We start from the raw sequence: 56,908 nt of genomic DNA, 5'->3' as shown, positions 1-56,908 counted from the left end.
TGAAGCTCGGCCTCGGCCCGGTCACCGAAGTCGGGTACAACCACCTCCACACCCGCCTTGGGCACACCATGAGCAACACAGAGGCCCTCACCCTGCGCCAGCGTCCGGCGGGCACCAACAACCTGTTCGTCGCCTGGCAGACCCTCACGCACGCCGGCAACCCTCAGTGACCCCGTGGGGGCCGCCCGAATGCGGCAGGGCGGCCCTCACGGACCGTTTTCCCAGCTCAGACACACAGTGACCCCTGGTTGCAAGCCCCGATTCGGGACCCGCTAAAGTACTCACATCGCACTCCACGGAGCGCGGGTCCGGGCTGTGGCGCAGTTTGGTAGCGCACTTGACTGGGGGTCAAGGGGTCGCAGGTTCGAATCCTGTCAGCCCGACCGGAAGACGAAAGGCCCGTGAGCAGCATAACCGCTGCTCACGGGCCTTCTTCATGCGCAGGCATCGTCACGCGCTCAAGCCCTGGTGCGGATAGATCCATTCGCCTCAACGCTCAACCTGTCCACGATCGCCGCCGAAACAGGTAGCACCGCCGAACCTGTGAGCGACCATAATCAGGACTGGGTGGTGATGAGTATGAGAGCACGACCTCGCGTCACATCGGCGGGCCGAATCGTCCGGCGTCTGGTCCGGCTGGCGGTGTTCACCTTCCCCGGAGGGCACTACATCGAGCTACCGGGGATCTTCGTCGACGACCAAAACCTGTGGGCGATCGTATGCGACAAGTGTCCCCGAGTGGTGAGGATCTCGGAGGTCCGCGGACACCCTGGGACCTGCGATCGAGATCGCAGGTCTTGTCGATGCCTTCCGCTCCGCCGCTGCGACGATACCGACTGCGGGGCGCTACTGGTCTATGAGTCCAAGGCCAAGACGAGACGTGGCGTCACGTGTAGCAAGACCTCGCACACGCCTCCTCCGCTCTTCACCGGTACACGAGATCCCAAGAACAGCTTGGAGTACGACTTCGTTTACAACGGAGTCGCCTGATGTGGTTCGCCTCGCTGCTCACGTCGAGTTCCGCTTCCTTCGGCAGGATCCTGATCGTTGGTCTGCTGCCGAGCTCCGTGCCGATCGTGTTCGTCTGGATGCTGCTCAGGGCGCACAGTTTCTCCGGGGCCAGTGACTGGAGCAGGCTGATCCCGCCTGATCTCCGGACCGACCTCCTTCAGGTACTGATCGCCCTGGTGGTGATCACTTTGCTGACCGTCCTGGTGCAGCCCTTCCAGCTCAGGATGGTCCGGCTGCTCGAAGGGTACTGGGACAGCTGGTGGCTCACCGCACAAGTCGCACCCCTGTTCATCGAGTACCAGACCCGCAAGAAGGAACTGCTCCTCGAGCGGATCGACCGTCTCCGCGAGCGGCTCGACCTCGTGGCCAAAGCGCCACCGCCCACCACACTGCAGGAACAGAAAAAGCGGCACCGCGACCACGCGAGAATGGCGGCCGCGAGGCGCCGGGCCAAACTCAGGCTCCAGCGTTATCCTCGGCCGACGGACACGGAGGACCCGGAAACCCCGTTGCTGCCGACGGCGCTCGGCAACACACTCCGAACCGGTGAGACCTCAGCCGGTGAGCGGTACGGTCTGAATACCCTTTTCTCGTGGCCGCGCCTGTATCCACTGCTGTCCGACAGACTCACCGCCGCGCAGAGCGCTGCCCGTGATTCACTGGACGCGGCCGCCACGCTGTGCATCAGCTTCTTCGTGGTTTTCGTGGTCGCTGTCGCCGGACTCGCGGACGAACCGAAGGCGTACTGGATTCCGGCCTTGGCCTTCGTCTTGTGCTGCCTTTCCTACGTCGGATCGATCGCTGCCGCGGCGCTGTTCACCACGCACGTTCGGGTCGCCTACGATCTGCACCGCTTTGACCTCCTCAAAGCCATGCACCACGAACTGCCCAAGACAGCGGCGGACGAATACTTCCAGTTCAAGCAGCTGTCCGACTTCTTCATCAGTGAGTCGGCGCACACGGCCGCGGACGGGCTTGCCTCGGACAAGCTGGCGAACCGGACTTACGAACACCCGGCCGAGCCGGCTAAACCTGCCGTCTCTCCGCCGGTTCAGGAATAGCCGGAGCCGCTCGCACCACACTGACCGCCCCGCAAAAACCCAGCACCCGCAACTGCACCTCGGACGGGCCAGTCCCGATCACACCCCGCACCGGGGTGAGCAACGCGCCGGACGCACGCAGATTCAACCGCCAGCCGGCCGGGACCACGAGGCGCACATGCCCGAACACGACGGTCACCTGCACCTCGCCTGGCGACTCCGTCAACGGCGACAGATCGACCTTGAGCTCCCCCAGGATCGCCCTGGGCCGCAGTACTCCCGCCGCGGACTCGGATGCCACCACCCGCCCGGTCATCAAGATCCTGGTCCACGACCTGCCCAGCCGCGAGCCGGCGGACAGCACCAGCGCCGCTCCGGCCAGTACGACGATTATCGGGACCACGACGTCCATGAGTGGCGCCGCGACGCCGTTCCGAAGTCCCAAGGCCAGCAAGGCCGCGAAGGAAAGCAATCCCGGCGCGAGCAATGTTTCGATCCGCAACACGGACCTCACCAGGTTGAACGCGGCAAGGCCAAGCAGTATCCAAGGCCACCACGCGGTGAAGGCGTCCCAGGCGAGTCGGAACCTGGCCGACGTGTCACCGAGCAGGTAGCCGCCGACGACGGCCAACGGAAGACCAAGCCAGATCCTGGCCCTCAGCTCCCGGCCGGATCCAGCAGCGGGTGCGATCGGGGTCTGTGGTCGCGGCGCGGGACGCACGTTCTCCGACGCGGATGGGTCACTTCCTTCGCCGCTCACTCTCGGCAGAATAGACGGTCGGGGCGCGACGAACGGCAGCAACGCCGAGAGCACTCGGCATCACGTGACCGTCTTCGCTGGCGGATGCGGACCTTGCTGGTCGCACTTTGACCGCTCACTCCCGGCCACCCGCCTATGGACGCATTGTGTCAATGTTCATTTCCCGCAATTTCTCATTGGCCATGAGGCCTTGCCCACCGGCCATGATCACCATTGCCGCGAGATACCCGACGCTCTCTTTCGCCTTCCTCCACAGTTCCCGCAGGCTCTCGGCTTCTTCACCGCTCGCCTCGGCGATCCGGAGAAAGTCGTTCAGCACACCTTCAGCAGGAAGCCGGTAACCAGAGTACACAGCATACGCAGTCTTTTCCGGGTAGGCAGAGGCGATAAACAAGTTCTTGCCCTTCTTGTCTATCGCGGCGACGAGCTTTCGATGAAATGTGGCCGCCTCGACGGAATGGTCCACTATCTTGGGCACATCCTGAAAGAGTGCTTCGACCTCAAGGCCGAAGGGATTGGTCGACCGCTCTGTCGCACTCAGCGCCAACTTTTCTTGCACCTCTCGACGCCGAGTCCGCCAATAGTGAAGGTCCCGCTCTTTGTTCGCGGCCCATGCCAGCACCATCACTTCCAGCGTCTCGTCCACCGGAAGCTGCTTTCCCGCCAGGGCGGCGTAGATCGTCTGCTTGGCAGGTCTGTCGCGACGAGGATCCTCAGGGTTGTACTTGCCCGCCGGACGCGCGATGTCTCGTACCGGGACAGGAGGGCTGGCGGAGTCCCGCAGCTCTCGAAGTTCGCGAGCGAAGTCGGCGAGAGGGCCTTCGGCGTCTCCCGGTGGACGACGATGTGCCGGCAACTGCGCCTCCCGGTCATTTCATGTCCTGTGGGAGTCATCTTAAGTCCAGAAGAGGCGAACACGGTCCAACTCACCTGTCCAATGAACGAGCTGGACAGGACGGACCCGTCTGGCCACGTAGACGTGGAGGTGGCTCTAGTGGGCGGCAAGGTGACGGCGTTCGCGATACTTGTTCTGTTCGCCCTGTTCTGCGGCGCGACTACCACGATGTTGACCTGGTTGTCGGGTGCCAGGCCTGCCACCGCGACCATCGCGGGCGGGTCCACGTTCGGCTGCACGACAGTGGTGGGGCTTACGACTCTCGACTTCTTCTTCGGGTCATGACCTGAAGGCGACCAGGGCACCGGTACCGAGACAGTTGGGTTGGCCGTGAGCGGCGATTCGGGCTAGGGCCTGTATCGAAGTCTTCGTCAGTGGGTTGAGCCGGTGTGGGCGTGTCGGTGGTCGAAAGTTGGGGGGTCTCCGGTAGTTGGTTCGTCGACCAAGAAGAACCTTGAGCACCGCCGGTGACCTCGTGGACACCTCAGCGGTGGTGGGACGGAGCCGTATTGGAGGCCCCGACCTGGACTTCTTCTGGACGCCGACCTCCGGATCGAACTCAGCAAGACCGCTGCGGAAACCTAGTGTTCCGCTGGGAGTCAGGGGGCCGCAGGTTCGAATCCTGTCAGCCCGACCGGAAGAAAGGCCGCTTGATTTGGACGAAAGTCCGGGTCAGGCGGTCTTTTCGTTGTGGCGTAACGTTGACTTTCCACCACCGGGGCCATGGCCCGGAACGGTCTGCGGCCCCTGCCGGAAATGCACGCACGTCGCCGCAGAGGCGCTGCGGCGGCAAGTCACGCAATTCGCTACGGGCGGCTCGCTGAAGTCCATCACCGAATCCACCGGACGACGTCGCGTTGGGGAGCGAGGACGAAAACTTGATGAAACGCGATCAGGTGAAGCGGTAAGGCGCGGGAGCCGGTGTGCTCAGCGCGTACCGGACGGCTTCGGCGCGGGAATGGAAGCCCGCCTTCGCGAACAGATTGTTGATGTGGGTCTTGACGGTGGCTTCGCTGATCACCAGCCGCTCGGCGATCTCCGGGTTCCGCAGGCCTTCGCCGATCAGGCCGAGGATCTCCTTCTCCCGCGAGGTGAACCCGAACCGGTCCCCTTCCTCCCCCGCGCGCGACCGGCGCGACGCGAGGGTGAGGAGCCTCCGCTGGACCTCCGGGGCGACGACGACCTGGCCGTCGGCGGCGGTGCGCACGGCCTGCTCGATCTTCGCCCGGTCGGCTTCCTTCGTCAGGTAGCCACTCGCGCCGGCTTCGAGCGCGGCGAGGATCGACTCGTCGTCGTCGAGGCTGGTCAGGACCACCACCTGGACCCCGGGTGCCGCGGCCTTGATCCGGCCGGTCGCTTCGACGCCGTCGATCACCGGCATGTGGAGGTCCATCAGCACGACGTCCGGCGCATCCCGGGAGACCGCGGCGACGGCCTCCTCGCCGTTGGTGGCCGTCGCTACGACGGTGATGCCGTCGGCGATGTCGAGCATCACCGCGAGTGCCTCCCGCACGGACGCCTGATCGTCGACGACGATGAGCGACACGGTCACCTGGGTACCTCCGGTCAGCGGCGGGTCTTCCTGGCCTGCAAATTGTCGAGGAACGGCGAGGTGGTGTGCGCCTTGCCGTCCTCACCCTTCTTCCAGACGATACGGCTGTCGGTGCGCACCGCCCTGGCGAGCACGACGACTCCCTCGACGAGCATTCCGACTCCGATGGTCAGCATGACACTGTTCCCGCCGGAGGCGACTCCGGTGATCAGGCCGAGCAGCAGGTTCGCGCCGACCTTGGCGGCCACGTTCAGGACCCACAGTGCGATCGTGAGCCACGTGTAGCGCATGTACGCGACGCCGTCCTGCTGATAGATCCGGATGCTCGCGCCCCGCAGGACTCCGAACAGGACACTCACCGCGAGCGTGCCCACCAGGAACGCCACCGCGGTCGCGGACTGCACGCTTTCGTCCACCTTGGACAGGCCGATCACCGCGAGGATCGCGGGCAGCAACAGCATTCGCTTGGCTTCGGCGACGTCCCCGGCCAGGCGGCGGATCAGGACGTATCCGACCGCGGCGACGATCAGGACGATCTCGACAGGAGTGCTCATCGTTTCCCCCTCGGGCAGGTTTTCGAAGACACTCCGACGCTAGGGCGGTGAGCGCGCGCCGTCGTGCGGCGGCAGCCGTATCTTCGGGTGGAGAACCCTCTCCACCCTCAGGAGCTCCGATGACCGGAAACGCGACGGTGCTCCGCCGCGAATGGGTCGCCGACAGGCTGATCCGGCCCGCCCTGATCACGGCGGCGATCGTCGTGACCGGGGTCGGGATCTTCACCCAGCAGGTGCACGCCCGGCTCCTGACCACCGTGCTCTTCGTCTTCGTCACGCTCTTCGCCCTGGCGTCGTTCCTGCCGTGGGACCGGATCCCGCAGCGAGCGCGGCTTCTGCTCGCGAGCGGATACGCCGTGTCCGCGGCGGTGCTCCTGCCTCTTGCCCCGAACACCTTCGCGCCGATGTTCGCCTATCTCGCCGCCACGGTCGCCGGGATCAAGCTCGCCTCGCGCACCCTGGCGGTCGTGGTGGCCGTCCTCGACGCCGTCTGCTGCGCGGTGGCGGTCGCGGTGGTCGGCGCGGTGACGCCGAACGCGGGCGTGTGGCCGTGGTGGCTCGCGCTTTCGGTGGGCCTGCCGGTGCTGCTCGGCATCGCGCGCCGGGACCGGCGCGATGCGCTCTTAAACGCCGAACGCGCCGCCGCCGAAGCCCGGCGTGCGGCCGCGTCCGAGTCGCGGGAGGCCGCGCTGCTGGAGCGGACGCGGATCGCGCGGGAACTGCACGACGTTCTCGGGCATTCGCTGACCGGGATCGCCCTGCAGCTCGACATGGCCGACGCCCTCGGTACGAAAGGCAGGGACGCGGAAGCCGGCGACGCCGTACGCCGCGCGCGGTCGCTGGCGGTGGACGGCATCGGGCGGATGCGGCAGGCGGTGCACGAACTGCGCGAGGACGCCTTGCCGCCGGAAAAGACCCTGGCCGCGTTGTGCGCGAGCGAGGCGGCGTCCTTCGAGGTGGCAGGCACCGCGGGTCCGCTCGGCGGCGGTGTCGCGCACACCCTCGTCCGCGCCGCGCAGGAGGCGCTCACGAACGCGGCCAAATACGCTCCTGGCGCCGCACGCGCGGTGCGACTCGGGTTCTCACCGGAAACGGTCACGCTCGTCGTCACGAACGGTCCCGCCGGGGAGCGGACGAAAGCGGACAGTGGCGGTGGGATGGGGCTGGTCGGGATGCGGGAGCGGGCCACCGCGCTGGGTGGGTCGGCGCAGGCGGGTCCCGCCGCGGACGGCGGCTGGACGGTCGAGGTCCGGCTGCCCCGGGCGGACTGAGACCCCGGACGCCGCCGGGAAGTCTCGTCAGCCCTTGCGCGCGAACGAGATCCGCTTCAGCCCGTCGGGACGTTCGTCGGCCAGGTACAGCTCGCCGTTCTGATCGGTGCCGAACGTGGTGGCGTCGAGCGGGAACTCGCCGACCCGGGTGCTTTCGTAGGTGCCGTCCGCCTTCTTGCGGACTGCCCAGGCCGTTCCCTGGCAGAAGTGGGAACTACCTGGCGGCGGCGTCGAATCCGGCGAAACGCTACATCACGGATTTCGAGCCGCAGACCAGGACGGTGTGGCTGTCGGGGATCGCCGCCTCTGGGACTCAACCATGTGAAGCAACGGGAGGGCTTATGGGGCGAATCCGCCCTTCCGGAGGGTGTCGATGATTCCCACCGCCTCGTCCACCCGATTCAGCCCCAGCAGAGCCTGGGCCTTCGTCGCCAGCGCCTTGATCCGGATGCTGTCCACCAGTCGGGGCACGGCCGCGGTCAGGCCTCCCAGAACTCGCAGCGATTCCTCCGCCGCCTCGAGCGCCTCGTCCAGCCGTTGGCCGTGCTCTACCCGGATCTTCGCCGCGACGTAGAGCGTGCGGGCCAGCTCCACCTCGAACAGGGCGGGCCGCAGCCGGGCCAGTTTCCGGTACAACACGACGGATTCGGTGTTCGACGCGAGCGCATCGTCCGGCCGCCCCAGCGTCGACAGCATGGTCGCCGCGTTGTTCAGGGTGGCGGCGAGCTTCGGCCCGTACCGCACTGGGTCTTGTTCGGCGAGCCTCCGGCGGATGCGGACCGCGCGCTCGGTCGGCACCAGCGCCTCACGCGTCCGGTCGAGCCCGTCGAGCATCGCTCCGACGTTGTGCAAAGCCGTGGCGTACATCGGTTCGTAGTCCGGGTCGACGGCCGCGAGCCGCTCGTAGGCCACTCTGGCTCGCTGCCCCGCAGCGAGCGCGTCGTCCGGCCGTTCCAAGCCGGACAACGTCATGCTGGTGTTGGTCAGCACCCGCGCCACGTCGCCCGCGTACTTGTCGGGGTCCGCCTGCGCCAGCCGTTCGAACAGGTAGGCCGCTTCCCGGTTGGCCTGTAACGCTTCCTCCCACCGGTGGACATCCGCGAACCGCAGTCCCAGGTCTGCCAGCACATTCGCCAGCGGAGCCTCGTACTCGACGGGGTCTTCAGCAGCCAGGCCCTGGTGCAGCGCGACCGACTCCTGGCAGGCGGCAACCGCCTCCGCCCGCCTGCCCAGCGCCGCCAACGCCATCCCGAGGCCGCGCAGGGCACTGGCCAGCAGCACCTCGTTCTCCGTCGACTGCCGCCCGGCCCGCAGACAGGACACCGCCTCGGTCAGCACTTCGGCCTGCCGCTCGTACTCGCCCAGCTCCCCCAACTGCGCCCCGAAAAGGATCAGCATCCTGCCGAACTCACGGGCGTGTGCCATCCGGTCGACCGGCGTCAGCCGGCGGAACACCTCGGCGGACTCCTCCGCGACCGCGACGGCTTCCGTCTTCTCGCCCAGCGCGGAGTGCAGCTTGACGCAGGTCGCCAGCGCGGCGGCGAGCATCGGGTCGAACGGGCCGGGTGCGAGTCGCCGGTAGATCTCCACCGCCTCCATGGCCGCCGCCAAAGCGGTCCGCGCGGGCACCTCCGACCGGCTCAGGTTCACCAGCGCCTGGCCGAATTCCGGCTCGTGCCGCGCCGGATCGGCCGCGGCCAGCCGCCGGTAGAGGTCGACCGCATCGCCGAGCACGGCGTTCGCCTCCTCTTTGCGGGCGAGCGAAGACAGGTCGCTGAAGAGGTTGTTCAACGCCAGCGCCAACACGTGCTCATACTCTTCCGGGTGCTCGCCTGCCAACGCCCGCAGCAGCTCAACGGCTTCCTCGGCGGCCTCGGTCGCCTCCGCCCACCGCTGTTCGCCGGCCAGCGAGCGGCCGAGGTTCATCAGCGTCCGCGCGAGGCCGCCGCGGTGCTGTCCGGGGTCCGCCCGAACCAGTTCGCGGCGTAGTTCCACCGCCTCGACGACGAACGGCGAGGCCTCCGCGAACCGGCCCAGCTCCCCGAGACAGGTGCCGATGTACTCGACAGTGCCGGCGAGTGGCACCAACGCCGATTCGCGGTCACCGCGAGCAGCTACCCGGTACGCGTCGAGCGCCTGCTCGAACTCCGCCAGCGCCTCCTGGTAGCGGCTCGCCAGCACCAGCCGCCAGCCGAGGTTCTGGCGCAGGTTCGCCCGCTCCACCAGGTCGCTGGTCTCGATGAGGCGTGCGGCGGCCAGTCGTTCGACCAGCGCACAGGCCCCCGCGTCCAGTTCCACGTGGCGGTGTTCGGGCAGCAGCGGCTCGATGCCCGCGAGCACGTCCGTGCCGATCGCGGGATTGTGTGCCAGTGCCGTCAACGCGACACCGCCGGCGGCCAGCGCCAGCTCCGGGTGCGCGCGCAACAGCGGGGAGATCTGGGCCTCGGCGAGGTGCGGCCAGCGCTGCGCGGCCTCCACGAGCATCGCGAGCCCGGCCCGTGCGTAGTCGGGAGGCCCGTCGTCGGTCGGGGCGAGCAGGATCAGCGCCACGCCACTCGCCCACGGGTCCGGCACGTGCCCGTCGAGCCCGTGGCCAGGTGTCTGGAGGGCCAGGAAGTCCTCGGCGAGCCGGTCCGGGTAGAGCGGTTCGAGCATGGTCGCCGAGTCGGTCGGCGGGTAGCAGCGGGCATGGTCACGCAGTACTTGCCCCGCCGATTCCCGTGACGACGCGATACCCACGCGCTCGAGCACCGCCACAGCCGGCCAATACGACATCGCGCGTGCCACGGTGGCCGTGAACACCGTTTGCGCCATCACTTCCGGGGTCGTGGAGATCGCCTGGCCGGCGGGCAGCTCGTAGAGCGACCGCCAGTAGTGCCGCTCGCGCGCCAGCAGGTAGGCGGACAGCTCCGCCGGGTCCTGCGGCGGCTCGACGCCCCGCACTCGCGCGTCCACGGCGGTCAGCGCCGCCATGAGCAAGGTCAGGGCCAGCCCGAACGGGGCTTCGCCGAGCCGCGCCGGAACCGACACCGCGTCCGGATCCGGGAGGCCGAGAAGGCCCGCGAACCGGTCCCGCGCGGCACGGAACACGACCTGCCGGTCGGCGGTGGTGGCGGCCAGCGGTGGCAACACGAGCTGGTCGGCGACGAGGTCCCGCTCGGCGAGGGTGTAGCACAGCGACTGCCACCAGCCGCCCGCCGGCCGGGCCAGCAGGAGCACGTAATGCGTGTTGCCGTCCTGGCGCAGCCCGTCCACCAGCGCGAGCAGGTCGGCGAGCGGCCAGCGTTCGGCGTAGTCCACCACCAACAGCTTGCGTCCGGCTTTCCTCAGGGCGGGACCTTCGGGCGCGAGGTCGGTGTGGTGGCGTGCCTGACCCACGGTCCAACCGTCGTCGGCGGCGTTCATCGCGAACTCGGCCGCGAGCCTGCTCTTACCCTGCCCGCCCGGACCGTGCACCAGCTTGACGTGCACGCCGGGGCTCGGGTCTGCCAGCCACTCGGCGAGCGCCGCCAACTCGGCCTCCCTGCCGGTGAACGGCACGATCCGGTTGCGGGCGGCCAGCAGGTGGCTCAGCGCGAACGTGCCGGCGCGCGGCGCACCAGGCGTGGCGAGCGGGAACGCCTCCACCCGGAACACGGTCGGCTCGGTCCGGCCGGTCGGCCTCGGTTCGGAGCGGGCGTTGTCCGCGTAGTACCGCGCCGCCCGGCGGTCCGCCGCGCCCGCGCCGAGCGCGGCGGCGATCCTCTCGGCGACGTCGGCACTGGGCGTCTTGCGCCGCTTGAACACCTCGCTGAGGTAGGTCTCGGAGATGCCCGCCCGCGCGGCCACATCCCGCTGCGACCTACGGACTCCCACGCGGAGCCGAGCGAACAGGTCGTCGAGGTGGCCCGCCCAGCCCGGCCGGGCATTGTCCTTACCGCGGTTCATCCAGCCTCCGTCCTGCGGACTTCGCCCGGCATCGGCGAAGTTTTCGGAACTTTGCCAGGTCGAGCGCGCAGTGGCGGGCGAACGCTTCGCTGAGCCCTCGCCGCGGCCCATCCGCCGACCACGCTTAGACCATGCCAGCGCGAAGGGAGAACAACATGGGAGCCACACGACGGAACCACGGCGAACCCGCGTACGTGACAGCACTTCACTGGATCGGCGTAGTACTGGTAGCGGGTTTGGGAACGGTGCTGCTTGCCTGCGGGGTCACGGTGGTCCTCGGCACAGCCGACCCGCAGTGGTACGCGACCGGCGGCCGGGCGGCGGGCGTCACGGGGCCCACGATGGCCCTTATCGCGCTGGTATTCCGACTGCCCGGCGCGGTGCGCCGCCGATGAGCGGGTCCGGGAACATCGATGGGCTCGAAAATCCCGGGCACCGGCGGCACGATCGCCACGCCGGGAGCGGTCAGCAGACGTAGGGACGCTCGGCGCGGGCGGCGCGCAGTGCCTCGCCCCACCAGCGCAGCCGGTCGAGCATGGTCTTCGCGGCGACCGCCGCGGCCTCGTGGTCGGGTGGCTCGCCGTCGATGAAGGTGCCCCACGGGTTGTGGAAGCTCAGGGATTCGCGGACGCTCACCGCGTGCAGTTCGGCGAAGATCCCGCGCAGGTGCTCGACGGCGCGCAGGCCGCCGCCCATACCGCCGTAGGAGACGAACGCCGCCGGTTTCGCCGCCCAGGCGCCGAAGATCCAGTCGATGGCGTTCTTCAGGGCCGCGGGAACCGTGTGGTTGTACTCCGGAGTGACGACGGCGAACGCGTCGGCCGCATGGATCCGCGCGGTCAATCCGTCGAGTATGCGGGCCGTCGCCGGGTCGGGGTGATGGCCCGGTTCGGGCATGACCAGCGGCAGCGGGAAGTCCAGAAGATCGACGACGTCGACCTCGAACGCCCCGTGCTCGCCCGCCCGCTCCGCGAACCAGCGGGCCACGGTCGGGCCGAACCGGCCGTCCCGCACGCTGCCGATCAACACCACCAGGCGCAAGGGGACAACGGTCACGACAACACCTTCCTTCGTCCTGCCCGTGTCCCGCCGAAAGCGGCCACGGCGCCGATGAGACCGGCCGCCACGATCAGCGGTGAACCGTCCGCCTGCCACGTCACCAGCGGCAACAGGAGCACGCCGCCGAGCTGGACCCCTGTCTGATAGAGCGGGACGGACACCGGGCGCAGTTCGGCCGCCACGGCCGAGACCGCCTGCATGTTCAGTGCCGCGAACGACAGCACGAATCCCGCTTCCACCAGCAGGAACACCGGCAGCAGTCCGGTGAGGTAGGCCTCCGGTGACGGCCGGGCGAGGTACAACAGCTCCCCTGCCAGCGTCACCACCGCGCCCGCTGCCACCAGCCGGGCGGTACCGAACCGCGCGACGAGCGCGCCGGAGAAGGGCACGAGGACCAGCAGGGGCACGCAAGCGGGCAGCAGCCCCAGCGCGATCTGCCAAGCGGGCCAGTCCCGGACTCCGCTCAACCGCCACGAAATCAGCACCAGCAGGCTGACGTACGCGCCGTTGAGCGTGGCCGCGCCGATCGCGGAACGGACCAGGCTTCCGTTACGCAGCAACGAGAACGGGATCCGCACCGCGACGGGACCGTCGTCGTCGCCGGGCAGCGTCCGCCAGGCGGCGACCAGCAGGACCAGCGCGACCGGCGCGGGGAACAGGAACACCCAGCGCCAGCCCGCCGCGAGCAACAGCACGGAGAGCAACAGGCCCGCTGTGAACCCGGCCGCGCCGAACATCGAGTAGATCGCCACGGCACGGCGCCGCCGGGGTCCCTCGGGGAACACCGTGCCGATCACGACCAGTCCGGCCGGCGCGGTCAGGGCCGCGCAGCATCCTTTCACCACCCGTGCCGCGATGAGAACCGCGATACTGCCGCTGAGCCCGCCCAGCAGCGAGGCGAGCACGAACACCACCAGTGCCCCGAGATACGTACGCCGTCTGCCACACCGTGCCGCGAGCATCGGCCCGGCGGGCAGCATCGCCGCGAACCCGAGCGCGAACCCGCTCATCAGCCACTGCGTCATCCACAGTGGACTGTCCAGATCGGACGCGATGGCGGGCAGCGCGAGCAGGACGATCGACACCTCGATCGCATCGAGGATCATGTTGCCCGAGAGGACGGGCAACAGCCCCCACGGCGTACGGGTGGTCCGCTCAGCCACCGCTCACCACCGGGTCGGTCGCGAACTCCTTCTCCAGCAACGGCGGCAGGTGTTCACTGACCAGCTCGATGTTCCGGACGACCAGGTCGTCCGGCATCCCCGCGATACTCGCCCAGAAGATCAGATGCCGCAGTGGCAGGCCGGCCGTCCGCCGGTGGATCCGGGCGGCCGCCTGCTCCGGGGTGAGGATCTCCAGCATTCCCCACGACCCGTCCGCGGGCCGGTGCCGCAGTTCCTTCGGGGTGACGAGCGGCGGCCGGGGCAGGTCCGTCCCCTCCACCGACAACTGACGGTAGGAGTTCATCTGGTGCGCCAGATGCGGTGCCACCCGCGCCCAGGCGGACTCGGGATCGTCCGCCAGCAGGACCGGCAGCAGGTCGGACACCTGCGCGGTCGCCGGATCGTGCCCGCCCTCTTCGAGGCCCCGCACGTAATGCGGGTACAGCTCGTGCGAGATGTGCAGTAGCCCGATACCGAGCCGACCGGCGAGCCGTGCCCCGCGCGGGCGGTAGAACCCACCCCACAGCGGGACCGGCCGCTGCACCGGACCGGGCGTGATCCCGCCCTCCTCCCACAGCCTGCGGACCTCCGCGATCACCTCGCCGGTACGGGCGAACCGGCCCTCGAACGGGGTGTCGAACAGCTCGTACTCGGGCACCCGGTAACCCGCGCCGAGCCCCAGCTCCAGCCGGCCGCCGCTGATCAGGTCGACCAGCGCGGCCTCCTCCGCGAGCTGGGCAGGCTTGCGCAGGGCGGGCAGGACGACGGCGGTGCCGATGCGCACGTCACGGGTGCGGGCCGCGGCAGCCGCCGCGAACGTCAGCGGCTGCGGGAGGTAGCCGTCGTCGAACAAGTGGTGCTCGGTGAACCAGACACCGCCCGCGCCCCGCCGATCGGCTTCCTCGCAGAGTTCCAGGGCGCGGGCGTAGTGGCTCGCCCACGGGCGCTCCCACTCAGCGGGGTTGCGCAGGTCGAACAGCAGTCCGACGTCCATGTCAGTCCTTTCGCTGGTCAGGATGCGGAGGCGGCCCAGGCGCGGGGGTCGTCGAAGCCGGGCTCCCGTTCGAGCCGGCGCCAGTGCGCGGACGGACGGGCGGGCCGGTCGGCGGCCGGGGCACGGCGGGCGCGCAGAACCGCGATCAGTGCGGCGAGTCCGGCCGGGTCGACGCTGCCCTTTTCGACCCGCAGGTACGCCGGCGCGCTCATTGCGGCGGGTTGCCGTGCTTGCGGCGCGGCAGGTCGTCGGCTTTGCGCCGCAGCATCGCGAAGCCGCCGATGACCGCTCGCCGGGTGTCACGCGGGTCGATCACGTCGTCGACGAGACCACGTTCCGCCGCGTAGTACGGGTGCACGAGTTCCTCGCGGTACTCCTTGATCTTCAGCTCCCGCATGGCCCGAGGGTCCTCCGCGCCGGCGATCTCGCGGCGGAACACGACGTCGGCGGCGGCCTCCGCGCCCATCACCGCAATCTCGTTGCCGGGCCACGCGAGCGCGAGGTCGGCGCCGATCGACAGCGAGTCCATGACGATGTACGCCCCGCCGTAAGCCTTGCGCAGCACCACGGAGATCCGCGGAACGGTGGCGTTGCAATAGGCGTAGAGCAGCTTCGCGCCGTGGCGGATGATGCCCTGGTGCTCCTGGTCGACACCGGGCAGGAACCCGGGCACGTCGACCAGGGTCAGCAACGGGATGTTGAACGCGTCGCAGAACTGCACGAACCGCGCGCCCTTCTCGCTGGCGCTGATGTCGAGGACACCGGCCAGCGCCGCGGGCTGACTCGCCACCACGCCGACGACCTGGCCGTCAAGCCGGGTCAGCGCGCAGACCAGGTTGCGCGCCCAGTCCGCGTGCACCTCCAGGAAGTCGCCGTCGTCGACGATCTCGGCGAGCACGTCGCGGACGTCGTACGCCTTGTTCCCGTCCTGCGGCACCAGCCCCGGCAGCGCGTCCGCGCGGCGGTCGGCCGGGTCGCCGGTCCGCTCCGACGGCGGCAGTTCCCGGTTGTTGGCGGGCAGGATCGACAGCAGGAAGCGCACGTCGGCCAGGCAGCTCTCCTCGTCGCTGTAAACGAAGTGCGCCACTCCGGACACCCCGCCGTGGACGTCGGCGCCACCCAGCCCGTCGTGACTCACGTCCTCGCCGGTCACCGTGCGGACCACGTCCGGCCCGGTGATGAACATCTGCGAGATGTCCCGCACGGCGAACACGAAATCGGTCAGCGCCGGCGAATACGCGGCGCCACCCGCGCACGGGCCGAGCATGACGCTGATCTGCGGGATCACCCCGGACGCCCGGGTGTTGCGGCGGAAGATCCCGCCGTACCCGGCGAGCGCCGAGACACCTTCCTGGATCCGGGCGCCCGCCCCGTCGTTGAGCGAGACCAGAGGGGCGCCGGCGGTGATCGCCATGTCCATGATCTTGTGGATCTTCTGCGCGTGCGCCTCACCGAGCGCGCCGCCGAAGATCCGGAAGTCGTGCGCGTAGACGAACACCGTCCGGCCGCCGACCAGGCCCCAGCCCGTGACGACGCCGTCGGTGTAGGGACGGCGCGCCTCCAGCCCGAATCCGGTGGCCCGGTGCCGCCGCAGCGGTTCGATCTCGGTGAACGTACCGGGGTCGAGCAACAGCTCGATCCGTTCGCGCGCGGTGAGTTTGCCCTTGGCGTGCTGGCGTTCCGTCGCACGGGGATCCGGGCCGAGCCTGCTGCGTTCCTTCAGCTGGTCCAATTCGTCCAGCGGGGTCGTTTCCGCCTGCTCCTGGACTGTGGTCATCGCGAACCGCCTCTCCCGCCGCTCAACCGAGCAGCGTCCCGCCGCTGGCGTCGACGAAGGAACCGGTGACCCAGCGGGCTTCCTTGGTGGCCAGGAAAGTGACGACGTCGGCGACGTCGGTGGCCTCGGCGACACGTCCGAACGCGGACAGCTGCGCCATCTGTTCGACGGCCTCGGGGATGTCGAACATCGGGCCGCCGTTGTTCGTGATCCCGGGCGCGACGGTGTTGACCGTGATGCCGCGCGGCGCGAGGTGCCGGGCGAAATGCAGCGTGAGCTGTTCGATCGCCCCCTTGGACATGGAGTAGGCGACCTGACCGGGGTTGGCGAACCGGGTGAGCCCGGACGAGATGTTGACGATGCGCCCGCCGTCGCGCAGCAGGCCGAGCGCGCGCTGCACGATGAAGAACGGCGCCTTGGCGTTGACAGCGAACAGTTTGTCGAGGTCCTCGGGTGTGACCTCCTCCGGCGGGATACCCGTCGGGGTGGTGGCGCCGGCGTTGTTCACCAGGATGTCGAGCGCGGTCTCGCCGGTGCGCTCCTTGAGGCCCTGTTCGAGGCCGAGGAACAGTTCGTGCACGTCACCCGGCACGCCCAGTTCCGCCCGGACGGGGAACGCCCGCCCGCCGGCCTTCTCGATCAGGGTCACGGTTTCCCGCGCGGCGTCCTCGTTCGCGGCGTAGTGCACGGCGACGAGGGCGCCCTCCTCGGCCAGCCGCAACGCGGTGGCGCGACCGATACCCCGGCTGGAACCGGTGACCAGCGCCGTCTTGTCGGTGAGCCTGCCCATACTGTTCCTCTTTTCGGTCGGGGTGTGCCGCGGCCCGGGCAGGCCGCTGATCATGCTCGCCAGATGCGCCTGCACGACGTCGTGGCGCATCAGCTCGGTGAACAGTTCCCGGGCCGGTTCCACTTCCGGCCCGCCGAGCAGCAGCAGCGCCTGCGCCCGGATGTTGGTGAGCGTGCGGGCGCCGACGGGGTGGCGCTCGCGGTGGTAGGCGTCGAGGTCCGGGCCGGTGAGCAGTTCGCCGAGGGCCGCCGCGTCCTGCAGGGCGAGGTTCAAGGCCTGCCCGCCCACAGGCATCTGACGGTGTGCGGCGTCGCCCGCGAGCAGGACGCGGCCTCGCCGGTACTCGGTGACCTGCCTGGCGGTGTTGTCGAAAGCATTGAGCCACAACGGTTTCCCGTTTCCGATGTGCTCACCGGTGACCTCCTCCCAGGTTTCGGCGACCTCGTCGAAACCCGGCTCGCCCACGCGGTCTCCCGCGGTGGCGCCGTACCGGTGGACCATCACCCGGGTGCTGCCGTCCGGCCACCGGGCCGCGGTCGCCATCCCGGTGGGCAGGCGTTCGAAGCGGCGGTTCGGCACGTCGATGCCGTCGACGTCCGCGCGCAGCATCTCCTTGGTCGCGGACGTCCCGGCGAAGTCGAATCCCGCCAGCTCGCGAACGGTGCTCCGCTCACCGTCGCAGCCGACGAGGTACGCGGCGGCGAACGGCCGGATCGCGCCGTCCTCGGCGCGGGTCTCGACGAGCACGTGGTCGCCCTCGTCGGCCAGGCCGGTCACCCGCAGGCCCCGGCACAGCCGCACCCCGAGTCCGGTGGCCCGGTCCGCGAGCACCGCCTCCAGTTTCGCCTGCGGGCACTTCCATTGCCCCGCGTACGGATGGGTGGGGTCGGCGGCGGTGAGGTCGAGCCGGATCCCGCCGAAATGCCCGGGCCCGCCGCTCGCCAGCTCCCCCAACCTGCCGAGAATCCCCCGCTCGGCGAGGAGATCCATCGTGCGGGCGTGCACAGTGGACGCCCGCGATTCGGTCGCGGGCGCGGTCAGCCGCTCCACGACCGTGACCCGGACGCCCGCCCCGGCGAGATCGCCCGCCAGCAGCAGTCCGGCCGGGCCCGCGCCGGCCACGAGCACGTCGGTGTCGAGACCTGGGGAAGACATCGGCTCAGCGCCGCGCTTCCGCGTAGCCCTTGGCATAGCCCAGGGTGGTGCGGCTGTTGGTGCCGAGTGCCTCCCGGATGAACGCGCGCGCTTCGGGCACGCCGGCGTCCGGGCCGAGCACCTTGCCGATGTTCTCCGCCTCGAGGATCACCGTGTGCTGGGAGCTGACGGTGGTGAACCCGGCGGCGTCCTCCTCGAACTCCCACCGGCCGGTGTGCAAGGCCATCAGCGCGGGCAAGGTCGTCTGCTTGTAGGCGATCCGGTGATGCGGGAAGCACACGCGCACGGATTCCGTCACATGGGCCGAACCGTCCGCGGTCAGCGTCTCCATCCGCAGCACCTGCAGGCCCGGCGTGGTTTCGGTCAATTGCACCGACGCCACGTGCGGCAACCGCTCCGCCCACAGCCCCGCCTCGTTCACGAAGTCGTAGGCGTCCTTGGCCGACCCTTCGACGCGGACCGAGTCGGTGAACGACAGCGTCAGCTCCCCGGTGCTCATGGCCAGTTCGACGGCGTCCTTCAGCCCCGGCAGTTCGGCGTTGCTGTTGTCGTCCACCGCGCGCTCGATCCACGCCAGGCCTTCGGGATCGTCGTCGATCGCGCGGAAGGTGTGCAGCAGCCGGAGCCGGGTCTTCTCCGGTCCCAGCGGCTCGACCTCCCACGTCCCGCGCATCTGCGCCACGGGCGGGGAAGAGACCTCTTGCCAAAAGGCGATCCGCAGGCCCCGCGGATCCAGCTCGCGCCGCGAGGTCCAGTTCTTGGGCTCGCCGTTCGCGGTCGCCCAGATCCGGATCCGCTCGTGGGTCCCGTCGGTTTCGACGCGGTCGACGTACACCGAGGGCGGGAACAGCCGCGGCCAGTTCTCGACCTCGGCCAGCATCCGGTACACGTCGGCCGCGGGCGCCTCGACGGTGATCTCGTGCTTCGATTCGCGTTCGCTCATGTCCGTCCTCCTGATGTCCCGTCGGGTCAGTAGTTGCCGAGACCGCCGCAGACGTTGACGGCCTGCGCGGTCATGGAAGCCGCGACGTCGGAGGCCAGGTAGCCGACCAGACCGGCGACCTCCTCCGGTGTCGAGTAGCGGCCGAGCGGGATCTTCGCCTGGAACTTCTCCAGCACCGCGTCCTCGCTGGTGTCCCAAGCCGCCGCGTAACCGGCGCGAACCCCTTGTGCCATCGGGGTTTCCACATAGCCTGGACAGACGGCGTTGACGGTGATCCCGGTCGGGCCGAGTTCGTTGCCGAGTGCCTTGGTGAAACCGACCACGCCGTGTTTGGAAGCCGAGTAGGGCGCGCCGAGCACCACGCCCTGTTTGCCGGCGGTCGAGGCGATGTTGATGATCCGGCCCCGGCTCTTGGCCCGCATTCCGCCCGCGTTCAGCACTTCCCTGGTCATCAGGAACACGCTGTGCAGATTGGTGGCGATGACGTCGAACCACAGCTCGTCGGCGAGGTCGGCGGTGACCCCGCCGCCGCTGCGGCCGGCGTTGTTCACCAGCACGTCGATCGTGCCGAACCGGTCGACGGCGGCCCGCACCAGCGCGGAGATCTCCTCGCCGGAGCGCACATCCGCCGAGGTGCCATCGACGTCGAGTCCCTCGTTCTGCAGCTGCTTCACGGTGGTGGCGACGGCCTGTTCGTCACGGGCGCACAGGAAGACCCGGTGCCCCTGTTCGGCCAGCAGCCTCGTCGACGCCAGCCCGATTCCGCTGGTGCCACCGGTGACCAGTGCGACCTTCGTGTCGGTCATGTGTTCCTCCTTTGTCCGTGGGAGATGGCCGGGATCAGCCCGGCAGGCTGGCGGACGGGAGCTGGGCGTTGACGAGGTCGACGAGGGCACGCGGGGTGTTCGCGAGCGCCACCGCCTCCTCGTCCAGCACGATCCCGAGCTCTCGTTCGATGCGGCTCGTGGTTTCCAGCAGGGCCAGCGATTCGTAACCGAGCGCCTCGAACTCGACGTCGAGGATCTCCCCGTCGAGATCGTCGGTCTCGCCGGAGCCTTCCCGCAGGACGCGTTTGAGGTCTTCGAGTGTGAACATGAACCTTTTCTTCCCCTCAGTTTCCGGATTCGTGGCGGCGCACGACCATGGCCGCGTTGAAACCTCCGACGCCCCTCGCCAGGACGAGCGCGGTGTGCAGTGGCGCGGGCCGGGCCTCGGTGACCAGATCGAGTTCGTAATCGTCGGCGAGTGAACTGCTGATGGTCGGCGGGATGACCCCGTCCCGTACCGCGAGGAACGCCGTGGCCAGATCCAAGGGCGCCGCACCGGAGTACAGCCGTCCCGTGGCGGTTTTCGGTGCCGTCACCGGGACTCCGGCCGGACCGAACACCTCGGCGATCGCGTTGGCCTCGGCCAGGTCCAGCTCCGGCACGGCGGCGGCGTCGGCGAACACGACGTCCACATCGGACGGTTCGAGACCGGCGTCCGTCAGCGCCAGGGTGATCGCCCGGTGCAGGCCCGGCGGCCGTCCGCTGCCCGGTTTGGGGTCCATCGTGGCCGCGTAACCCCCGATTTCACCGTAGATCCGGGGCGCCTGCCGCTGCCGCGCGTACTCCGCGTCCTCGACGACGAGCAGCGCGCCGCCCTCGCCGGGTACGTGACCGCGGGCGCGGGAGTCGAACGGCAGGTACGCGCTCGCCGGATCGTCAGCGGTGCTGAGCCGCCCGCCCGCCAGTTGCGCGACCCAGCCCCAGGAACAGATCGAGGCGTCCACGGCACCGGCGATCACCAGCGGGGTGCCCTTGCGGATCTGCCGCCGCGCCTGCGCGACCGCGTCCAGCCCACCCGCCTGATCGCTGACCACCACACTGCTCGGCCCGCGCAGGCCGTGCCGGATGGAGATCTGCCCGCTGTTGACGGCGTAGAACCAGGCGAAGGACTGGTACGCGCTGACGTATTGTCCGCCTTTGCTCCACAGCGCCTTCAGCTCGTTCTGCCCGAACTCGAAACCACCGGAATGACTCGCGGTGATGACGCCGCCCGCGTATTCGTCGAGCTCGCCCGGCCGCACTCCCGCGTCGTCGAACGCCCAGTCGGCGCTGACCAGCGCGAGGCGGGTCATCCGGTCGGTCTGCGGCAGCAGCCTGCTCGGCAGGTACTCCTCGGCGGCGAACCCGCTGATCTCGCCGGCGAGCCGAGCCGGGTAGCCAGACGGGTCGAACCGGGTGACCCGGCCGATGGCCGACCGGCCCGCGAGCGTGGCGGCCCAGTACGGCTCGGCGCCGAGTCCGGTCGGCGCGGCGACGCCGAGGCCGGTGACGACGGCCGTGGTCATGGGCGCCGCCGGAAGGGGTCGGTGAGCACGACCGCGCTCTGGAATCCGCCGAACCCGCTGCCGACCGAGAGGACGACGTCGATCCGGTGGTCGCGCGCCGTCAGCGGCACGTAGTCCAGATCGCACTCGGGATCAGGGATGTGCAGGTTCGCCGTCGGCGGGACGACGTCATTCGTCAGCGCCAGCACGGACGCCGCGATCTCGATCGACCCGATCGCGCCGAGCGAGTGGCCCACCATCGACTTGATGGAGCTGACGGGAGTGCGGTACGCGTGCTCCCCCAGCGCCCGTTTGAACGCCGCCGTCTCGTGGCGGTCGTTCTGCTTGGTGCCCGATCCGTGCGCGTTGATGTAGTCGATCTCCGTGCCGTCGACCTCGGCCTCGGCCAGCGCGACCCGGATGGCCTCGGCCATCTCCCTGCCGTCGGGCCGCAACCCGGTCATGTGGAAGGCGTTCGAGCGGCTCGCGTGCCCGGCCACCTCGGCGTAGATCCGCGCTCCGCGCCGTCGTGCGTTCTCCAGCTCTTCCAGGACGAACACGGCCGCCCCCTCGCCGAGCACGAAACCGTTGCGGCTCGCGTCGAACGGCCGGGACGCGTGTTCCGCCTCGTCGTTGCGCGGGGTCGTCGCCTTGATGGCGTCGAAGCAGGCCACCGTGATCGGCGAGATGGGCGCGTCGGTCGCACCCGCCACCATCACGTCGGCCGAGCCCTCGCGCAGGATCTCCGCCGCGTGCCCGACCGCGTCGAGCCCCGAGGTGCAGCCGGTCGACACCACCGTGCTCGGCCCCTCCGCGCCGACGGCCCACGCCAGCTCGGCCGCGAACGAACTCGGCACCAGGTAGTTGTAGAGATGCGGTACGGCGTAGGTGTGGTCGACCAGGTCGAGCCGGCCGCTGTCGCTGACCGTGCGGTATTCCTGGTCCAGCCCCATCGTCGCGCCGACCGCGCTGCCGATGGTCACTCCGGTGCGTTCCGGGGGCAGCGAGGCGAACTCCAGCCCGCTGTCGGCGATGGCCTCCCGCGCCCCGACGACGGCGAACTGGGCGGCACGGTCCATTCGCCGCACCTCCTGCGGGCTCAGACCGGCCAGTTCCGGGTCGAAGTCCACTTCGGCCCCGACCCGCGACCGGAACTTGCTCGCGTCGAACTGGGTGATGGGACGCGTCGCCGTCCGGCCGTCGGTCAGCAGGTTCCAGAAGTTCTTGACGCCGAGCCCGCCGGGGGCCACGACGCCGATCCCGGTCACGACGACACGGCGCTCCGGCGTGCTCATGACGCCGTCCACGAGTAGAACCGGGTGGCCAGCGCGTCGGCCGGGGAGCGCCACGTCTTCGGGTCGTAGGCTTCGATGTGCGCCTTGAGATCCTCACTGATCTTGACGAACCTCGGATCGGTCTTCGCCTCCTCGATGAGCCGTCCGCCGTTGTCGGAATCGAAGTCCTGCAAGTGGAAGTACAGGCCGCGGTACTCGAAGAGCTGACGCCTGCGGGTGCCCATCCGATGCGGCATCTCCCCGCGATCGAACTCCCCGAAGAGATCCGCCACCGACTGCGCGGAGCCGGACGCGATCTTCGCCACGATCAAGCTGCTGTGCATTGGTTCCCCTTCGTCCGTTCTCACCGTGCGGGCCCGAACCACCGGGTCAGGGCCGAGGTCAGGTCGTGGTGGCTGCCGGGTGCCGCCCAGGCGACGTAGCCGTCCGGGCGGATCAGCACCGCCGACGTTCCGGCCGGTTCGATCCCGGTGGCCGACGCCGTGACGACGTCGATCCGGTCCGTCCAGCTCGCGGCCCGGTGCCGCAACGCGGCGTTGTCCTCGAGGTCGAGCAGCAGCCCGCGGGCGCGGCGCAGCAGCTCGAAGACGGTGGTGGGCCCGCCTGTCCTCGTCAGCGCCAGCTGCGGCATCCGGGCGCCGAGCAGCGGGTGGCCCGTCCCCGCCGGATAGCGGATGTCGAGCCCACTCGCCCGCTCCGCGAGATCGCGGGCCACCTCGGGATGGCAGGCCAGCTCCTTGAGCACCTCGCGGACCGGCGCGACCTCCTCACCCCCGAGGATGAACAAGCTCTGCGCACGGACGTTCGCGAGCAGTCGCCTGGCGACCTCGTGCCGCTCGTCGTGATAGGTGTCCACAAGGGACTTCGGCGCGGTGCCGCGGACCACGGCCGCCAGCTTCCAGCCGAGGTTGAGCGCGTCCTGGATGCCGGTGTTCATGCCTTGACCGCCCGCGGGGAGATGCACGTGCGCGGCGTCGCCCGCCAGCAGTACGCGGCCGCGGCGGAACTCCGTGACCGCTCGCGCCGCGTCGCCGAAAGCGCTGACCCACACCGGTTCGGCGTGCGAGATGTCGGTCGCGGTGAGTCTTTTCCACACGTCGGCGACCTCCTCGAACGAGGGCGGGCCCGCGCGCCGCTGCGGGGGTACGCCGCGCTCGCCGACGATGATCCGGTGGATCCCGCCCGGCAGCTTCGCCGTCATCACCATGCCGCCGGGCACCTGTTCCGCGGTCATCCGCGGCGGCAGCTCCACCCCGCGCAGGTCGGCAAGGAACAGTTCGGTGGTCGCGGGTGTGCCGGGGAAATCGAACCCCGCGGCCTTGCGCACCGCGCTGCGGCCGCCGTCGCAGCCGACGAGGTACCGCGCGGTCACCGCCGTGCCGTCCGCGGTGAAGACGGTGACCTGCTCGTCCGACCGCTCCAGTCGGGTGATCTCCTTGCCCCGCAGGATCCGGACGCCCAGCTCCGTGGCCCGCGCGGCGAGCACCGACTCGGTGACCGACTGCGGCACGGCGCGCGCGGCTTCGTGCACAGCGCCCAGCACGCCGAAGTCCACGGGGATGCCGCCGAAATGCCCTGCGGTGCTCGTTTCGATCTCGCCGAACCGAGGCAGCAGTCCACGCTGGTCGAAGATCTCCATGGTGCGCAGGGTGAAGCCGATCCCGCGGGACTCGCCGGTGGGCTCCGCGAGCCGCTCCAGCACCGTGACGTCGACCCCGCCCAGCCTCAACTCGGCGGCGAGCATCAGCCCGGTGGGACCGGCGCCCGCGATGACGACGGAAGTGTCCATTGCGTTCCTCCTCGGTTTCGTCAGGCGGCGTCGACCAGGCGGCAGACTTCGGCTCCGGACTGGAGCGTCGCGCCGGTCTCGACATCGAGGCCGGTCACCACCCCCGCGCGGTGCGCGGTCAGCGGCTGTTCCATCTTCATCGCCTCGACCACGACGACCAGGTCGCCCACGGCCACGTTTTGTCCATTTTGGACGGCTACTTGCACGACGGTGCCCTGGATCGGCGAGACGAGCGCGTCACCCGACGCGACCCGTCCCGGTCCTCGCGCCGAGCTTCCTCGCGCCCTGCGCACCGGCGCTTCGGCCGTCCGTCCGGACGCGGGGAGGGACACCTCCACCCGGCGGCCGTCGACCTCGACGACGACCGTTTCCCGTTCCGACGCCTCCGCGGCTTCCGTGCCGCCGGCGAACGGCGTGATCCGGTTTTCGAACTCCGTCTCGATCCAGCGGGTGTGCACCGTGAACGGGGCCGAGGTGAAGGCCGGGTCGGCCACCACCGCGCGATGGAACGGGATCGTGGTCGGCAATCCGCCGACCCGGAACTCCGCCAGCGCCCGCTCCGCCCGGCGGATCGCCTGCTCGCGGGTGGCGCCGGTGACGATCAGCTTGGCCAGCAGCGAATCCCACGCCTGTCCGATGACGCTGCCCGCCCCCACTCCCTCGTCGAGCCGTACTCCGGGCCCGGCAGGCGGGACGAATTCGGTGACCGTGCCCGGTGAAGGCAGGAATCCCCGGCCGGCATCCTCACCGTTGATCCGGAACTCGATCGAGTGTCCCCGCGGTTCCGGATCCGCGTAGCCCAGCTGTTCCCCGCGTGCGATCCGCAGCATCTCGCGGACCAGGTCGATACCCGTGACCTCCTCGGTCACCGGATGCTCGACCTGAAGGCGCGTATTGACCTCCAGGAACGAGATCGCCCCGCCCCGGTCGATCAGGAACTCGCAGGTACCCGCCCCGACATAGCCCGCGTGCCGGAAGATCGCCTTCGACGCGGTGACCAGCTCTTCCCGTTGTGCCGCCGTCAGGAACGGCGCCGGGGCCTCCTCGACCAGCTTCTGGTGCCGCCGTTGCAGGGAACAGTCCCTTGTGGACACCACGACCACGTTCCCCGCGGTGTCCGCCAGGCATTGCGTCTCGACGTGCCGGGGGCGGTCGAGATACCGCTCGACGAAACATTCCCCGCGCCCGAAGGCCACCACGGCCTCGCGCACCGCGGAAGCGAACAGCGGAGGCACCTCTTCCCGCGTCCACGCGACCTTCAGACCTCGTCCCCCGCCACCGAACGCGGCCTTGATGGCGATCGGCAGGCCGTGTTCGTCGGCGAACGCGAGGGCTTCGTCCGCACCTGCCACCGGGTCGGGGGTACCGGCCACCAGCGGCGCGCCGACCTCGCGCGCGACCTGCCGCGCGGCGACCTTGTCGCCCAGCAGCCGGATCACCTCGGGCGGCGGCCCGATCCATATCAGGCCGGCATCGAGCGCCGCCTGCGCGAAATCGGCGTTCTCCGAAAGGAAACCGTAGCCGGGGTGGATCGCGTCGGCACCGGTGGCGACCGCTGCCCGCAGGATCTTCGTGACGTCGAGATAGCTGGTCGCGGGGGTGTCGCCGCCGAGCGCGAACGCTTCGTCGGCCGTCCGGACGTGGACCGCGTCCCGGTCGGGATCGGCGTAGACCGCGACACTCGGCACGCCTTCGTCCCGGCACGCCCTGGCGATCCGCACCGCGATCTCGCCGCGGTTGGCGATGAGTACCTTGCGCACGACTGCTCCCCCTGTTCTCGGCTGCCGGCCGCTCATCAGTCCACAGTAGAATCAAGAGTCGAGGTTCTCGGCGATCCTTCGCAGGACCGCGTTCGCGGCAAGGAATTCCTCCTCGCCGATCCCCCTCAGGGATTTCGCCGCGTGGGCCTCGACGAGCACCTCGGCCCTGCCGTGCGCGGCGCGGCCCGCCTCGGTCAGCCGGATCGTCCCGTCCTCTTCGGTCGCCCAGCCGCGCTCGGCCAGCTCGGCCACGATCGGCTGGTAACCCGGCACGCCGTCCAACGGCAGGAACGGTGCGAAGGCCTCGTCCAGGCCCTCGACGGTGTCCACGCCGATCGCCAGCGCGTGCAGGACCTGCCACTGCCGCCTGCTGAGCTTCTCTTCTCGCAACGCCGCGGCGGTCCCTTCCTCGAACCGGTGGTGCAAGTACACGAACCAGTACCCGACACGTTTGGTGGTGTTTTGCTGGAGCATGGGTGGCTCTCCTCGTCCGCGAAGCCTCGGAGCGGGAACGGAATTCGTCTCTCCGCACCTCGGCGTGCACTGTTCCAAGTGGACTGTCCCGGGAATTCCGGCAGATCGCGGTCCCCCATCGGCCGCCGCCTGATTCGACCATGGCACGACCGCGGTTCGAGCGGCAAGAATCGTGCGGAAACCTTGCGGTACCGCCGCAGGTTCACCAGGCTCCTGCCACAGTGTTCCGCGAGCCGAAAACCGGAAATGGCCCGCCTCCCGGTAGGAGACGGGCCGGGATGGCACCAGGGCTAGCCCTCGAGAGTGCTCAGCGCGCTCACCAGCTCCCGGCGGCCGGAAATGCCGAGCTTGCGGTAGACACTGGACAGATGGAATTCCACCGTCCGCACGGTCAGGAAGAGGTTCTCCGAAATCCGCCTGTTGGTGTGCCCTGCCCTGGCGAGACGGGCGACCTTGAGTTCCTGCTTGGTGAGCCGGATTCCCTTGTCCGGCGCGGTCAGCTGGGTATGGACGACCTCCAGGCGCCGGACCCAGAATCGGTTGCGGTAGCGCCGGGACAGCGCGATCGCGGTGTCGATCGAATTCTGGGCCGCCGCCAGCTCGTGCTGCGACGCCTGCAGGACGCTCAGATCGTGCAACACCCGGACCTGCTCGATACCCGCCTGCGCCGCGCCCAGCAGTTCGTCGGCTTCCTTCAGCTGCGCGGGTGAATCGGCGTCCTGCCGCGCCAGGGCGAGCGCGTGCAGCGCACAGCCCACCGCACGGTGCGATCCCCATTTGTACGCCGCGGCCAGTTCGTCCTCCGCCAGGGCCACGGCGAAATCGACCCTGCCGACCGCGAGGGCACCCACCGCGGCCCGCGAACGCCACGGGATGACCGCGGGATTCGCGACGTCCAGCGAAGTCAGCAGCTCCCCACAGGCACGGTAGTCGTCGATCCCCTGCCGGAAGCGGCCCGCCGCGAGGTGCAACGCGCCGCGCGCGGCCAGTACGTGGGGCCGGTCCAGTTCGTCCATGTCGAGCGCGCCGGCCAGATCGTGCTTCACGAGGAGCCGCTGTGCCCGGTCCGTCGCCCCGAGTGCGACCTGCGCCTCGATGAGCCAGGCGACCGCCAGCAGCAGTACCGAACGTGAGGACGGGTGTCTCACCAGGGGGCCGAGCAGCTCCCTGGCCCCGGCCGCGGCGCCGCGCAGTAATGCGACGTGTGCCCTGGCGAGGGTGAGCACCTCTTCATGTCGCAGGGAATCGGACCAGCGGACGTCTCGCGCGAGCCGTTCCAGACGCTTCTCGGCCGCACCCAGGCAATCGGCGTAGGCCAGGGCTAGCAGGCCGAGCCAGGCCCGGTCGGGGTCGACGTAGCCGTCCTCCGCGATCAGCGCCGCCTCGGCTCGCTGGATGACCGACGACCGCCCGGTGCCCCGATGGACGTCCTGGATCACTTGCAGGGCTTCGGACATCTTCGGCGAGCGCGCTTTCGGTATCTCGCCGTCGGCACTCCCGAGTCCTGGAACGTAGACCGCCCAGGGTCTCCGGCCCGCCGCCGCGGGCCACACGCCGCCCTGTTCGTCGACGACCGGTTCGAACGCGAGAATCTTGGTTTCGTGGTGGGTGGATTTCATCCGTCGCATCCTCCAGGACACCGCCGGTCCCGGGATAACTGTCTTTCACCTCAACCGGGACTTTTCCGTATGTCGGCAACAATCCCACGGCCTCGGGTGACCGTCCAGCTGGTTTGATGAGAACTAGATCACGGGAATCGGCCCGAAAGGGCAATTTTCAGGCGACCGATCGGCCGACGATCGCGAATACGAAAAAACGGTTCGGAGAATTGCCGCTCCGACACCACGAGACGTTGTCGTGGCGCCGGAACGGCAATTCTCCGAACCTAGGAAATCATTCGCCCGCGGATCGCGCCATCGCTCAGGCGGTGACCCCTTCGCGCAGCATTTTTTGCGTGAGCGCTTCCAGCCGAGCCGCACCGTCCCGGTCGAACAGGGGGTGATCCACGCTGATCCGGCGGCTCTCGATGAACGCGCTCAGCGGTTCGCGCGGCGGGTGATCGATGAACCGGGTGATCGGCGCGGTCACCTGTTCCACCGGCCGCCCGCCCTTCTTCATCTCGGCGACCCTGGCCGCCGTGGCGGCGTCGAACTCGCCCGCGAGACCGGTCCGCGTCCCACCGGGGAAGAGGAGCACGTAGCGACTGCGATTCCCGCGATGCTCGGCCGCGTAGGAGATCCCGAGGAGATCGTTCAGCTTCCCACCTTGGAACATCGCCGCCCAGCCGTCGTAACCGCGTTCCAGCCCCAGGTCGTCCCACTGCACTTCGACCCCGGCCATCCCGGGACCGGCGATGTTCAGCACGACCGGGTCTTCGGCCTTGTTCATCGGATCGGCCAGCCCGTAGCCGAGCAGGTACCGGCTCAGGTAGTACAGCGCGAAATTGTGCTCGAAGCCCTCCGCGGTCATCGCGCGATGGCTCCGGAAGTACCGCGCGCACAGCACCAGGGCGTCCACCACCGCGAAGCCGGCCTTGATCTCCTCGATGACACGCCGGTTTTCACTGACCAGACTGAGATCCGCCTGGATGAAGAAGGCACGCCCGCCGGCGCCCGCCGACTCCGCCGCGTCGAGGAACCCCCTCCCCTTTTCCGGATCGGGGCCGAGAACGACCACCTGTTCGCCCCGTTCGAGGTAGATCTTCGCGAGCTCCCGCCCGATACCCGAGGTACCTCCGGACACAACGATCGTTTTCAACACGTTCCTCCTCGGAAAAGAGACGACAGGCGATCCTCTGGTCATTTCCGGTTCACACCCTGGAGCGCGCCGCCGAATTCAGACCCGCGCCTCGGAATTCGCGGGCCCAGCAGGGAAAGTCGCGGGCAATGGACACCCGAGGGAATTGGCGCGGTTAATGAAGCAGGTTCGACAGCCGTCCCCAGAATGCGCTCACGCGCACCGAATCAGACACTTGAGGCATACGCCCGACTATACCAGACCGATCGGTCCGACGCATCGGATCGTGCCCCGGCAGAAGACGCTTCTACGTCCTTCCGGGTGACACCGCGGTGATGCCGGACGAATCGCGAGGGTCGTCTTCGGGAAGCGAAGACGCCAGCGCGGCCGCCAATTCCCGCCGTCCGGAAATGCTGAGCTTGCGGTAGGTCGCCGACAGATGGAACTCCACCGTCCTGACCTGGAGTGACAACGCCTCCGCGATTTGCCTGTTGCTGTAGCCGATCCGGGCGAGCTGAGCCGTCTTGCACTCCTGGCGGGTGAGTCTCGGCCGCTGGGCGGAACAGGGCAATCTCCGTAGTGCCGCGTCGGTTCGACGGCGCCAGAAACTGTTCGCGCTCATGCGGGCCACCGCGCCCACGGCTTCGAATCTGCTCCGGCCGGCGGCGAAGTCGTTCCGTTCCATGTGCATCGCGCCGAGGTCGTACAGCGCGTGCATGAGCTCGTTGCGCACCTGCGCGTGCTCGAACAGTTCGACCGCCTGTTCCAGCAACGCGAGCGATTCCTCGTCCCGGCGCGCGAGGGCCAGGACGTGCAGCGCGCTGCCCACCGCGCGCGGTGCGCCCCATCGTCGTGCCGCGGCCAACTCGTCCTCGGCCAGCGCCAGCGCCAGATCGAACCGGCGGACGCCGATGGCGCCCAGAGCGGCCCCGGCCCGCCACGGGACGATGGCGGGATTGGTGACGCCCTCCCCCGCGAGGATCCGGCCGCAGGTGCTGTAGTCGTCAATGGCACTGCTGAACTGCCCGAGGCCGATGTTCAGCGCGGCACGGGAGGCCAGAATGTGGGCGCGAGCGTGAACGTCCGCCGCGAGCGAGCCGGCCAGGTCACGCTCGGCCAGGACGCCCTGCGCCCTGTCGAGTTCGCCGATTTGGATGAACGCTTCCACCAGCCACGCGACCACCAATCCCGACCGCTCTTCGCCGACGTCCTGCGCCAGCAGGTGCTCCAGCAGTTCCGAGGCTTCGGCCGAACGCCCGGACAACATCCAGATGCGGGCTCGCGTCACCGTCAGGAGGTGGCGGTCCTGTTCGCTTCTCGCCCAGCCGGGCTGTCTGCTCAGCCGGCGGCAGTGCTCGTTCGCGGAGTTCAGGTTGTCCGCGTTGATCAGCGCCTGCAGCGCCGACCAGACACAGTCCGGCTCCGAGCCGCAGTCCTCCGAGCTCAACACGGCTTCGGCCAGTCGCATGGCCACAACCCGGGCGGTCCCGACCTTGACGAGCCGTTCGGCGCGCATAGCGAGACAGCCGTCCCCGCATTTCCGCTGCGCGGAACGCGGTTCCGGAACCGCGGCTTGAAGACCGGAAACCGCCCGATTGGCGGATAAACCGCGCGGGTTTCTCAGATGGTGGTCATTGCACGGGCGCGCACTTTCTCGCAGGTTCACGGTTTCCCCCATGGCATTGATGCACTATCGAGCGATCGAGCAGATGCCCCGGACAGACGAAGCAGAGGCCGTGGAGATTTCGGCGCGACGGACCACGGCACGTCGAGCGACCGTGATCCGAGATCGGCGGCCGAGCCGAAATCGCGTATGACCAGCTACCCCTCTGGCCGTTCCACGGTCCCACGCCCGATGGCCGGAGATCAAGGAAGTGTTACAAAACCTACGGGGGCACCACAGAGTTCCCGCGAACCGGCGCTTTTCCGGACGGGGGAATCACTACGATTTTCTCCGGCGGAAGCGTCTTGTTTTCGGGGAAACGCCGAAAACTCCTTTCCGGAACGAGCCGTCAGCGGGAGCGCGCGTCCGTGGTTTCGACCCAGACCACGTCTTTCGCGAGCTGGACGGCGATCTCCGCGTTCTCTTCCACACTGAGCACGGAACCGCTACCGAAGAGTCCGTTGATGATGAGGAGGATCCGGTCGGCGAGCCGCTCCGGATCGGCCGCCGCGGTGCGCCTGGTCAGCTCGCAGAGTTGCTCGCGCACGACCTCGAAGTGGGCCATGGCCACCTGGTGGACGAGGTGATCCTCGTCCGGGAACTCCCGGAAGGTGTTGCGGATGGGGCAACCGCGGGTGCCGGGCACGTTGTACGCCGCCAGCCGAACCAGCTCGACCACCTGTTCCTCCGGCTCGGCGTCCATCGCCAGCGTGGCCTTCAGGGTCTGCTCCCAGCTTCGCTCGCTGCGGCGCAGATAGGCCGCGACGAGCTCGTCCTTGCTGCCGAACTCGGCGTAGAGCAGGTGCTTGCCGCAGCCGGCCTCGGAGATGATCCGCTGCATGCCGACAGCGTGGACACCGTGGGAGTCGAACAGGTGGGACGCGGCGTCGAGAATGCGATCACGCGCACCGGCGGGCAGCTTGCTTGGCATATCACCATGTTAGCAGACGGCATCCGGCAGACCCGCGATATCCGCTTCGGCGGCACGGTTTTCGCCTGCCGATTCTGGTAATCTCGGAACAGTCCCGGCGAACTTCCCTTCTCGGCCGAACGGTCTCCTGTACCGGAATCTCCCTCTCCTCGGCAGGGGAAGTGATCCCGAACGGTATCCGTGGCAATGGTGGACGTCCTCACGAGCGGCTGGAGGTATCCGAATGAACACGAGTGAACAGACTTTCTCACAGGAGAATATGGATTACGAAGCGTTGTACGCGCGTCGTGCGACCTTCGACGGCGTCGAACCGGGTGAAGACCTGATCCCCTGGGACATCGGCGAGCCCCAGGCGGCGATCGTCGAACTGGAGCGGACGGGCGGATTCGAGGGCAAGGTGCTCGATGTCGGTTGCGGCCTGGGGGAAAACGCGATCCTGCTGGCGGACCATGGCCATGAGGTGACCGGAGTGGACGGTTCACCCACCGCGATCGAACAGGCCGGGAACCGGGCCTCCGCGCACGGCGTGCGGATTCGATTCGAAGTGGCCGACGCCACCCGGCTCGACAATATCGGCGACGGTTTCGCGACGGTGCTCGACAGCGGCCTTTACCACTGCCTGGACAATGCGCAACGATCGGCTTATGCCGCCGCGCTACACCGGATCACCCTGCCGGACGCCACGCTGCATCTGTTCTGTTTCGCGGAATCCGTGCCCTCGGCGACACCAATCATGGAAGAAGCGCGGATCAGCCCGGACAACCTCCACGCCAACCTGGATCACCATTGGGAGATCCTGGACATCACGGAGACAGTTTTCGCGACGAGTTTCACCCGTGAATTGCTGGCCAGGATGCGCGAGACACGCGCACCGGAAACCGAATCGGTGAAGGTGGACGCTCACGGGCGCGTGCTACTGCCGATGTCCCATGTCCGCGCGCGACGCCGGTAGCTCCTCTCACAGCGCACCGCCGTCCTTGGCGGAGTAGACCGTGGGGTACAGCGGCCGGAACCCGAGGTCGCGGCGGAGCCGGGCGGTGTCGACGATCCCCTCCCACGGATCGTCCAGCGTCCGGCTCTCCGCCCCCTCGGGCATCGGCTCGCCGTTGAGCGCGAACAGTTCCAGCGCGGTGAGCGGTGCGTCGTCCGCCACGTTGTACGTCCTCCCGTCCAGTCCGTCGGCGCGGAGCAGGCCCAGCAGGGCCTCGCCGACGTCCGCGTGGTGCACCAGGTGGAACCGCTTGTGCGGCGGCCAATCCCGGACGAACCGCGGCGATTCCGCGAGATGGGGATCGCCCTCGCCGTAGACGTACGCCAGGCGGGCGATCCGCAACGGCAGGCCGGCCGTGCGATGCAGGTCGAGAAGGAGCTTTTCGGCCTCCGCCTTGCTCGGCGGGTAGGCACCGAAGTCCCGGCTCGGGGCGGGTTCGTCGGTTTCGCGGGCGGGACGGCCCCGGCCCGCTCCGTATACCAGCGTCGTGCTGACGTGGACGAACCGTTCGACCCCCGCCTTGGCCGCCGCTTCGGCCAGTTCGACCGTCGCCTGGTTGTTGACCGCGGCGACTTCCGCGTCGGAGTCGCCACGGAACACCGCGCCGAGGTGCACCACGGCGTCCATCCCGTCGAGGGCCCGTTCGCGGGATTCCGCCTCGCGCAGGTCGCCGACGAACACCTCGGCTCCGAGGCCCGCCGCCTTGCCGGGGTCCCTGACGAACACACGGACACGCTCGTCCTGACGACTCAGCAGCCTGGGTACGAAACGACTGCCCACCCGGCCGGTCGCACCGGTCACCAGAATGGCCACGAGGCCTGCCTCCCGCAATCGGTGAAATGGTTCGGTGGCTCCGGATCCCGTCGACCTGGAGCCACCTGACGAGGATCGTTACGCCTGCTGCTTGCCGGGAGCCAGGACCAAGCACAGTCCCGCGCTGACCACCAACGCCGCCAGCATCACGATCGCGGTCGTGGTGAAAGCCGATTCGTAGCCACCCGTGCCTTCCAGGACCGCGAAGAAGATCGTGCTGAGCGCGGCCACGCCGACGGCGCTGCCGAACTGCTGCCCGGTGGTCCAGACACCGGACGCCGAACCGGCGTACTCGGGCGGCACGGCGGACAGGAACAAGGTCGTCAGCGGCGGCATGACCAGTGTCATCCCCACCCCGAGCAGGAAAAGGCCCGGAACCAGCGACCAACTGCCGATGGTCCCGTCCGCCGCGCCCACGGCGATCAGCAGGGCGACCCCGCCCGCCACCGACACCAGACAGCCGGCGAGCACGATGAATCGGCCGAAACGCACGGTCAGCCGTCCGGTGAACGCGGCCATCGCCAGCCCGCCCGCGGCGAACGCGACCGTGACCAGCCCCGCGTCCAGTGCCGAGAAACGCTGTCCGTCCTGCAACCACAGCGGGAAGATCATCATGAAGCCGGCGAAGCCCGAGAACGACAGCAGCAGGACCAGCAGGCCACCCGCCCCGGTCCGGCTCCGAAACACGGCGACCGGCAGCAGCGCGCCCGCCCTGCGCGCGGGCGAGTTGTGTTCCGCGACGGCGAGCCCCACCACCGCCAGCACCCCGGCGGCCATGAGGGCCCAGCCCCAGGCGGGCCACCCGTAGGTCCGGCCTTCCAGCAAGGGGAACACGATCGCGACCAGCCCGACGACGAGGACCGCGGTGGCTCCCCAGCGCGGCCGGACTCCCCCGACCACTCGGCTCTCCGGGACGAGCCAGACGCCGAGACCGACCAGCACGATCGCCACCGGGACGGTGACCAGGAAGATCATGCGCCAGCCCAGTCCCGCGATGTCCGCGGTGATCAGCACGCCCCCGAGGAGCAGCCCGCCCGCTTGAGCCAGCCCGGAAACCAGGCCGAAGACGCCGAACACCGTGGCGCGTTCGCGCCCGGTGAAGATGACGAACAGCAGGCTCATCACCTGCGGGGCGATCGCGGCGGCGGCCAGTCCCTGCACCGTGCGCGCGGCGATCAACTCGCCGGGACTGTTCGCCAGCCCGCACCACGCGCTCGTCACGGCGAACGCGGCGAGGCCCAGCAGGAACACCCGTTTCCGGCCGTACAGGTCGCCCAGCCTGGCCGCGGTGATCAGCACGACCGCGAACGAGAGCAGGTAGGCGGCGGAGATCCATTCCAGATCGGTCGGACCCGCACCCAGATCGTGCTGGATGGCGGACAAGCCGACGTTGACGATGGTGACGCTCAGCAGGTCGAGCACGAAGGCCAGGACGAGCACGACCATCGCGGCCCACCGGCGTGGGTACAGCACGTCGGAATCGGGTTCGACGGATGTCGTTTCAGTAGTCACACAGCGCTCCTGGTCGGCTGAAGAACAAAAGACGGCAGGAGACGGCTATCCGTTCCCCCACCATGGACCGATCGGTCGGACCGATCGGTCTGCCGTAGTTTCGACCACTCGATCAAGGCTTGTCAAGCCGGGGACGCCATCTCGGACCGATCGGTCCAAGCGGCTCGGACACCGTTATCCGAAATGCTCGACGACGCCGTGCAGCTGCTGGTCGAGGACGTCGTACCCGGCGTCCACCCGGATCACCTGGCCCACCGTGCCGAGCGGGCCGTCGGCCACCGCCACCACGCTGGCCGCCGCGTCGTCGGGATCCATCACCCTGCCCAGGACCGAACGCTCTTCGACGAATTTCCGCAGGTCGTCGTTCAACACCCCAGCAGTCGCGTCGGTCCGCACCGTCGCGAACGCGACCGTGTTGACCACGATTCCGTGTTCCGCGGCCGTGGCCGCAACGTGCCGGGTGAAGGTGTTCAGCGCCGCCTTCGCGGTGGAGTGCGCGGCGACCGCGCCGACCTGATCCGCGGCGGTGCTCGAAATGTAGACGATCCGGCCCGCGCGCCGCCGCTGCATGACCGGCAGTACTTGCCGGGTAAGGAAGAACGCCCCGGCCAGCTCCCCGGTGACCTTGCCGATGAAGGCTTCCCACGACACCGCGAGCAGCGGTTCGAAAGGCGGGTTCACCGTGTTGGCGTTGCATACGAGCACGTCCAGGTGACCGTGTTCGGCGTGCACCCGCCGCATCATGTCGGCGACCTCGCCGTCGTCGCAGACGTCGGCCCGCACCGTCTCGGCCGTCCCGCCGCCGGCTTCGATCTCCCCGACCACCCGGTGCGCGGCGGCGGAGTCCTGCCGGTAGTTGACGATCACGTGGTATCCCCGCCGCCCCAGCTCCCGCGCGGTCGCCGCGCCGATACCCCGGCTCGCCCCGCTGATCAACGCCACCCGCCGCGGCTCGTCCACGTGTCCTCCCAGCGTTCGCCCGTACCACCCGAGGGCGGCCTGTCCGGTCAAGGTAGGACCGGCGGACCGTCGACGTCCCTACGGCTTTCCCACAGGACCCGCCGAGATCTCTTGCCGCGGGCGCCGGCCGGTTGCCACAGTAGATCCGTCACCGACGGCGCGATGTACGCCGCAGTCCGTTTTCGTCAGGACCGGACACACTCCGGCCCGCGAAGACACGCGCCCAGAGCTCGAAAGGCGACCGGATGCGAGACGATGTGGAAACCCCTACGTTGGCGCAGCTGGCCAAACGCGTCGAAGACCTGGAAGCGGTACACGACCTCACGTCGTTGCGCGCCGAATTCCACCGATGCCTCAACAACCGTGAATGGGACGCGCTGGCCGACCTGTTCACCGGCGACGCGCATCTGGACTACGGGGAATACGGCCAGGCCCACGGGACCGACGAGGTCCGTGACTACTACAGCCGGCTGCTGGAAAAGATCAGGGTGATGCGCGACGCGACGGCGATCTCGTTGAAGAACTTCGTCCACGGGCATCAGGTCCGGGTCCACGGTGACGGCACCGCGTCCGGCGTGTGCTTCTACGAAGAGCAGATCAGGTTCAACAAGGACAGCCACGTCTTCAGCAGCGTCGGCCAGTTCACCGACGAGTACGTCCGGAAGGCCGGTCGCTGGTACTTCCGGAAGGTCCGGCTCGACCACTACTGGGTGGTCCCCGAGAACGAGGGCTGGTACTGGCCCTGGTGATTGCCCCCGCCTTTTCCCTACGGCCGAGGAGATCGACTTGACTGAAACCTCCCTTGTGGACAGCGGAACCGGCTACGGCCGCAAGACACCGTCCTACGAACCGCGGCTGGCCGAGGTCGGCCCTGGCACGCCGATGGGCGAGGCACTGCGGCGGTACTGGCAGCCGATCGCCGCCTCGGCGGCCCTCACTTCCGAAGCGCCGCACCGCACACGTGTCCTTGGCGAAGACCTGATCGTCTTCCGCGACGGCCAGGGCAGGCCCGGCGTCGTCTTCGAACGCTGCGCGCATCGGGGCAGCAGCCTGTACTACGGCCGGGTCGAAGACGACGGCATCCGGTGTTGCTATCACGGCTGGAAATTCGACGTTCAAGGCCATTGCCTGGAGCAGGCCTGCGAACCCGGCGGCGGCCTCCGGCGCGACGCCGCGCGCCAGCCCTGGTATCCGGTCGAGGAACGGTACGGGCTCGTGTTCGTCTACATGGGACCGCCCGAACGCAAACCCACCCTGCCCCGGTACGACTGCCTGGAACCCCAGGAAGAGGGCGAGCGGTACCTGGCCGAATGGCCGGTCCCCGGGATGACCGTGACCGGTCTGGTGCAGGACTGCAACTGGCTGCAGATCTACGAGAACGCGATCGACCCGGCGCACATCAGCTGGCTGCACTCCCAGCACAGCGGCTACCAGTTCGTCGGAACGGGCACCACCGGCTTCCCCGAGAACTTCTTCGATCCGGCGACGGCGTCCGACCGGATCACCTACAAGCGGACCGACTTCGGCGCCGCCTACAACGTCCGCTTCACCGGGGACGACAGCGCCGAACGCGGCTGGGGAGCGGACCTGCATCTGCCGAACGTCCTGGTACTGCCGGACTTCGTGAACGTGACCGCCGACGCGAAGGCCGACATGCTGCTCTGGGTCGTCCCGTGCGACGACACCCACAACCGGTCGTTCTTCTCCATCCGGACCAGCGACCCCGAACGCCTGGACCGGTTCTTCCTCGGGGTCAAGCAGAACGGCAAGGATCCGTGGGAACTGTCCGAGGAGGAACGCCGTCAGTACCCCGGTGACGGCGAGGCGCAGCTGTCGCAGGGCCCGGTCACGCTGCACTCCGAGGAGACCCTGGCGACCACCGACCGCGGCGTGGTGATGCTGCGCCGGTTGCTGAAGACCATGGTCGACGACGTGCAGGCGGGCCGCGACCCGCGAGGGGTGAGCCTGACCGAAGTGCCGCCCCGGCACACCGAATCCGGGATGTTCACCGTCGCCGCGGCGGACAAGACCCCGGTGCCGTCGGCCGGGGCCTGAAGGAGACACGAGCGTGGCGTGGACGGAAGCGGTCGTCGTCTCCCATGCCCTGGCGACTCCGGAGATCGCGGTGATCGACCTCGCTCCGGTCGCCGGGGGCGAGTTCCCGGCCTACACCGCGGGGGCGCATGTCGACGTACTGATCGGCTCGGCGGCGGTCCGCCAGTATTCCCTGTGCGGGCCACCGGAGACGGGCCGCTACCGTCTGGCCGTGCTGAACGAGCCGGCTTCCCGGGGCGGGTCGCGGGCGATGCACGCCCTCGAAGTGGGCGACCGGCTGCGGATTTCGGCTCCGCGCAACCGTTTCCCGCTCGTCACGGCACGACGGCACCTGTTGTTCGCCGGCGGGATCGGGATCACTCCCCTGCTGGCGATGGTGCGGCAGCTCCGGAGCGAAGGCGGCGACTACACGCTTCACTACTGTGCTCGCAGTCGTCCCCTCGCCGCCTTCGCCGAGGAACTGGCGGACGATCCACGGGTGACCTTCCACTTCGATGACGGCGAGCCGGACCGGCTGCTGGACATCGACCGGGACCTGGGCGACCCGCGACCGGACACGGCGGTGTACCTCTGCGGCCCGGACGGGTTCATGGAGTACGTACTCGGCAAGGCCGAAGCGCTCGGCTGGCCGGCGGAAGCGCTGCACAAGGAGCGGTTCGGCAACGACGTCGGTGACGGCGGGCCCGGTCCGGACGGCTTCACCGTACGCCTGGCGTCCACCGGCGCCGAGTACTTCGTCCCCGGCGACCGCAGCGTGCTCGACGTCCTGCTGGAGAAGGGTGTCGAGGCGCCTTATTCGTGCCGGCAAGGGATTTGCGGCTCGTGCGTCCGACAGGTGCTGTCCGGCGAGCCCGATCACCGCGACGACGTGCTCACCGACGAGGAGCGCGCCGAAGGCCTGTTCACCACGTGCTCGTCCCGTTCCTTGTCCCCTTTCTTGGAACTGGACATGTGACTCCGCGCTTCGATCCGCAGGACGGTAGGCGGAGGTGTTCGTCGCACAAGGCGGCGAAATCGTCTTCTCGAATTCGTCGCCGTATCGGAAATCCAACCGCCAAGGTCAGCCAGAACGACCGTTAAGAGCCAACTGATCGACTGTCGCGAACGTTTGGAAATAACGCGAACCCGGCGGTTGTCGAATTCGACCCATGCCTTACGCTCGACGCCCTCATCACCGGAAGGGCCACCGATGGCGTTGATAGTCGGAGTGCACGGGATCGGCCAGCAATGGCTTGGGAGACAGCAGCTTCTTGCCGCTTGGGGGCCGGCGCTCAGCGACGGTCTGGAGCGAGCGGCCGGCCGACGGACGACGGTTTCCGACTTCGATATCGCCTTTTACGGGGATATCTTTCTCCCGGATCGGGACGGTGTCACGAATTCCGCCGCCACCAAATCCGGAGTTCCCGATTTCGATCTTGACCTCGGCACCGAGGAATGGTCCGACGTCGCCGAGGCTCTCGCCGAACTGGTCACTCCGGCCGAGGTCGCCGCTGCCGCCGTCGAGGTGCCGAAGGGGTTCGGTCGCTTCCCGCGACCGCTGCAGGCACTGCTCGCGGCGATCGACCGCCGGTACGGGCCTGCCGCCGCGGTGCTCTCGATCAAGGAGCTCCGGCAGGTGCGCCGGTATCTGCGCGAGCCCGCTGTCCGCGAGGCCGTCGACGACCGCGTGCGGGACATGATCCCGGCGGACTGCCGGGTAGTGATCGGACATTCGCTCGGTTCCGTGGTCGCCTACGAACTCCTGCGCCGGAACCCCGGGCTCGGGGTCGAGATGCTGATCACCGCCGGTTCGCCCCTGGCGTTGCGGATGGTGCGGGACCGTCTGCGGGTCGAACCCCTGCTTGTCCCGGACTGGGTCAACATCCGCGACCCGCATGATCCGGTCGCCTGTGCCGGGGAACTACGCGTCTGGTGGCCGCAGATCCGCGAAACCGACGAGATCGTCGTGGACAACGGGGCGAAAGCCCATGCCGCGGAGCGCTACCTCAGCCGTCGTCAGACCGGCGCCGCGCTCCTGCGGGCCATCGCGCAGGAGGCGGGTCGATGACCGGCGACGCCATTCTCCGCAGGCATTTCGTGGCCATCGCGACGGCGGAGTACGACGACGAGCACTGGAGTCCCTTGCCGATCGGCGAGGAGGTCGCCGCTCTGCGTGCCTGGCTGTGCGCGGACCAGCTCGACGGACGGCGGTTCGAGCACCGGTTTCCCGAGCTGGCCGACAATCCCGCGAAACGGGATATCCGCGAGGCGCTGGAAGACCCTCCCCCGGATCACCGCTGGCGGGACGCCGACGCCGCGGTCGTCTTCGTGACCGGGCATGCCGAGGAGGTCGACAAGGCGCACCATTTGATCTTGAAGGAAACCGACTCGGCTCGGCGGGGCGCGACCGCTCTCGCCTCGTTCGAACTCATCCGATGGCTCGCCTGCACGGATATCACGCATCTCGTGGTCATCGTCGACACCTGCTACGCGGGCCTGGTCATCGACGAACTCGCCCGCCTCGACAAGGGCCGCCCCGAGTCGTGGGTGATCCTGGCCGGCGCGGCCAAGACGCAACAGGCCTACCCGGGCAGGCTGAGCCGGGCGATCACCGCGTTCCTCGACAAGCTCGCCTCCCGGGAGGGTGCGCAGTTCGGCCACGCGCCGTATCTGTCGGTGGAAGACCTCCTCGACGGACTGAAAGAGCATCTCGACCGTGGTCAGACACCCGACGCGGTCACGGGGCTGTCCCGGCGCTCGCCGCATGTCTGCCTGCCCAATCCGCACTACCGCCCGGACGCCGTGGTCGAGGTCGCCCCTGCCCGGCAGGATCTCGCACTCTCCCGCCAGGACCTGCGCACCCATTGGGGCCCCAAGGCTCGAGGCGTGGCCACGGACGACGAGCCCGGCTGGCTGTTCACCGGCCGCGCCGAGCTGACGCGGGCCCTGATCGCGGCCGCCACCGGTGAGCCCGGCACGACCTTGGTCACCGGAGCGGCAGGCAGCGGGAAATCCGCGGTGCTCGCCCGGCTGGTGACGCTGAGCGATCCGAGGTTCCGGCGGGTACACGCCGCCGAGCTCAAGGCGGTCCCGGACGATCTGATGCCGCCGTCAGGCGCGGTCGACGTCGCCGTCGTCGCGACCGGAAAGCTCGAAACCGAAGTCCTCGACCAGATCCTGCGCGCCTTCGAGCCAACGCACGTCGATGCCGCGCGGACCGGCGCCGATCTCGACGACCGCCTCGCCGCGTGGCACGCTTCCTTGCTGGCGAACAACCGGATGGCGACCGTGGTCGTGGACGCGGTCGACGAAGCCGCCGCACCGCACGACCTGCTCACCACCCTCCTCGCCCGGCTGGAGCCGAATCCGCGGAAACCTCAGGTCCGGCTGCTCCTCGGCCTGCGTTCGCCGGGTGGGGACGGGCGGATCGATCAGGTGCCGTTCGCCAAGTCTCCGCTCGCGGAGGTCGCCGAGACCCGGTTCGCCACCACACGGATCCGGGTCGACGAGGCACCCTGGTGGAACGCCGCGGACGTCGTGGGCTACGTCGCCGGAATCCTCCGGGACACTCCCGGTTCGCGGTACCACGGCGATATCGGCACCCGGACCACCGAGCTGGCGGCCACGATCGGCGCCCAGGCGGGGCGGTCGTTCCTGTTCGCTCGCCTCGCCGCGACGTCACTCGCCCACGGCACGCTCGGGACATCGTGGCGTGAGGCTCTGCTTCAGGGCGTCACCGGCGTCTTCAAGGCCGACCTCCACGGCACCTTCGCCGACCCTGCCGATCGGCACCGTGCGATCGTGCTCCTCCGGGCGGTCGCGTTCGCCTATGGCGCCGGACTCCCGTGGCGGAAGATCTGGCCGCGGGTCGCCACCGCGATCGGCGACAGTGACTACGAATTCGGCGACACCGACATCTCCTGGCTGCTCGATTCCCGCCTCGGCGCATACCTGATCACCGACCGGAACGACGACACGACCGTGTACCGGCTGTTCCATGACCTGCTCCGCGACACCCTGCGGGACGACTGGCACGAATTGCTCGACCACCCGCCGCTCCAAGCCGACCCCCCGGCCGCCGCCGAGGCCAGGATCGCCGCCGCGCTCGCCGACCTGATGGGGCCTGGCACACCGCCGACCTACGTACGGCGGCACATCGTCGAGCACGCCGCGGCCGGTGGTGTGCTCGACGACCGTTTCCTCAAACCGGACTTCCTGCCCTACGTGGATGCGGCGCGGTTGCGCTCGGTGACCGCACGGATCTCGACACCGGAAGACCGGCTGCTCAGGCACTGGCGCAGCACGCCTCAACGGTCCACATTGGACTCGGTAGCGATCAACGCCGACGCGTTACGCTTCCGCCTCGCCGCGGTGGGGTACAACGCCGGGAAGATCGCCCGTACCGGTGACGGCTGGGAACCACGGTGGCTCAGATGGACCTGTGAGCACGCGGAAATCCTCACCCGATGCTCCTGTCCGGTCCTTGCCGTGGCGACCGTGACCCTTCCCGGGGACAGGCCGATCGTGCTGGTCGGCGGCGACGACGGTGCCCTTTCCCGGTGGGACCCGGTGTCAGGGGAACAGATCGGAGACCCGCTCCTCGGTCACTCCGGCGCGATCAAGGCGATCGCCACCGCCGCGCTGGACGACGGCCGGGTGGTGGCGGTCACCGGGAGCACCGACGGGACGAGCCGGGTCTGGGATATCGCCGCCGCCACTCCGATAGGAACACCTTTCGTGTGCGAAGGCGTGGTCTCCTCCGTCGCGGTCATTCGCCTTCCCGATGGCCGCGTGGTGGCCATCGTGTCCGACGACGGAGCCAAGGTCGTCCGCCTCCGGGATGTGGTGACCGGTGAGCCGGCCGACCCGTTCGCGGCGGATGTCGGTCACGGCTCGGCGCTCGCCGGGACGGCACTGCCCGACGGCAGGGTGCTGGCGCTGGCGGCGACCCCCGGCGGTGCCGTCCATGTCTGGGATGTCACGACCGGGGACACCCTGCATGTGTGGGACCGGGTGACGGGCGACCAGAAGGGAGCCATGCACGACCCCGCGTTGCTCAAGACCATCCGCGGCACCGCCACCGCCGTCGTCGCCGATGTGTTACCCGGCGGGAGGACGGTGGCGGTGGTGGGTGGCTCCGACGGCGAGTTGTGGTTCCACGACCTCGTCTCCGGAGACGAGATCCTGACCGGTGCGATCCCGGAGGAGTTCACCGTCCGGGCGATGGCGCTGGTCGACATGCCGGGCGAACAGGCGAAGAGCCTTGTGGTCCTCGCCGACCGGCTGTGGATCGCGGCGCTCGGAGAGGAACAGCTCATCTTCAAGCGCATCGGCAGCGGCGCGCTGGCTCTGCACTCGCTCGCGACGATCGCGCTCCCCGACCGAAGTGTCGCCGCGGTGACGGGCGGCCGTGACAACGTCGTCCGGCTCTGGCACTTGACCACCGACGCGGCCGCGGCCCGCACCGAGGCGGAGTGGGTTCGTGCGCTCACCACGGCGAGGCTGCCCAAGGGCAGGGAGATCGCCGTGCACAACAGCGGCGAATCGCTGCGCCTCGTGGATCTCCGCAGCGGCTCGGAAGTGCGAAGAATCGAGGAAGGCAGGCGCGTCAACGCCCTCAAGGTGCTGACTCTTCCCGACGGACGTGTCGCGGTGGCCGGTTCCTCCGGGTGGGATCCGCTGATCCGGGTGTGGGATCTCGCCACCGGAGACCAGGTGTCGGAGATATGGACGGGACACGCGGTGGGGGTAGCCGCCATGGCCACCGCGGTGCTGCCGGACGGCCAGACGGTCGTGATCAGCGCGGGCAGCTTCGGAAGCGGTGTCCATCTGTGGGACCCCGGCTCCGGAGCCTCCCTCGGCCGGGTTTCCCGCGGTCCCTTCGCGGGCGCGAGATCGATCGAACGCTCACCCCGGTCCGACGGAATGATGAACTACGAGATCGGTAACGACGAGCACCCCTGGAACGGTTACTTCGGCATCCAGATGGCGCTCACCGCGGTACTGCCCGACGGCCGGGTAGTGGCCCTCGCGAGCGGCGACGACGGCACCGTCTGTGTCTGGGACCTCGTCACGCGCCGCCGCCTCGGCGACGTCAACCTCGGCTGTTCGATCTCCACCGGCGTCACCCTGACCTGGCCCGACGGCCGGTGCGTGGCGGTGCTCGGCGGTGCGGACGGGATGCTACGGACGGTGGACATCGCCACGGTCCGGCTCTTCGGGACACCCGGCTCCGCACACAGCGGTCCGGTGGAGGCGCTCACCGCCGTCCGGTTGGCGGACGGCCGGCCGGTCGTGATCAGCGCCGGCAACGATGGTGTCGTCCAGGCCTGGGACCCGGTCTCGGCGCGATCGATCGGCCACCCGCTCCTGCTCGACGGCGAAGTCCTCACCGTGCACGGCGTCTCGCGGCGCAAGGCTCCTCAGCTGCTGATCGGTGGAAACGGCGTGGCCTGTATGGAACTCCGGATCGACGAGCGTTGACGCGGAGCCGCGAGGTCGCATCGGGCGGGAAGCGGAAATGGCCCCTAGCACGGCACTCTTTCCTCACCCAGCATAGGAAACGTGACCAATCCACGAGCAGAGGGGTACGGCATCATGATCCGAAAGCTCGTCAGCGGCGTGCTCGGTGTGCTCGTCTTGTCCCTCGTCACCGCGCCTTCGTCGGACGCCCGGGACCTCGCTCCCCAGGTGTCGACCACGGTGCTGATCAACGAGGTTTTCCCGCAGGGACCGAACGGGGCCTTGGACGAGTTCCTCGAACTGCGTAACGTCAGCACTGCTCCCGTGGACCTCACCGGCTTCTCATTGCGGTTCTATTCGTCGACCTGCGTTCCCACCCAAACCCTGATCCTTCCGCAGGCACTGGTGGTGCAACCGATGAATTCGATGGGGCAGTTCGTAGTCCTGCTGGGGCGGGACTTCTCCGGCACCATCTACGATCCGACCAACGTCGTCCCGGTGGGCACCTCCGTCGATCTCCTGCCTGCCCGTACCGGGTCGGTGGTTCTGCTCGACAGCACCGGCCGTCAGGTGGACACGGTCGGATGGGCACCTCCGCTCGAAACCCCGTGTCTGCGCGAAGGACAGCCCGCACGCACACCGCCGCCGGGCCTGTCGCTGTCCCGCAATTATCTGAGCTGGGACACCGACAACAACCGATGCGATTTCAGCCCGACGCCGCCCACTACCGGTGCACGGTGGCCGGAACCTCCGACGAAGGGCTGAAGTCCGGGTTCTCCCAGACGAAGGTGACCTTGTTACCCGCCGGATCCACGATCTCCGTCAGCTTGACGAAGTCGAAGTCCTGGATCGGGCCGCATTCCACCCCGCGCTCCGCGAGGTCGCCGACGGTCTCGTCGATGTCTTCGACGACGATGACCACGGTGCTCTTGCCCGAGGGTTCCGGGTCGTGGGCGACCTGGATGCCCGCGCTCCCGGCGATCCGCCACTCCGCGACACCTTCCATGGGTTCGGCGTCGGGGCGCCGACCGATCCACCGCTCGTACCAGGCGACCGCGGCGGCGTGGTCTGAGACCGGCAGGACCGCGTAGACATCCTTGAACCTCGGCACGGCACGTCGTCCTTCCACTCGGGATCACCGATCACTGTAGGTTGTTTTGTCCGAGTTCGCCTCGGCTTTACAAGGTCACCTTTACCCTGCTCCGCGTGACCGGCAGAAGGACAGTGAGGATGACCGCGCGGCTGTTCGCCGTGCTGGCCGTCCTCACCGCTGTCGCCTTGCTGCAGGGCGCGCTGTGCAGTGACGGAGCCGCGGCGGCGGGCTCTCCCTGCGCTCCCTTGTTCGCGGCGGAAACGACTCACGCCGCGAACCCGGTCGACGAATGCGAACCGGCGACGGCTCTGCTGAGCCCGGCGGAACAGCCCCTTCCGAGCAACCACCTCGACGACGTCACAGGCGTCGGAGTGGTGCTGCTGGCCGCGCTCTTCCTTCTCGCCCGGCGCCGCCGGTCCGACCCGACGGCAGCGTCACTCGCGCTGCCGTTGTCCTTGTCTTCCGAACGCCGGGCGACGACGCCCCCGCTCGTCCAGCTCTGCGTTTCCCGTACCTGATCCGGCGAAGCCCCCTGCCGTTTTCAGTTGCCGGAACCGAGCCAAGGACACAACAGAATGACCAAGAACGCCAAGGTTTCCCTGACGGCCGCGGCCGTCGTGATCGCGGTGGTGGCCGCGTTGCTCGTCTTCACCAACCTGGGTGAGGAGACCCCGAACGCACAGGCGGGCGCACCTCCGGTGGTGCCCGCGTCGATCCTGATCCGGCCGGACAGCCATCGGCTTTCCGACCCGCCGGGCGGCAAGGTGACCGTCGTGGAATTCCTCGACCTCGAATGCGAGGCGTGCGGGGCCGCGTTCCCCGGCGTCGAACGGCTCCGCGCCGAGTACGGCGACCGGGTCACCTTCGTCATGCGCTACTTCCCCATTCCCAGCCACCAGAACGCCGAACTCGCCGCCCGGGCCGTGGAAGCCGCGGGTAAGCAGGGCAAGCTCGAACCGATGTATCGCCTGATGTTCGAGAAGCAGCCGGAGTGGGGCGACCAGCAGGTCTCCCACCGCGAAACCTTCCTCGGCTTCGCGCGCGAACTGGGTCTCGATCTGAAGGCCTTCGAGACCGCGCTGGACGATCCGGTCACGCTCGGCCGGGTGCTGGCCGACCGCACCGACGGCGCGAACATCGGCGTCGACAGCACGCCGACGTTCTTCGTCAACGGCGTGAAGTTCTCGGGCTCCCCGTCCTATCAGGGCCTCAAGGCCGTCATCGACCGGGAGCTGGCGAAATGACGCCGTTCGCCGTCCGGGTGACGCCGTGGGTGCTGCTGGTCGGCGGCGCGATCGGGCTGCTGGCTTCGTTCGTCCTCACCATCGAGAAGATCAGGCTGCTCAAGGACTTCTCCTACATCCCGACCTGCAGTATCAACCCGGTCCTCAGTTGTGGGTCGATCATGAAGACCCCGCAGGCGGAGCTGTTCGGCTTCCCCAATCCGTTGCTGGGGATCGCCGGATTCAGCGTGGTCGTCACGACCGGGGCCGCCCTGCTCGGCGGAGCACGGCTCCCTCGGTGGTACTGGCTCGGCCTCCAGATCGGCTCGGGACTCGGTGTCGTATTCGTGCACTGGCTGATGTTCCAGAGCCTGTACGTCATCGGGGCCCTGTGCCCGTATTGCATGGTCGTGTGGGCGGTCACGATCGCCGTCTTCTGGTACACGACCCTGCGCAACATCCACCAAGGACCGGAGGTGAAGGCGGTGGTCCGGTACCACAGCGTGGTACTCGTGGTCTGGTACGCCGCCATCACCGTCGCGGTCCTGCAGGCCTTCTGGAGTTACTGGACGACGCTCGTCTGAAGGCGGCTTTCCTTTCCCGCTGGTGAAAGAAACCCGTTCGTCACCGATGCGGACGAACGGGTTCAGCGCGGACACCATCAGGTGATCCGCGTTTTCCGGCCATGTACGTCTCTTTCCCGAATGGAGGTACGCACGTCGCTGACAGTCGTTCACCGGTCAGGGAATCGGGGACGGCAATTCGTGCAGTCTCCACTCACAAGAGTGAGGGGCAGCCATTCCACTGAGCCGGAAAGGCGAATTCCCGGCGCTACTCAAATGGCGGCATTCGCCCGGCATCCCCTGTCGTAACGTCGAATAAGGAGCGTTCCCGCACCGAATTTCCTGGAGGTTTTCGTGTTCCGACGCCCTTTGCGCACCTTGACCGTCCTGATCGGCGCGGCCGCGGCCGTCACCGCCTTCGCGGCCCCGGCTTCAGCGGCGAGATCGGTGCTGAACGAAGCGGCTGGACCGGCCACTTTGGCCGCCGCGCAGCAGAAGCTCGGTACTTCGCTCGGCGCCGCGTTCGCCGGTTCCTGGCTCGACACCACGACCGGCGAACTGGTCGTCGGCACCACCGACGCGGACCACTCGGCCAGGATCCGCGCCGCGGGCGCGATTCCGAAGACACTCCGGCACAGCGCCGCCGAACTGAAGACGATGCAGTCCACTTTGGACAAAAGAACGGCGGGTCTGCCTCGCTCGGTCGCCGGCTGGTACGTCGACGTGCCCGCGAACGAGGTCGTGGTGAGCGTGGTGGGCGGCGATCCCACGGGCCGGGCGTGGGCCACCTCCGCCGGCGTGCCGGTCCGGGTGGAGCACGTGAAGAGCGCACCGCGGCCGTTGTGGAGCGTGATCGGCGGGCAGGGTCTGTATTTCAGCGGCGGCGCCTGCTCGGTCGGGTTCAACGCCTACGACGATGACGATCATTACGTGATCACCGCCGGCCACTGCACCGAACTCGGCGGCACCGTGCGCGGCGCCGGCGGCACGATCGGCAAGGTCGCGAGGTCGTCCTTCCCCGGCAACGACTACGGGACGGTCAAGGTGACGCATTCCGACGTCTCGACCCCGCCCCGGGTCGACCGGTACGAAGACGGTTCCGACGTGCGGATCGAGGGTGCGGACGTGGTCGGCGTCGGCGGCCGGGTCTGCCGGTCCGGGATCACCACCCATTGGCACTGCGGGCGGGTCGAAGCGCTGGACCAGACGGTGAACTACGGCAACGGGAACATCGTGCGAGGCCTCACGCAGACCAACGCCTGCGCCGAGCGCGGCGATTCCGGCGGCTCGTTCGTCAGCCGTCCTTCGTCGGGCTCCGGCACGAAACTGGTGCAGGCGCAGGGCATGACCTCGGGCGGCTCCGGTGACTGCGACGAAGGCGGCACCACCTTCTTCCAGCCCGTCAAGGAGGTGCTCGACCGCTACGACCTGAAGCTGGAAAGGGACTGATCTCCCGCGGCGAGGGGCGGCCGGTTCTCCGGTCGCCCCTTGATCAGCGCGGCGAGTTCCCCCGCTTCGAGGACGAGCGTCTCGATCTCGGCCCAGCGGCGGCGGATCCGCTCGGGATCGGTGACGAGTGCGCCGGAAACCATACCCAGGAACAGGTTCGCGTCCGTCCCGATCTCCGCGAGCCGCAGGAAGGGACGGCGTTCTTCTTCGGTTCCCGTTCCGTGCGCCGCGGCCCGTTCGCGGGCGCGCATCCCGGCGTCGTGGCAGGCGTCGACGAGCAGGGTCCGGATCTCTTCCGTCCGGTTCCCCGGGCTCGCGGGAGGTTTCCCCATCAACGGGAAGATGTTCCAGGCCACCGACAGCAGGCAGTCGGCCACGTCGTCCATCGACTCCACGTTCACCGGGCGAGTGTTCCGGGCCGTGCGTCCTACCAGGCGGAATGACTCGCGGGAACGGCAGGGTCGACCCGATCGGGTGGCGCTCGCGTGCTCAGAGGCGGAACTCGCGTACAGGACTCGGCTCGGCCTGGTCGGCGAGTTCGCGCGTGTCGGCCATCCGCAGGCCGGCGACCAGTCCGGAAAGTCCTTGGTGACCTTGCGGCCGGATCGCGAGGATGCCGCTGGCGAAGAACAGCAGGTTCGCGAGCGGCTCGAACCCGCCGTTGACCACCGACGCCAAGGTGAGCAACGTGAAGTAGCCGCCGGCCCCGGTCAGGAATCGCACGATCATCCGCCACAGCGAAGGCTTCCCGCCGTCCGGTCCGGTGGGGCGCAGCAACACGACCCGCTGGCCGAAGCTGGCGCCGTTGCCCACGACCGGGATGACGAACAGCAGCAGCAACGCGGGCAGGAAGGTGCCGATCAGCGCGGTGACCACGGTGTTCGGTTCACCCAAGAGCAGGGTCGTCATGAGCAGGACCGTCGTGCCGAGCAGGACGACGGACACGACGTCGACGGCCATCCCGAGCAGGCGGCGGCGCGCGGTGACCGGCCGTGGCGTTCCGGGTGGCGCGGACGGTTCGTTCCCCGGCAGCAGCCGCAGCAACGGGGCGAGCCCGAAACCGACGGCGGCGCCGATGGTGTTGGTCAGCAGGTCGTCGACGTCGGCCAGCCGGTACGGGCACTCGAACAGGAACCAGACCCCGGTCAGCTGGGTGCATTCGATGAACAGCGAGACCGCGAAGCCGATGGCGACGGTGGCGAGGAAACCCCGCCGGAAGAGGTGCCGCACGAACATCCCCAGCGGCACGAACAAGGCGACGTTGAACACCGCCTGCTGGACGGCCGGGTTGCGCAGGAACGCCCGCAGCCCCGCGCCAGTCTGTTCACGGCGGATGTCGGCGACGAACTGGAACGGGCGCAGTTGCAGGTGACTGGACGCGTGTTCGGCACACCACGCCGTCGTCGTCTCCGGGATGGGGAGCAAGGTGTACGTCCACAGGGACATGGCGTAGACCAGGAACCCGAACACCAGCAGGACCCGCCAGAGCCCGAGTTCGCCGCGGCGCCGGTAACTCGCGGCGATGTACGGGACGGCCAGGAAGCCCGCGAGCACGAAACCCGCGAACACCGCGATGACCGCGGAGATGGTCGGATCAGTCACTCGCGGAAGCTAACAACGCGCGCTCCGGCGCACCCGTCACACCACCTGGCCGGGTGACGGCGTCGGCGGGCGCCAGCGTCCGCTGATGCGCGAGCGCCGCGATGGCGAAGGTCAAGTGGACGACGACCCAGTTGCGGTCTTCGCGATGAATCCGCTGCAGCAGGTCGAGAGAAGCATCGCCCGGCGTACGCCCCTGACGGCAGGCTTCGATGAACGCCTGGGTCAGTTCGTCGACGTTCCTCCGGAACTCCGCGAAGGTGTCGGAGGGCTGGGCGTTGGTGCAGAAATCCACGGTCACGTCACAGAGCGTTCCATAGCGCGACACAAAGTTACGAATTGGCGGAGTGTGAATCACTCACGTGAGGTAGTCCGGGAGCGGATCTGTGCTCTGCGTCACGCTGAAGCGAGTCCGGCGGGCATCCGGCGTTCCCGTTCGGCCGCCTTCGCCCGGCGGGTGACCGGGAAACGCTGGTCGAGTTCGACCAGCAGCGGCGTCGCCGCCATCAGCGCCAGAAGGGCGAGCCCGGCGTAGGCACCCAAAGTCGCGATGATCGTCATTTCGTCCTCCTCGATCCCGTACCGCCTGTTCCGGCGGCCTGGAACCAGGATCGCCTCCCGGCAGGGGGCGGCGGATCGGTCATCCGGCGGAGACGCCTCCACCGGTCGGCCTTTTCGGCACTGTCCGATCGGCCGACCCCGGGCGGCGGTGCAGCAGATCGAACCGCGACCACATGGCCTCGGCCGCCTCGATCGACTCACCGGTGCGGACCGGGTCGACGGCGGCGAGTTGCGCGACGATCGCCTGCACCAGGCTCATCCCGGCGGTCAGCGACGGGAAGAAGGTCACCCCCTCGGCCGGCACCATCAGCACCTGTTCGACGGCGCCCGCCAGCGCGGGACTCGCCGCGTCGGTGATGGCGAAGGCGCGCGCTCCCCTGGTCTTCGCTTCGTTCGCGGCGAGCACGGTGCTTTCGTACAGACGCCAGAAACTGATCGCGATGAGCACGTCTTCGGAAGAGAGCTTCGCCGTGGCGTTGGCGAGTTCGGCGTCGCCCGCGGTGATCGCGTGGACGTCGTATCCGGCGAGCCGGGCGTTGTGCGCGAAGGCGATCCCGACCGCGGCGTAACTGCCGTCGGCGATGACGACCGTGCGGCGCGCCCCCGCGACCGCTTCGGCGACCTGGCGGATCTCGTCCTCGGCGAACCGCCGGTTGAGCAGGGCGAGGCTGTCGAGGTCCCGGCGCAACGACGCCGAACCCGGCGAGTCGACGTCCCGGTGTTCCTCGGCCACCTGCGGCGCGCTCAGCGACGACATGTACCGCGCCCGCAACTCCTGTTGCAGCGCGGGCCATCCGGCGAACCCGAGCGCCTGCGCCGTCCGGGTGACGGTGGCGACGTTGACCCCGGCCAGCTGGGCGAGCTCCGCCGTCGAGCCGAACGACGCCCGGCGCGGTTGCGAGACCAGCACTTCGAGCACCGCGGCCGACTTCGGCCGCAGGCCGCGTTCCGGTGTCCGGTCCCGAAGCCACGCCTCGAAACCGTCGTCGGTTCCCGTCTCTGTCACGCACGCCCTCCCTCGACCGTGTCTCCCCAAGCGCGCCACGGTAACGCATCGTGCCCGTCGAACCACTTGCAACAACCATTGCAGTTTTGCCGAAACGCAGTATACGTTGTCCGCACTCCTCGTCGCCCGAACCACGGAAGGCGTTCCCCATGACGCTTCTGGCACGACTGGACCGGCTCCCGCTGAGCCGTCCCCATTACAAACTCCTGCTCATCGGCGGACTCGGCTACACCTTCGACGGCATGGACTCCGCCGTGGTCGCCTTCCTCCTGCCGAGCGCGAAAGCCGCCTGGGGCCTCGACAACGGCCAGCTCGGGCTGATCGGTTCGGCGACGCCGTTCGGCTTCCTCTTCGGTGCGATCGCCGCCGGCCTGCTGGGCGACCGCATCGGCCGCAAGAAGGTCATGATGTACGCGCTGGCCTTCTACGCGGTGTTCTCGGTGGTCGCGGCCTTCTCCCCCAACTACGAGGTCTTCCTGGGCGCCCGGGTGCTGGCCGGGGCGGGCGCCGGCGCCGAAAGCGCGATCATCGCGCCGTTCCTGTCGGAATTCGTCCCCGCCAAACGGCGCGGCTGGTTCGTCGGCGCGCTGGCCGGGTTCTTCTCGTTCGGTTTCGTCGCCGCCGCGCTGATCGGGCGGTTCGTCGTCCCGACGGTGCCGGAGGGCTGGCGGGTCGCGCAGCTGATCACCGCGCTGCCGATCGTCATGCTGCTGTGGTGGCGCCGCTCGCTGCCGGAATCACCGAGGTTCCTGGTCGCGAACGGACGTCATGCCGAGGCAGAGAAGATCGTCGCGAAACTCGAACGAGACGTCGAGAAGGCCACGGGGCAGGCACTTCCGGCCGTCGCCGAGGCCGACGCCCAGCCCGCGACCGAGACCCCCAAGGTCAATCTCCTCAGCGCGTTGAAGTTCCTGTGGAGCCCGGCGATGGCCCGCCGCACCGCGGTGATCTGGACCGTGTGGTTCGTGATCACGTTCTCCTACTACGGCTTCTTCTCCTGGATCCCGACCCTGCTCGTCGAACGCGGCATCACGGTGACCAAGAGCTTCGAGTTCTCGATCATCATCTACCTGGCGCAGATCCCCGGGTACTTCTCCGCCGCGTGGCTCTCCGAACGGCTCGACCGCAAGCACACCATCGCGCTGTACCTCGCGGGCTCGGCGGTGAGCGCGTTCTGGCTGAGCCAGATGGATGCGCCGTGGTCGATCACCCTCGCCGGAGCGGTGCTGTCGTTCTTCCTCAACGGCACATACGCCGGCGTGTACTCCTACACCCCCGAGGTGTTCCCGACCTGGATCCGCGCCAGCGGGACCGGGCTGTCCAGCGCGTTCGGCCGGGTCGGCAGCATCCTGGCCCCGACGATCATCGGCCTGTCCGCCGCGAGCCTCGGCTTCGCGGGCGTCTTCGGCCTCACCACCGCCGTCCTGGCGGCCGGGGTGGTGTGCGTGGTCGTGTTCGGCCTGTCCACCGCCGGCCGTTCCCTGGAAGAACTGACCGAACACGGCGCGCCCGTGAAAACCGCCAAGGAGATGACGAAGTGACCGTGTCACTGTCCACTGTGGAGGACAAGACCCGAGCCACGATCGGCGTACGGCTGTTCACCGTGCTGGCCTGGGTGCCCGAACGGCGGGCACTGCGGCGAGTGCACAGCAGTCACCCCGTCGAATACCCGGTCGGTGGTGAGAAGACCGTCGAGGTCGCCGCCGGGTGGCTGGAGCGGTGCATCACCGGACAGGAGCCCTACTTCGGGCCGGACAGCGCCGCGGTGCGGGAGATCTTCGCCGACCACGAACTCATCGACAGCCTCGGTTGCGGCGCGGTGATCAACGTGCCGGTGGTGGACGACGGCCGCACCCTCGGCGTCCTCAACCTCCTTGACGCGGAAGGCCACTACGACGACGAGTCCGTCGCGATGGCCCGATCCCTGGCACCGTTGGCGGTCCCGGCCCTGCGCGAACTCCTGGAGGAGAACCGATGAACGGATCACTGCTGCTGCGCGGCGCCCGCCTGCTCGACCCGGTCACGGGCGAGTACACCGAGGGCGACCTCCGGTGCGCCGACGGCCGGATCGTCGAGGTCGGCGACGGTCTCGCCGCGGGCGACGCGCGGACCGAGGACCTGCACGGGGCGTTCGTGCTGCCCGGTCTCGTCGACGCCCATGTGCACGTCACCGCGTCGACCGCGGATCTCGGGTCGCTGCCCGCGTCGTCACCGTCCTACGTGGCCGCGCACAGCGCCCGCACCATGAGCCGGATGCTGGACCGGGGCTTCACGACGGTCCGTGACGCTTCCGGCGCCGACTACGGTCTCGCCGACGCCCAGGCCGAAGGCTTGTTCCGCGGCCCGCGGCTGCTGTTCTGCGGACGCGCGCTGAGCCAGACCGGCGGGCACGGCGACAGCCGGACGCGCGGCGCCAACACCAGCGAAGACCACCCGTGCTGCGCCGGTCTCGGCCGGGTCGCCGACGGGGTCGACGCGGTCCGCGCGGCGGCGCGCGACGAACTGCGCAAGGGAGCGCACCACATCAAGGTGATGGCCTCCGGCGGCGTCGCCTCCCCCACCGACCGGATCGACTCGACGCAGTACTCCGGCGAGGAACTGCGCGCCATCGTCGAGGAGGCGGAGGCGGCCAACCGCTACGTCGCCGCGCACGCCTACACCGCCCGCGCGGTGAACCGCGCGCTGGAGCTGGGCGTCCGGTCGATCGAACACGGCAACCTGATCGACGATCTCAGCGTCGAGCTGTTCCTCCGGCACGACGCCTACCTCGTGCCGACCCTGGTGACGTACTGGGCGCTGAAGGAGGAAGGGCGCGAGCACGGGCTGCCGGAATCCAGCTGGCGCAAGGTCGACGAGGTGCTCGGCGCGGGGATGGCCGCACTCGAGAAGGCCGCCAGGGGCGGGGTGAAACTGGTGTACGGCAGCGACCTCCTCGGCGGGATGCACCGGCACCAGAACCACGAGTTCCGGTTGCGCGGGGAGGTCCAGTCCGCGCTGGAGGTGATCCGCTCCGCGACGTCGACGGCGGCGGATCTGCTGAACCTGACCGGCGAGATCGGCACGCTCGCACCGGGCGCGCACGCGGATCTGGTGGTCGTCGACCGGGATCCGCTGGAGGACATCGGTGTCCTGGCCGAGCCGGAGAAGTTCCGGTACGTCGTGCAGGGCGGAACGGTCGTCTCCGCCTGACTCTTGTACATGAAGGCCCCCTTCCTTGCGCCTAGGTACAGGAAGGGGGCCTTCACGTACTTGGGAGGGGCCGCGGCGCCGTGCCTCACGAGAAGCGTTGCGGGACATCCCAGGGGTTGTCGTCCCGCAGCGGTTCCGGCAGCAGGTGCGACGGCCAGTCCTGATAGGACACCGGCCGCAGGAAGCGTTCCACCGCCGCCGTCCCGACCGAGGTCGACGCCGGGGACGTCGTCGCCGGGAACGGTCCGCCGTGCTGCATCGCGGCGGTCACCGCTACCCCGGTCGGCCAGCCGCCCCACAGGATCCGCCCGCTGCGGCCGGCCAGCACCGGGCGCAGCGCCTCGGCCTCGGCCTCGGAGGACTCTTCGGGCAGGGCGTGCACCGTCGTCGTGAGCTGGCCGGGCAAGGCGGACAGTACCGGCAGGACATCGGAAAGCCGCGAGTACCGCACGACCACACCGAGCGGACCGAAGCACTCTTCGGCCGCTTCAGGGACAAAGTCGGCCAGGTCGATCTCGAGCAGCCGAGCGCCAGGCCCCGAGACGACCTCGCGCATCCCCTGGATCCCGGTCAGCCGCTCCGCGCCCGCGTCGAAGCCCGACGCGATCCGGTCGTTCAGGAACGGCACGGCCGGGATCCCGCGCAACCGCTCGGCGACGAGATCGGCGAAGCGGCTCTCCGACGGCACGAACACCAGGCCGGGGTTCGTGCAGAACTGGCCGTTGCCCAGCGTCAGCGAACCGGCGTAACCCGCCGCGAGTTCCGCGGCCCGCGCCCGCGCGGCACCGGGCAGGACGATCACCGGGTTGACGCTGCCGAGCTCGCCGTGGAACGGGATCGGGACCGGCCGTTCGGCGGCGATCCTCGCCAGGGCGAGCCCGCCCGCCACCGATCCGGTGAAGGCCGCGGCCGCGATCGCCGGGTGACGCAGCGCCTCCACGCCGACGGCTTCTCCTTCGACAAGGCCGAGAATCGCGTCCCACGGGCCGAGTGCCTCTTCGATGATCGAAGCCGTCCGGCGGGACAACTCCGGATGTCCGGGATGTGCCTTGACCACCACCGGGCACCCGGCCGCCCACGCCGACGCCGTGTCCCCGCCCGCGACGCTGAACGCGAACGGGAAGTTGCTCGCGGCGAACACCAGTACCGGCCCCACCGCGGTCCGGTAGCGGCGCAGCTCCGGACGCGGGCCGGGTGGCCACGACGGGTCGGCCCGGTCGATCCGGACGTCGTAGACGGAGCCGCTTCCGGCCGCGAGCAGTCGCAGCTGGAACGTCGTCCTGGCCAGTTCGCCGGACAGCCGCGCGGTCCCCAGCTTGGTCTCCGCGTCGGCGATCTCGATCAAGGACGGACCGGCAGCGTCCAGTGCGTCGGCGACCCCGGTGATCACCTCCGCTCGCGTCGTCGGCGACACCGCGGCCCAGGCGCCGGCGATCTCCGCCGCCCGCTCGATTTCCTTCATGTTTCCTTCCTCTCCGGGTTCTCCACCGAGTTCCGGAATCCGAACAGCGCGTAAACCACCAAGCCGAGCACCATCCAGGCCGCGAACCGCAGCCAGGTCAGCGCGTCCAGGTTCGCGATCAGCCACACCGCGAACGCCACC

The 56,908-nt window shown here is 69.0% G+C and carries 54 protein-coding genes and 1 tRNA gene (2 of these 55 running past the window's edge); 20 read left to right on the top strand and 35 right to left on the bottom strand.

The features are described 5' to 3' along the window. The 3 genes from ACIBTM_RS20135 to ACIBTM_RS20125 all read left to right on the top strand — a co-directional run. Nucleotides 1-170: the 3' end of an alginate lyase family protein gene (locus tag ACIBTM_RS20135; RefSeq protein ID WP_395878585.1), read on the top strand. Its footprint begins 1,000 nt before the window's first position; only the last 170 of its 1,170 coding nucleotides appear in the window; its start codon lies off the left edge, out of view; its stop codon occupies nt 168-170. A gap of 139 nt (nt 171-309) precedes the next feature. Next, nucleotides 310-383, top strand: a tRNA-Pro gene (locus ACIBTM_RS20130). A gap of 606 nt (nt 384-989) precedes the next feature. Next, nucleotides 990-2,072, top strand: a complete 1,083-nt coding sequence (locus tag ACIBTM_RS20125; RefSeq protein ID WP_395878584.1) for a hypothetical protein — start codon at nt 990-992, stop codon at nt 2,070-2,072. Here ACIBTM_RS20125 and ACIBTM_RS20120 read toward each other — a convergent pair. Both ACIBTM_RS20120 and ACIBTM_RS20115 read right to left on the bottom strand, forming a co-directional pair. Continuing rightward, nucleotides 2,038-2,811: a hypothetical protein gene (locus ACIBTM_RS20120; protein ID WP_395878583.1), complete on the bottom strand. Its 774-nt coding sequence runs from the start codon at nt 2,809-2,811 to the stop codon at nt 2,038-2,040. The genes ACIBTM_RS20125 and ACIBTM_RS20120 overlap by 35 nt on opposite strands. Before the next feature lie 133 nt (nt 2,812-2,944). Further along, nucleotides 2,945-3,457, bottom strand: a complete 513-nt coding sequence (locus tag ACIBTM_RS20115) for a hypothetical protein (RefSeq protein WP_395878582.1) — start codon at nt 3,455-3,457, stop codon at nt 2,945-2,947. Nucleotides 3,458-3,805: 348 nt separating this feature from the next. On the opposite strand from ACIBTM_RS20115, the gene ACIBTM_RS20110 reads away from it, so the two are divergent. Beyond that, nucleotides 3,806-3,991, top strand: a complete 186-nt coding sequence (locus ACIBTM_RS20110) for a hypothetical protein (protein WP_395878581.1) — start codon at nt 3,806-3,808, stop codon at nt 3,989-3,991. A 607-nt stretch (nt 3,992-4,598) separates the two neighbouring features. Here ACIBTM_RS20110 and ACIBTM_RS20105 read toward each other — a convergent pair. Continuing rightward, complete coding sequence (locus tag ACIBTM_RS20105; protein WP_395878580.1) at nt 4,599-5,258, bottom strand: response regulator; 660 nt, start codon at nt 5,256-5,258, stop codon at nt 4,599-4,601. A 14-nt stretch (nt 5,259-5,272) separates the two neighbouring features. Beyond that, nucleotides 5,273-5,812: a DUF1453 domain-containing protein gene (locus tag ACIBTM_RS20100; RefSeq protein ID WP_395878579.1), complete on the bottom strand. Its 540-nt coding sequence runs from the start codon at nt 5,810-5,812 to the stop codon at nt 5,273-5,275. Nucleotides 5,813-5,931: 119 nt separating this feature from the next. Here ACIBTM_RS20100 and ACIBTM_RS20095 point away from each other — a divergent pair, with 119 nt between their 5' ends. Next, nucleotides 5,932-7,083 carry a sensor histidine kinase gene (locus ACIBTM_RS20095; protein ID WP_395878578.1) on the top strand — a complete coding sequence of 384 codons (1,152 nt, stop codon included), beginning with the start codon at nt 5,932-5,934 and terminating at the stop codon, nt 7,081-7,083. 339 nt (nt 7,084-7,422) lie between these two features. Here the strand turns inward: ACIBTM_RS20095 and ACIBTM_RS20090 are convergent, their stop codons facing one another. Then, nucleotides 7,423-11,010: a tetratricopeptide repeat protein gene (locus ACIBTM_RS20090; RefSeq protein WP_395878577.1), complete on the bottom strand. Its 3,588-nt coding sequence runs from the start codon at nt 11,008-11,010 to the stop codon at nt 7,423-7,425. A gap of 155 nt (nt 11,011-11,165) precedes the next feature. Here ACIBTM_RS20090 and ACIBTM_RS20085 point away from each other — a divergent pair, with 155 nt between their 5' ends. Next, nucleotides 11,166-11,405, top strand: a complete 240-nt coding sequence (locus ACIBTM_RS20085; RefSeq protein ID WP_395878576.1) for a hypothetical protein — start codon at nt 11,166-11,168, stop codon at nt 11,403-11,405. A 70-nt stretch (nt 11,406-11,475) separates the two neighbouring features. Here the strand turns inward: ACIBTM_RS20085 and ACIBTM_RS20080 are convergent, their stop codons facing one another. The 19 genes from ACIBTM_RS20080 to ACIBTM_RS19990 form a co-directional block, all read right to left on the bottom strand. After that, nucleotides 11,476-12,066 carry an NADPH-dependent FMN reductase gene (locus ACIBTM_RS20080; protein WP_395878575.1) on the bottom strand — a complete coding sequence of 197 codons (591 nt, stop codon included), beginning with the start codon at nt 12,064-12,066 and terminating at the stop codon, nt 11,476-11,478. Beyond that, nucleotides 12,063-13,232, bottom strand: coding sequence for an MFS transporter (locus tag ACIBTM_RS20075; protein ID WP_395878574.1), 1,170 nt, complete (start codon nt 13,230-13,232; stop codon nt 12,063-12,065). Before ACIBTM_RS20075 ends, ACIBTM_RS20080 begins: the two co-directional genes overlap by 4 nt. Next, nucleotides 13,225-14,226, bottom strand: coding sequence for an LLM class flavin-dependent oxidoreductase (locus ACIBTM_RS20070; RefSeq protein ID WP_395878573.1), 1,002 nt, complete (start codon nt 14,224-14,226; stop codon nt 13,225-13,227). The genes ACIBTM_RS20075 and ACIBTM_RS20070 overlap by 8 nt, the downstream gene beginning before the upstream one ends. A 17-nt stretch (nt 14,227-14,243) precedes the next feature. Continuing rightward, nucleotides 14,244-14,438: an acyl-CoA carboxylase epsilon subunit gene (locus ACIBTM_RS20065; RefSeq protein WP_395878572.1), complete on the bottom strand. Its 195-nt coding sequence runs from the start codon at nt 14,436-14,438 to the stop codon at nt 14,244-14,246. Then, entirely contained in the window at nt 14,435-16,003 is a 1,569-nt protein-coding gene (locus ACIBTM_RS20060) for an acyl-CoA carboxylase subunit beta (RefSeq protein WP_395878571.1), read from the bottom strand. The genes ACIBTM_RS20065 and ACIBTM_RS20060 overlap by 4 nt, the downstream gene beginning before the upstream one ends. 22 nt (nt 16,004-16,025) lie before the next feature. Beyond that, on the bottom strand, nt 16,026-17,948 hold the full coding sequence (locus ACIBTM_RS20055; RefSeq protein WP_395878570.1) for an SDR family oxidoreductase: 1,923 nt from the start codon (nt 17,946-17,948) through the stop codon (nt 16,026-16,028). A 4-nt stretch (nt 17,949-17,952) separates the two neighbouring features. Further along, complete coding sequence (locus ACIBTM_RS20050) at nt 17,953-18,891, bottom strand: aromatase/cyclase (protein WP_395878569.1); 939 nt, start codon at nt 18,889-18,891, stop codon at nt 17,953-17,955. Nucleotides 18,892-18,917: 26 nt separating this feature from the next. Continuing rightward, on the bottom strand, nt 18,918-19,697 hold the full coding sequence (locus ACIBTM_RS20045; protein WP_395878568.1) for an SDR family NAD(P)-dependent oxidoreductase: 780 nt from the start codon (nt 19,695-19,697) through the stop codon (nt 18,918-18,920). A gap of 34 nt (nt 19,698-19,731) precedes the next feature. After that, entirely contained in the window at nt 19,732-19,986 is a 255-nt protein-coding gene (locus tag ACIBTM_RS20040; protein ID WP_395878567.1) for an acyl carrier protein, read from the bottom strand. Between the two features lie 16 nt (nt 19,987-20,002). Further along, nucleotides 20,003-21,223, bottom strand: coding sequence for a ketosynthase chain-length factor (locus ACIBTM_RS20035; RefSeq protein ID WP_395878566.1), 1,221 nt, complete (start codon nt 21,221-21,223; stop codon nt 20,003-20,005). Next, entirely contained in the window at nt 21,220-22,497 is a 1,278-nt protein-coding gene (locus tag ACIBTM_RS20030) for a beta-ketoacyl-[acyl-carrier-protein] synthase family protein (protein WP_395878565.1), read from the bottom strand. The genes ACIBTM_RS20035 and ACIBTM_RS20030 overlap by 4 nt, the downstream gene beginning before the upstream one ends. Continuing rightward, nucleotides 22,494-22,820 carry a TcmI family type II polyketide cyclase gene (locus tag ACIBTM_RS20025; RefSeq protein WP_395878564.1) on the bottom strand — a complete coding sequence of 109 codons (327 nt, stop codon included), beginning with the start codon at nt 22,818-22,820 and terminating at the stop codon, nt 22,494-22,496. Before ACIBTM_RS20025 ends, ACIBTM_RS20030 begins: the two co-directional genes overlap by 4 nt. Before the next feature lie 20 nt (nt 22,821-22,840). Then, entirely contained in the window at nt 22,841-24,286 is a 1,446-nt protein-coding gene (locus ACIBTM_RS20020; RefSeq protein WP_395878563.1) for an FAD-dependent monooxygenase, read from the bottom strand. Nucleotides 24,287-24,306: 20 nt separating this feature from the next. After that, complete coding sequence (locus tag ACIBTM_RS20015; RefSeq protein ID WP_395878562.1) at nt 24,307-26,046, bottom strand: acetyl/propionyl/methylcrotonyl-CoA carboxylase subunit alpha; 1,740 nt, start codon at nt 26,044-26,046, stop codon at nt 24,307-24,309. A 51-nt stretch (nt 26,047-26,097) separates the two neighbouring features. Next, nucleotides 26,098-26,520, bottom strand: coding sequence for a MarR family winged helix-turn-helix transcriptional regulator (locus tag ACIBTM_RS20010; protein WP_395878561.1), 423 nt, complete (start codon nt 26,518-26,520; stop codon nt 26,098-26,100). Between the two features lie 290 nt (nt 26,521-26,810). Beyond that, a complete protein-coding gene (locus tag ACIBTM_RS20005; RefSeq protein ID WP_395878560.1) occupies nt 26,811-28,139 on the bottom strand; it encodes a LuxR C-terminal-related transcriptional regulator in 1,329 nt (442 codons plus the stop codon). Between the two features lie 301 nt (nt 28,140-28,440). Further along, nucleotides 28,441-29,277: an SDR family NAD(P)-dependent oxidoreductase gene (locus ACIBTM_RS20000; RefSeq protein ID WP_395878559.1), complete on the bottom strand. Its 837-nt coding sequence runs from the start codon at nt 29,275-29,277 to the stop codon at nt 28,441-28,443. Nucleotides 29,278-29,563: 286 nt separating this feature from the next. Further along, nucleotides 29,564-30,772 carry a LuxR C-terminal-related transcriptional regulator gene (locus tag ACIBTM_RS19995; RefSeq protein ID WP_395878558.1) on the bottom strand — a complete coding sequence of 403 codons (1,209 nt, stop codon included), beginning with the start codon at nt 30,770-30,772 and terminating at the stop codon, nt 29,564-29,566. Nucleotides 30,773-31,268: 496 nt separating this feature from the next. Further along, on the bottom strand, nt 31,269-31,850 hold the full coding sequence (locus ACIBTM_RS19990) for a TetR/AcrR family transcriptional regulator (protein ID WP_395878557.1): 582 nt from the start codon (nt 31,848-31,850) through the stop codon (nt 31,269-31,271). A 259-nt stretch (nt 31,851-32,109) separates the two neighbouring features. Between ACIBTM_RS19990 and ACIBTM_RS19985 the strand changes: the two genes are divergently transcribed. Next, entirely contained in the window at nt 32,110-32,802 is a 693-nt protein-coding gene (locus ACIBTM_RS19985; protein WP_395878556.1) for a class I SAM-dependent methyltransferase, read from the top strand. Nucleotides 32,803-32,808: 6 nt separating this feature from the next. Here ACIBTM_RS19985 and ACIBTM_RS19980 read toward each other — a convergent pair whose 3' ends face one another. The 3 genes from ACIBTM_RS19980 to ACIBTM_RS19970 form a co-directional block, all read right to left on the bottom strand. Next, nucleotides 32,809-33,654 (bottom strand): NAD-dependent epimerase/dehydratase family protein, encoded by an 846-nt coding sequence (locus ACIBTM_RS19980; RefSeq protein WP_395878555.1) that lies wholly within the window; start codon nt 33,652-33,654, stop codon nt 32,809-32,811. A gap of 78 nt (nt 33,655-33,732) precedes the next feature. After that, entirely contained in the window at nt 33,733-35,166 is a 1,434-nt protein-coding gene (locus tag ACIBTM_RS19975) for an MFS transporter (RefSeq protein ID WP_395878554.1), read from the bottom strand. A 174-nt stretch (nt 35,167-35,340) separates the two neighbouring features. Continuing rightward, a complete protein-coding gene (locus ACIBTM_RS19970; protein WP_395878553.1) occupies nt 35,341-36,126 on the bottom strand; it encodes an SDR family oxidoreductase in 786 nt (261 codons plus the stop codon). Between the two features lie 245 nt (nt 36,127-36,371). Between ACIBTM_RS19970 and ACIBTM_RS19965 the strand changes: the two genes are divergently transcribed. From ACIBTM_RS19965 to ACIBTM_RS19940, 6 genes are all read left to right on the top strand, one after another. Then, nucleotides 36,372-36,875, top strand: a complete 504-nt coding sequence (locus tag ACIBTM_RS19965) for a nuclear transport factor 2 family protein (protein WP_395878552.1) — start codon at nt 36,372-36,374, stop codon at nt 36,873-36,875. A 37-nt stretch (nt 36,876-36,912) separates the two neighbouring features. After that, nucleotides 36,913-38,181 (top strand): Rieske 2Fe-2S domain-containing protein, encoded by a 1,269-nt coding sequence (locus tag ACIBTM_RS19960; RefSeq protein ID WP_395878551.1) that lies wholly within the window; start codon nt 36,913-36,915, stop codon nt 38,179-38,181. A 13-nt stretch (nt 38,182-38,194) separates the two neighbouring features. Further along, nucleotides 38,195-39,136 carry a PDR/VanB family oxidoreductase gene (locus ACIBTM_RS19955; protein ID WP_395878550.1) on the top strand — a complete coding sequence of 314 codons (942 nt, stop codon included), beginning with the start codon at nt 38,195-38,197 and terminating at the stop codon, nt 39,134-39,136. Between the two features lie 234 nt (nt 39,137-39,370). After that, nucleotides 39,371-40,228, top strand: coding sequence for a hypothetical protein (locus tag ACIBTM_RS19950; protein WP_395878549.1), 858 nt, complete (start codon nt 39,371-39,373; stop codon nt 40,226-40,228). Then, complete coding sequence (locus ACIBTM_RS19945) at nt 40,225-44,643, top strand: AAA family ATPase (protein WP_395878548.1); 4,419 nt, start codon at nt 40,225-40,227, stop codon at nt 44,641-44,643. Before ACIBTM_RS19950 ends, ACIBTM_RS19945 begins: the two co-directional genes overlap by 4 nt. A 114-nt stretch (nt 44,644-44,757) precedes the next feature. Further along, the gene (locus tag ACIBTM_RS19940) at nt 44,758-45,387 is read left to right on the top strand and encodes a lamin tail domain-containing protein (RefSeq protein ID WP_395878547.1); all 630 of its coding nucleotides are present in this window, start codon (nt 44,758-44,760) and stop codon (nt 45,385-45,387) included. Here ACIBTM_RS19940 and ACIBTM_RS19935 read toward each other — a convergent pair. Beyond that, the gene (locus ACIBTM_RS19935) at nt 45,347-45,733 is read right to left on the bottom strand and encodes a VOC family protein (RefSeq protein ID WP_395878546.1); all 387 of its coding nucleotides are present in this window, start codon (nt 45,731-45,733) and stop codon (nt 45,347-45,349) included. The genes ACIBTM_RS19940 and ACIBTM_RS19935 overlap by 41 nt on opposite strands. A 119-nt stretch (nt 45,734-45,852) precedes the next feature. Here ACIBTM_RS19935 and ACIBTM_RS19930 point away from each other — a divergent pair, with 119 nt between their 5' ends. The 4 genes from ACIBTM_RS19930 to ACIBTM_RS19915 all read left to right on the top strand — a co-directional run bounded on the left by ACIBTM_RS19930 (nt 45,853) and on the right by ACIBTM_RS19915 (nt 48,950). After that, the gene (locus tag ACIBTM_RS19930) at nt 45,853-46,233 is read left to right on the top strand and encodes a hypothetical protein (protein ID WP_395878545.1); all 381 of its coding nucleotides are present in this window, start codon (nt 45,853-45,855) and stop codon (nt 46,231-46,233) included. Nucleotides 46,234-46,290: 57 nt separating this feature from the next. Continuing rightward, entirely contained in the window at nt 46,291-46,959 is a 669-nt protein-coding gene (locus tag ACIBTM_RS19925; protein WP_395878544.1) for a DsbA family protein, read from the top strand. Then, the gene (locus ACIBTM_RS19920) at nt 46,956-47,522 is read left to right on the top strand and encodes a vitamin K epoxide reductase family protein (protein WP_395878543.1); all 567 of its coding nucleotides are present in this window, start codon (nt 46,956-46,958) and stop codon (nt 47,520-47,522) included. Before ACIBTM_RS19925 ends, ACIBTM_RS19920 begins: the two co-directional genes overlap by 4 nt. Nucleotides 47,523-47,855: 333 nt before the next feature. Next, nucleotides 47,856-48,950, top strand: coding sequence for a S1 family peptidase (locus ACIBTM_RS19915; protein ID WP_395878542.1), 1,095 nt, complete (start codon nt 47,856-47,858; stop codon nt 48,948-48,950). On the opposite strand, the gene ACIBTM_RS19910 is transcribed toward ACIBTM_RS19915, so the two are convergent. The 5 genes from ACIBTM_RS19910 to ACIBTM_RS19890 form a co-directional block, all read right to left on the bottom strand. Further along, nucleotides 48,923-49,351 (bottom strand): hypothetical protein, encoded by a 429-nt coding sequence (locus ACIBTM_RS19910; RefSeq protein ID WP_395878541.1) that lies wholly within the window; start codon nt 49,349-49,351, stop codon nt 48,923-48,925. The two genes, ACIBTM_RS19915 and ACIBTM_RS19910, sit on opposite strands and share 28 nt — an antisense overlap. Nucleotides 49,352-49,439: 88 nt before the next feature. Beyond that, entirely contained in the window at nt 49,440-50,552 is a 1,113-nt protein-coding gene (locus ACIBTM_RS19905) for a VanZ family protein (RefSeq protein ID WP_395878540.1), read from the bottom strand. Beyond that, nucleotides 50,545-50,850 (bottom strand): hypothetical protein, encoded by a 306-nt coding sequence (locus ACIBTM_RS19900; RefSeq protein ID WP_395878539.1) that lies wholly within the window; start codon nt 50,848-50,850, stop codon nt 50,545-50,547. Before ACIBTM_RS19900 ends, ACIBTM_RS19905 begins: the two co-directional genes overlap by 8 nt. Before the next feature lie 95 nt (nt 50,851-50,945). Further along, nucleotides 50,946-51,110 carry a hypothetical protein gene (locus tag ACIBTM_RS19895; protein WP_240598862.1) on the bottom strand — a complete coding sequence of 55 codons (165 nt, stop codon included), beginning with the start codon at nt 51,108-51,110 and terminating at the stop codon, nt 50,946-50,948. A gap of 79 nt (nt 51,111-51,189) precedes the next feature. After that, nucleotides 51,190-52,116, bottom strand: coding sequence for a MurR/RpiR family transcriptional regulator (locus ACIBTM_RS19890; protein WP_395878538.1), 927 nt, complete (start codon nt 52,114-52,116; stop codon nt 51,190-51,192). Between the two features lie 149 nt (nt 52,117-52,265). Between ACIBTM_RS19890 and ACIBTM_RS19885 the strand changes: the two genes are divergently transcribed. Genes ACIBTM_RS19885 through ACIBTM_RS19875 form a run of 3 tightly spaced genes read left to right on the top strand, consistent with a single transcriptional unit; the run spans nt 52,266 to nt 55,305 of the window. Further along, complete coding sequence (locus ACIBTM_RS19885) at nt 52,266-53,657, top strand: MFS transporter (RefSeq protein WP_395878537.1); 1,392 nt, start codon at nt 52,266-52,268, stop codon at nt 53,655-53,657. After that, nucleotides 53,654-54,094 (top strand): GAF domain-containing protein, encoded by a 441-nt coding sequence (locus ACIBTM_RS19880; RefSeq protein ID WP_395878536.1) that lies wholly within the window; start codon nt 53,654-53,656, stop codon nt 54,092-54,094. The genes ACIBTM_RS19885 and ACIBTM_RS19880 overlap by 4 nt, the downstream gene beginning before the upstream one ends. Beyond that, entirely contained in the window at nt 54,091-55,305 is a 1,215-nt protein-coding gene (locus tag ACIBTM_RS19875) for an amidohydrolase family protein (RefSeq protein ID WP_395878535.1), read from the top strand. Before ACIBTM_RS19880 ends, ACIBTM_RS19875 begins: the two co-directional genes overlap by 4 nt. 85 nt (nt 55,306-55,390) lie before the next feature. Here ACIBTM_RS19875 and ACIBTM_RS19870 read toward each other — a convergent pair whose 3' ends face one another. Both ACIBTM_RS19870 and ACIBTM_RS19865 read right to left on the bottom strand, forming a co-directional pair. Next, nucleotides 55,391-56,767 carry an aldehyde dehydrogenase (NADP(+)) gene (locus ACIBTM_RS19870; RefSeq protein WP_395878534.1) on the bottom strand — a complete coding sequence of 459 codons (1,377 nt, stop codon included), beginning with the start codon at nt 56,765-56,767 and terminating at the stop codon, nt 55,391-55,393. Next, on the bottom strand, nt 56,764-56,908 hold the final stretch of the coding sequence (locus ACIBTM_RS19865) for an amino acid permease (protein ID WP_395878533.1). 1,292 nt of this gene lie beyond the right edge of the window; only the last 145 of its 1,437 coding nucleotides appear in the window; its start codon lies off the right edge, out of view; it ends in the stop codon at nt 56,764-56,766. Before ACIBTM_RS19865 ends, ACIBTM_RS19870 begins: the two co-directional genes overlap by 4 nt.

The organism is Amycolatopsis sp. NPDC049868, assembly GCF_044461365.1.
Taxonomy (GTDB): Bacteria; Actinomycetota; Actinomycetes; order Mycobacteriales; family Pseudonocardiaceae; genus Amycolatopsis.
Note: the sequence above shows the minus strand (reverse complement) of the source record. Positions and strands in the feature narration are given on the sequence as shown.

Excerpts from the sequence above, each read along its gene's own strand:
- ACIBTM_RS19990 (WP_395878557.1), bottom strand. The coding sequence starts at position 31,850 with ATGCCAAGCAAGCTGCCCGCCGGTGCGCGTGATCGCATTCTCGACGCC.
- ACIBTM_RS20045 (WP_395878568.1), bottom strand. The coding sequence starts at position 19,697 with ATGACCGACACGAAGGTCGCACTGGTCACCGGTGGCACCAGCGGAATC.
- ACIBTM_RS20060 (WP_395878571.1), bottom strand. The coding sequence starts at position 16,003 with ATGACCACAGTCCAGGAGCAGGCGGAAACGACCCCGCTGGACGAATTG.
- ACIBTM_RS20005 (WP_395878560.1), bottom strand. The coding sequence starts at position 28,139 with ATGAAATCCACCCACCACGAAACCAAGATTCTCGCGTTCGAACCGGTC.
- ACIBTM_RS20100 (WP_395878579.1), bottom strand. The coding sequence starts at position 5,812 with ATGAGCACTCCTGTCGAGATCGTCCTGATCGTCGCCGCGGTCGGATAC.
- ACIBTM_RS20070 (WP_395878573.1), bottom strand. The coding sequence starts at position 14,226 with ATGGACGTCGGACTGCTGTTCGACCTGCGCAACCCCGCTGAGTGGGAG.
- ACIBTM_RS20125 (WP_395878584.1), top strand. The coding sequence starts at position 990 with ATGTGGTTCGCCTCGCTGCTCACGTCGAGTTCCGCTTCCTTCGGCAGG.
- ACIBTM_RS20025 (WP_395878564.1), bottom strand. The coding sequence starts at position 22,820 with ATGCACAGCAGCTTGATCGTGGCGAAGATCGCGTCCGGCTCCGCGCAG.
- ACIBTM_RS19870 (WP_395878534.1), bottom strand. The coding sequence starts at position 56,767 with ATGAAGGAAATCGAGCGGGCGGCGGAGATCGCCGGCGCCTGGGCCGCG.
- ACIBTM_RS20050 (WP_395878569.1), bottom strand. The coding sequence starts at position 18,891 with ATGAGCGAACGCGAATCGAAGCACGAGATCACCGTCGAGGCGCCCGCG.
- ACIBTM_RS19875 (WP_395878535.1), top strand. The coding sequence starts at position 54,091 with ATGAACGGATCACTGCTGCTGCGCGGCGCCCGCCTGCTCGACCCGGTC.
- ACIBTM_RS20055 (WP_395878570.1), bottom strand. The coding sequence starts at position 17,948 with ATGTCTTCCCCAGGTCTCGACACCGACGTGCTCGTGGCCGGCGCGGGC.
- ACIBTM_RS19925 (WP_395878544.1), top strand. The coding sequence starts at position 46,291 with ATGACCAAGAACGCCAAGGTTTCCCTGACGGCCGCGGCCGTCGTGATC.
- ACIBTM_RS19920 (WP_395878543.1), top strand. The coding sequence starts at position 46,956 with ATGACGCCGTTCGCCGTCCGGGTGACGCCGTGGGTGCTGCTGGTCGGC.
- ACIBTM_RS20030 (WP_395878565.1), bottom strand. The coding sequence starts at position 22,497 with ATGAGCACGCCGGAGCGCCGTGTCGTCGTGACCGGGATCGGCGTCGTG.
- ACIBTM_RS20085 (WP_395878576.1), top strand. The coding sequence starts at position 11,166 with ATGGGAGCCACACGACGGAACCACGGCGAACCCGCGTACGTGACAGCA.
- ACIBTM_RS20010 (WP_395878561.1), bottom strand. The coding sequence starts at position 26,520 with ATGCTCCAGCAAAACACCACCAAACGTGTCGGGTACTGGTTCGTGTAC.
- ACIBTM_RS19945 (WP_395878548.1), top strand. The coding sequence starts at position 40,225 with ATGACCGGCGACGCCATTCTCCGCAGGCATTTCGTGGCCATCGCGACG.
- ACIBTM_RS20065 (WP_395878572.1), bottom strand. The coding sequence starts at position 14,438 with ATGAGCGCGCCGGCGTACCTGCGGGTCGAAAAGGGCAGCGTCGACCCG.
- ACIBTM_RS20035 (WP_395878566.1), bottom strand. The coding sequence starts at position 21,223 with ATGACCACGGCCGTCGTCACCGGCCTCGGCGTCGCCGCGCCGACCGGA.
- ACIBTM_RS19940 (WP_395878547.1), top strand. The coding sequence starts at position 44,758 with ATGATCCGAAAGCTCGTCAGCGGCGTGCTCGGTGTGCTCGTCTTGTCC.
- ACIBTM_RS19965 (WP_395878552.1), top strand. The coding sequence starts at position 36,372 with ATGCGAGACGATGTGGAAACCCCTACGTTGGCGCAGCTGGCCAAACGC.
- ACIBTM_RS19985 (WP_395878556.1), top strand. The coding sequence starts at position 32,110 with ATGGATTACGAAGCGTTGTACGCGCGTCGTGCGACCTTCGACGGCGTC.
- ACIBTM_RS19950 (WP_395878549.1), top strand. The coding sequence starts at position 39,371 with ATGGCGTTGATAGTCGGAGTGCACGGGATCGGCCAGCAATGGCTTGGG.
- ACIBTM_RS19995 (WP_395878558.1), bottom strand. The coding sequence starts at position 30,772 with ATGCGCGCCGAACGGCTCGTCAAGGTCGGGACCGCCCGGGTTGTGGCC.
- ACIBTM_RS19895 (WP_240598862.1), bottom strand. The coding sequence starts at position 51,110 with ATGACGATCATCGCGACTTTGGGTGCCTACGCCGGGCTCGCCCTTCTG.
- ACIBTM_RS20090 (WP_395878577.1), bottom strand. The coding sequence starts at position 11,010 with ATGAACCGCGGTAAGGACAATGCCCGGCCGGGCTGGGCGGGCCACCTC.
- ACIBTM_RS20095 (WP_395878578.1), top strand. The coding sequence starts at position 5,932 with ATGACCGGAAACGCGACGGTGCTCCGCCGCGAATGGGTCGCCGACAGG.
- ACIBTM_RS20040 (WP_395878567.1), bottom strand. The coding sequence starts at position 19,986 with ATGTTCACACTCGAAGACCTCAAACGCGTCCTGCGGGAAGGCTCCGGC.
- ACIBTM_RS20020 (WP_395878563.1), bottom strand. The coding sequence starts at position 24,286 with ATGGACACTTCCGTCGTCATCGCGGGCGCCGGTCCCACCGGGCTGATG.
- ACIBTM_RS19885 (WP_395878537.1), top strand. The coding sequence starts at position 52,266 with ATGACGCTTCTGGCACGACTGGACCGGCTCCCGCTGAGCCGTCCCCAT.
- ACIBTM_RS19930 (WP_395878545.1), top strand. The coding sequence starts at position 45,853 with ATGACCGCGCGGCTGTTCGCCGTGCTGGCCGTCCTCACCGCTGTCGCC.